Raw genomic sequence first — 57671 nt, 5'->3', positions numbered from 1 at the left:
GCTCAACCGTCAAAAAGAACTCTTCGATGTAGGACTATCGCAGCAAGAAGTTTACGATAACATTAAAAATGCAAAAGAGCTGGCTGAAATTGATGTTTCGGCGCGTAAAGAATCGCTAAATCAAGCTAAAGCGTCACTGTCAATTGCTGAAGATCGTTTAAGTAAAAGTGTGTTTAGAGCAACAATGAGTGGTTTATTAGCGTCGGTTGATATTAAAGAAGGCGAAACTGTGATTGCAGGTACCACCAATATTGTTGGTTCAGATCTGATGTTATTGGCCGACCCAAGCAAAATCCTCGCTGAGCTAAAAGTAGACGAAACAGATATTGCCAGCATTAAATTAAACCAAGAGGCAGAAATTTACGCTGCGGCCTACCCAAATAAACCATTTGTTGGCAAAGTCATTCATATTGGTACGTCAGCCAAGCAATTTGTTGGCTCACAAGGACGTTCATTTAAAGTGAAAGTACTGTTAAACGACGATGAACGCACTTTGTATGCAGGTATGAGTTGCCGTGCAGAAATTGCAACAGCGATTGGTAAAGATGCCATTAAAATTCCAATTGAAGCAGTACACAGCGAAGATGAAAATCACTATGTTTGGGTGTTAAACGACGATAAAACAGTCACTAAGAAAGCGGTTGAGCTCGGTGTTTCATCAGATATTGAACAAGCAATTGAAAGTGGTCTTGAAGAAAAGCAAACGGTTGTAGTAGGGCCAGCGCGCGCAGTTAGCAAACTAAAAGAGGGCGATAAGGTAAAGCTGAAAACAGCTGATAAGGATGCTAAAGATGTCAGTGATCGCGCTTAGTAATATTTGCAAAGAATACAAAATGGGTGAACAAAGCTTTCTGGCTTTGGATAATGTAAGCGTAAACATTGAAGAAAATGAGTATCTTGCGATTATCGGTCCATCGGGCTCAGGTAAATCGACCCTAATGAACATTATAGGCTGCTTGGATGTCGCAAGTAGCGGCGAGTATGTGTTGCAAGGTAAACCAGTAAAAAAAATGACTGAAACTGAGCTCGCAGGACAGAGAAATAAAAGCGTTGGCTTTATTTTTCAGAGTTTCAACCTTATTCCTCGTGCTAGTGCGTTAAGCAATGTAATGCAGCCGTTGATTTACCGTTTTATCTCAGCAAAAGAGCGTCAAAAGCTAGCAACGCAGGCGCTTGAGAAAGTTGGCCTAGGTGATAAATTGCACCATTTACCATCACAACTGTCAGGTGGTCAACGTCAACGTGTGGCAATAGCAAGAGCGCTGGTGACAAAGCCAGATATCCTGCTGGGAGATGAACCGACAGGTAATTTGGACAGCAAAACAACCAATGAAATTATGAGTTTGTTTGATGAGCTGCATAATGATGGGCATACCATTATTTTAGTGACCCATGAGCAAGAAATTGCTGAACATTGCCAGCGTGTATTGCGCTTGGTTGATGGAAAAGTGGTATCGGATACACGAAATAGCGAGGAGAGAGCGTATGTTTAAGTCATTTCTCGCGATTATTGAGGGAACCAAAGCCGCGCTTCAGGCGATTCGTGCTAATGCGATGCGCAGTGCGCTCACGTGTTTAGGTATAATCATTGGCGTTGCAGCAGTTATTACGGTTGTTGCTGTGATGCAGGGCTTTACCAAGCAAATTAACGACCAATTGGCTGATATGGCGCCGGATGTGACTAGCATTAAGCCGTACACCACACCGCAGCAAGAAATGCTTGGTAAACGTTCGTATTTAACAGTGCGTGATTTTGAAACGCTAAAAGGTAAAGTACAAGGGTTCGATACTATCACTGCGCAAATGATGGCATTTCGTTTTCAAGGCGCGGTAGAGTACAAAGGCGAAAGTCACAATACGCGGGTAGTTGGTACAGAATCAAACTACCAAAAGGCCTATCGCATTTATCCTGAAATGGGCCGCTATATTCGCCCACAAGATGACGATAAACGCCGTCGCGTCGCCTTTATTGGTGAAACACTGATTGAAAAGCTTAAGCTACCTGAAAACCCAGTGGGTGAATACATTAAACTCGGTGGTGAATGGTTTCGTATTATTGGGGTTGCAGAGAAGCAAGGCAGCTTTTTGGGATTCGATCAGGATGATTACATCAATATCCCAATCAGTACTATGCAAATTCTAGAAGGCAATGCGCGTAAACCATATTTTCAAATTATGTTCCGCTTAAAGCCGGATGTTGATGAAGCACAAACCTTGGCTCAAATGAAACGTATCTTGCGTCAGAATCATAAACTTGGTCCAGATGACCACGACGATTTTGAGTTCGAAACTGCTGAAAAAGCGCGTGAGAATATAGATAAATTTACAGGCAGTGCAACGGCAATTACAGCGGGGATTGTGGGCATTAGCTTGTTAGTTGGCGGTATTGGTGTAATGAATATTATGCTGGTGTCTGTAACTGAGCGCACCCGTATTATTGGCACGCTAAAGGCACTTGGCGCGACGCCGGGCTTTATTATGCTGCAATTTTTAGTAGAAGCCGTGGTACTCAGTTTATTTGGTGGCGTAATTGGCCTTATAACAGGTTATGGCGCTGCTGCTGCCATATCAGCGATTGTACCAGGCATGCCTGCGGCATATATTCCAATGTGGGCGATATTATTGTCATTTGGTTTTACCTCAGCAATTGGTGTTATTTTTGGTTTAGTGCCTGCGATAAAAGCAGCAAGACTCAACCCAATTGATGCGTTAAGATATGAATAAACGCGTTACGCAAGGAATAAACAAATGAAAAAGGCAATGGGTTTAGTACTGTTACTTGGGTCACTTGTTGGTTGTGATTCAAGTGAGGTAGGTGATGTGTCGCTCGGTGTTTTTACGCTTAAAGACATTAAACTAAACCATTTTCAAGACCCAATAGTAACAGGGGTGACATGTCATGTTGCCTCTGTTGAAGCTAATTTAAGCTTTTCAGATCCCAGTGATAGCTCAATAGCGTGTCGCCAAACAGGGCCAATCACTCAGGCGATGATAGCGCAAATAGATAGCTCAGATTCAGGTGAAGTGATTTTCAAAAAATCGAAAAGCGTTTTCTTTAAATCGATGAAGATAAGACGAATTTTAGATAAAGAAAATCAAACCTTAATGTACTTGTCGTATTCAACGAAAGAAACGTCAGGTAGTTTTAAGCACAGTTTGTCGACAGTGCCTTTGTATGGTACAAAAGCATATCAAACACGTGTATCAGTAGATAACTAACGCATTAAGTAGATTAATGTCGTAAATTACACAGTAAATAACGTAAACAGGAGATTTTGATGATTGTAGTTAACCCAACCGGGTGTAACGCATAATTAATACACCCGGTTTGTATAACCGGGGTTAAAAGCCCCTTATTTTTCTTTTATTTAAGGGCAAAAATGTTAAATATTAATCAATTAAACTTACTTGGATGGCAAAGCTTTTTTCAACAACAACTTGATATCGACGAATGGTACAACAGCGTTCCTGTTAGGGTTGTTGAACAACATCGAAATCGACTAGTGGTTGATTCTGGTAGCGACACATTTCAATTACCAGTAACTGAAAAGGAATCTGAATGTGTTGTTGGCGATTGGTTGTTACTTAATGAAAACCACGACGTAAATCGCGTTTTTGAACGTAAATCGTATTTTGCTAGACGCGCTGCAGGCAGCAAACTAGAAAAACAAGCAATTACGGCAAATGTCGACGTTGCGTTTGTGTTGTGTTCATTGAACGATGACTTTAACCTCAATCGCATCGAACGTTATTTGGCGCTCGTTAATGAAGCGGGCTGTGAACCTGTGGTAATGCTAACAAAAGCCGATCTTGCAAATGATGGCCTTGAAAAGCGTGAGCAAGTCCAAAACCTTAGCTCAATGTTACGGGTCGAAGTCATTGACTGCCATGATGTTACACTGGTTAATCAATTGTCAGATTGGTTAAAACCACAAACCAGTATCGTGCTGTTGGGGTCTTCTGGTGTAGGAAAGTCAACATTAAGTAATACGTTGGCGCAAACGCAGCAGAAAACAAGTGCCATTCGTGAGCAAGATAGCAAAGGCCGTCATACTACTACTGGGCGATACTTACTTAAGTTAGCTTCAGGCGCAGTATTGATCGATACGCCGGGAATGCGAGAACTTCAGCTTAGCGATGTAACCGCGGGGCTAGAGCAAACCTTTAGCGAAATTGAAGCCTTGGCATCAAGTTGTAAGTTTGTTAACTGCTCACATAGCAATGAGACAAAATGTGCGATACAGCAAGCAATTAGCGATGGTAGTTTAACTGAGCGGCGATTTTTAAATTACCAAAAGTTACGTAAAGAAAACCAATTTAATACAGCATCTTTACGTGAACGCCGAGCGCACGATAAATCGCTTACTAAAATGTATAAACGAGTACAAAGCCAGGCGGTTAAGTTTAAGAAATTAAACGAATAGCTAGCAGGCTTTAACGATGCGTCTATCACTTTTTGATAGGCGCATTTTTACTTATATGAACACATAAATTTCAAAATGTTGTTGATACGTCGTTTGTTGGCATCATTCTCTAAATATTACCCAATAAAAAGAAAACTAGTTGATACACTGACGTTTTTTGATAAAAATGGCGGTAGATTTAATTGCTAAGATTAGATTCCAGTTAACTAGTAAACCTTGAAAAGGAATTCTTATGCCGTTTTTTACAAAAATAACATTGGTTGTTGCACTTATGCTGGTGCAAGTTCAAGCGCTTGCCAAAACGCTTACGTTTGGTGAAGAGGTCGATAGCGACAAACTAATTAAAATATCAACTGTGATGGCAAACCCAGATAGTTATTTAAGTTCGCCAATTACCATTGAAGGGACCATTGTCGGCGTATGCGAAAAGCGAGGCTGCTGGATGACACTTGCATCAGATAAGCGCTTTCAAAATTTACGCATAAAAGTGGAAGATGGGCACATGGTGTTCCCGATGACGGCGAAAGGAAACAAAGCGCTTGCAACGGGTAAGCTTGAAAAAATAGAACTAAGCCTTGACCAAACAAAACGATTACTTGCTCATCGCGCTCAAAAAGCAGGTAAAGACTTTAATCCCGATTCAGTAACTGAGCCAAATGTAGTTTACCAACTGTCGCCGACAGGTGTTGAGATTATTGATAACAATGTTGAAAAGTAAGCCCATTCAAATTAACTGGTTTAGATTAAATCGCAGTTTACATCGCGATGTTGGTTATTTTTGTATTGGCTTTATTTTGATTTATGCGATTTCAGGTATTGCGGTTAATCATAAAAATGATTGGAATCCGAACTACGCAGTACATACTACTAAGATAAACGCACGTGACATTGATTGGAACATTAATAACGATCAGGCTTTAATTAAGCAGGTTTTGACACTCGCTAATACGCAACTAGACGTCAAAGCGTCTTATTGGCAATCGCAAAATCAATTTAAGGTTTTTTTACATGATGACGCGAATATTAGCTTAAATTTAAATACTAATACGCTCACTGTTGAACAAATAAGACCTAGACCGATTTTCCAAGCACTTAATCGGTTGCACCTGAACGAAACACATCAATCATGGATTATCGTATCTGATATTTTTGCCGCTTTGTTGTTGTTTTTGGCAATGAGTTCACTTTTTATGATCCGAGGTAAATACGGAGCATTTGGTAAACGTGGCCTTTTTATTTTGGCGGGCTTTGTCATTCCTGCAGGCTTTATCTTTTTATAACGGCTCAAAGCGAACTTATTTGTCAGAAAAGGTTGGTTAGCAACGACTAAAACGTGCAAAAAAATGCCTTTGAAATATAGTAAAAAGTACAACAGCACATGTGGTGTGCTGTTGTACTGCCTTAGCGTTTGTTTACACTTTAAAGCGGTTAACGAGCCCCTCTAAATTAGCGGCAATTTCGACTAATCCACGTGCTGTTTCAGCCGCTTTTTCTGCACCTGCAACGGTTTGCACTGCCATTTCATTTACTTGACCTACACTGTCGGTAATTTGCTGAGTCACCACATTTTGCTCTTCAGACGCCCCGGCGATTTGCATATTCATATCGCGGATTGTGCCAACGGAACTAGAGATTGAATCAAGGGCTTCATTGGTTTCGTTAGCTTTTTCTGTGGTAACGCGCGCACTTTCTAAGTTTGCGTTCATTTGATCAACTGACGACTTAGCTTCGCTTTGCAGTTTATGGATCATTGCTTGAATTTCTTCGGTGCTCTTTTGCGTACGACTCGCAAGGCTTCTTACTTCGTCAGCAACTACAGCAAAACCACGACCTTGCTCGCCTGCGCGGGCAGCTTCAATAGCAGCGTTAAGCGCCAATAAATTTGTTTGATCTGCAATTGCTCGGATCACATCTAAAATTGACCCAACTGATTCGGTTTCGTTTTCCAGGTTTTTAATTGAATTACTCACCAGCTCAGTGTTATCAACTAAGTCGTTTATCGCACTACGCGTATTATCAACCACTTGCTTACCAGTATGAGTTTGATCGTCGGCATTGGTTGCTGCATCGGCTGCAAGTTGGGCACTTTGTGTGATATCGGCAACTGTGGCCGCCATTTCATTCATCGACAGCACGGCTTGATTTAACTGCTCCATTTGATGCTCTGCACCTTGCATTGAACTTGCAGTATTTTCATCCAATATTTTCGTTGAGCGTATTAGCTCGGTAGTTGCGTGTTTTAGGCTATCAATAATATGTCGCAGCGTACCGACCATTTCTCCCATGGCATTATAAATACCAGTTTCGTTGCCTGACTTTGTAAATGAAATGGTTAAATCGCCATCTGCTATACGGTTAGCGATGTATTCAATGTCTTTTGGTTCGCCGCCAATGGGTTTACGAATGGTAATGGAGATAAACCAACTGAAAAATACGCCCACAGCGACAACAGCTATTGAGACGACAATAATTGTAGTTGTGGTGGTTTCACTGCGGCTTTGAACTTTAGGACCAAGAGAATCTTGGTCATTTTTAACAGATAGCTTCACTTCTTCATAAGCCTCGGCAATTTCAGGGCCGACTTTATTCAATACATTGGTAATGATGTTATTGCGCTTGTTGATTACGTCATTTACATTGTCAATGCCTCGCTGATAAGCAGCTAAACGAGTAGCAGTTTCATTTAGCAGTGCGATTCTTTTAGGTGATTGTATATTGTCCTCAAGTACTTTTACCGATTTCATTACTTCTTTAAATTCCGCGGTCGCGCGCAAATAGTCATCTTGCGTGTTTGAAACGAGAAATTTGTTTGTGTATAAACGACCTAATAAAAGCTGTTCTTGTACAATGGCGGCAAAGTAAGTGACATCTGTATCGCCATCTTCGTAGGCGGTTCGAATAATTTCACTCACATTTTGCCGGATGATTGCACCGTTTGCATCAAGTTGGTTTTTAACAATGTCATCACGTTTGGCATATAAATCTACGACGTCTGAAAACCCTTGCTCGTAGGCCATAACTTTATCAAATGACTGATCAATAAGCTTAGCTCGACCAGGTTCAATAATCTCTGTTCTCGCAATGTCGAGTTGTTCATTGAGTAGCTTTGCGCGTTTATTAAAGTCGTTGATGTTTTCGTTATTTTGTTCTTTTAAAAATTTAAGGGCATGTAAACGAATAGATAATAAATTAGATTGCACTAAACCTGCTAAATTACTGTCGCGGGCGAGTCCGCGATATTCGACGAAGTCGTCGTATCCACTGCGTAAACCAAAAAACGAAATAGTGGCAAGTAACACCATTAATCCAATCATGGCGCCAAATGAAATAGATAGTTGTTGAACCAGTTTTAACTTAGTGAACATAAACGCTACTCTCATTAGATCTGACGGATTTAATTTATATTAAATTTAATTAAGTATAGGTAGAAAATTTAATGCACACTGTAAATTCTTCATTATTTCTAAAAATTTACTCGATATTAATCTGTTAGTTGACGCGCGTTGATATTTTAATGGGTTTTGAGTGAGGTAAAGCGAGCGATTAAAGCACGCAGTAAGTTAAATACGTAAGTTATGAGATGGTATAAGTTGGCGAAGACAGTGTTATTTTTGAAACAAAAAACGCAGGCTAGGCCTGCGTTTTTATCATATATTTAAGCGACTTTTAGTGCTCAAATAATGCAGAAATTGATTCTTCGTTGCTTACGCGACGAATTGTTTCTGCAAGCATATCAGCAAGCGTTAACACTTTAATCTTGTCGATTGCTTTTAATTCGTCTGTAAGCGGTACAGAGTCAGTTACAATAACTTCGTCAATTACAGAGTTTTTAATGTTTTCTGCTGCTGCACCTGAAAGTACAGGGTGTGTTGCATAAGCAAACACGCGGCGAGCGCCATGTTCTTTTAATGCTTCTGCAGCTTTACAAAGCGTGCCACCTGTGTCGATCATATCATCAACAATGATACAGTCACGGCCTTCAACATCACCAATAATGTGCATTACTTGCGATACGTTAGCGCGTGGGCGACGCTTATCGATAATTGCAAGATCAGTGTCATCAAGTAGTTTTGCAATTGCACGTGCACGTACAACACCACCGATATCTGGCGATACAACCACAACATCTTCAAAGTTTTTCTCTTTCATATCTTCAAGTAGAATTGGGCTACCGAAAACATTATCAACTGGTACGTCGAAGAAACCTTGAATTTGTTCAGCGTGTAGGTCAACAGTTAACACACGGTCAACACCAACGCTTGAAAGGAAGTCAGCAACTACTTTCGCTGTGATTGGAACACGAGCACTGCGCACGCGACGATCTTGGCGAGAATAACCGAAATATGGGATAACCGCTGTGATACGGCCAGCTGATGCACGGCGAAGTGCGTCAACCATTACGATTAATTCCATTAAGTTGTCATTTGTAGGCGCACAAGTAGATTGTACGATGAAAACGTCAGAACCACGTACGTTTTCGTTGATTTGAACGCTAATTTCACCGTCACTAAAACGACCAACTTCAGCGTCACCAAGATCAATGTATAAGCGTTTTGCAACTTTTTGAGCTAACTCAGGCGTTGCGTTACCAGCGAAGAGCTTCATGTCTGGCACGGTAGGTTTCCTCAGGCACTTTTTTGGGTAACAGTAGTTACCAATAATTAATTTAGTTTAGTACGTAACTCCGAATGTGCTGGAGATATGTTCGTACTTCTTGCTACAAAGCCTTGCCAAGTTTCAGGGAGCGATTTTAATGCTTCAAGGGCTGCGTGCTGCGTTTCAAAACTGACAAAACAGCATGCTCCGGTACCTGTCATTCTTGACGGGCCGTATTTTAACAACCAGTTAAGGGTCTTTTCAACCTCGGGATAGTGCTTTTTCACCAACTCTTCGCAGTCATTTCGATGTTTGGAGCTTTGCCAGTCGCCTGATAATTTAGGTGTGTTACGTGGTAAGTCGGCATTATTAAAGATTACGCCCGTGCTAATGTGTACATTTGGGTGGACCACTAAATACCAAGTTTCAAGTAAATTTACTGGGGCTAATTTTTCGCCAACACCCTGTGCGATTGCGGCCTGGCCGTTGATAAATACGGGCACATCGGCACCTAGCGCAACGCCAATTTCCGCTAATTTTTCAAGTGGTAACGCTAATTGCCAAAGCGCATTTAAAGCAAGTAATGTAGTTGCCGCATCGGATGAACCACCACCCACACCGCCGCCACTTGGCAGGTGTTTATCAAATGAAATCTCTGCTCCAAACGCAGTATTTGTTGCAAGTTTTAATGCGTTTGCGGCTTTATAAATTAAATTTTCTTCGTCTGGCAGTCCGTCTATTTGGGTTTTTAGCGTAATCGCGCCGTCGTCTGTGCATTTAAAATGTAAACGATCGCCATAATCTAAAAACACAAACAAGGTTTCAAGTTCATGGTAACCGTTCGGTAAACGCCCATTAATATGTAGAAATAAATTAAGTTTTGCGGGCGCAATAAGCGAAAGCGTTGTTAAATCTGCCATGTATATACTTTTAATTTTAGTTTAACGGTGTCGTGAGTGAGTGAAATGGAATAGGGCAACCAATATCCCCCATGTTTTTGGTAGTTGCTGTAGGTTATTTCCCATTGCTTGCCTTGCGAATCAATAAGTGTGGCATTGCTAACGCGATTTAGTTCATCGGCAAGAAATGTTTGGGTATGAGGCAATCCTTTTAACCAATTAGGGTCATCTAAAAATGGAAGATTCATACCCGTTAACCAATACACTAGTTGCTGTGCATTTTTGCCAACATGGGTTTCGCCATCTAATTCTAAAGTGGCGTGGGTCTGCGTCTTTTCAACTGAAAGGACTGAGGTGCCAACAAATGATGTGAGATTAAGCACATCTTTTTTGGCGGTAGTGGCCCAAAATAAATTAGCACTTTGACGTTTTTCTGGCTGAATAATCGCCAATTTACCTTTTACCTGCCAAGACTGTTTTTGCAGTAATTCCCTTTGCCAATTTTCTTTAACTGTTGCATTGTCGTAATATTGACTTGCACAGCCTGTTAAAAAAACCAAAAATATGACAAATATCATGCGTAATTGCATCAAATCTTAAATCCTTACTTTTTTTATTGACTTGATTTACGTAAAATTAATCGCTTTAAAACGTGCTAAAAACAAATTGTAGACATAATGACCATAGTTGCTTTAGGCATTAATCATAAAACCGCATCTGTTGAATTAAGAGAACGCGTGGCGTTTTCTCCTGATCAAATCGACGTTGCCCTCGCTCAACTTTGCCAACAGAATGGCGTTAACGAAGCTGTGGTTGTGTCTACCTGTAATCGCACTGAACTCTATTGTATCGTTGAAAATCAACAACCCCAAGTGCTTATTGATTGGTTGGCTGATTTTCACCAACTCAATAAATGCGAATTAGCGGAACACGTGTATCAGCATCAAGACTTTAATGCTATTCAGCACTTAATGCGTGTTTCGGTTGGATTAGATTCGTTAGTGTTGGGTGAGCCACAAATTCTTGGCCAAATTAAACAAGCTTATGCTAAGGCAAAACAAGCGGGCGTGGTGAACGCCTTACTTGAGCGTCTTTTTCAGAAGTGTTTCTCGGTTGCAAAACAAGTACGTACTGAAACCGATATCGGAGCAAGTGCAGTTTCAGTTGCCTATGCGGCGGTTAATTTAGCCAAACACATTTACGGTAATTTAGAACCAACCAAAGTATTGCTAATTGGCGCGGGCGAAACCATAGAGCTTGTAGCACGTCATTTATACCAAAATGGTTGTCAGCATATGACAGTGGCAAACCGTACCTTATCACGTGCACAAAACTTAGCAGATGAGTTCAACGCACAGGTTGTGCCGCTATCGCGCGTACCCGAGAGTTTAATCGATGCCGATATTGTGATCAGTTCTACAGCAAGTACATTACCAATTATCGGTAAAGGTATGGTTGAACAGGCGTTAAAGGCGCGTCGTTATAAGCCGATGCTGCTTGTTGATATTGCGGTACCACGTGATATCGAAGCGCAAGTAGCTGATCTTGACGATGCGTATTTATATTCTGTTGATGATTTACAAGAAATTGTTAATCAGAATATGGAATCGCGAGAGCGTGCAGCCGCTGAAGCGGAAGAGATAATTGTTGTAAAAGCCAATGAATTTGTAACTTGGCGAAATGCGCTCGATTCAGTCGACATTATTCGTACTTACCGCAAAAATATTGAACAAATAAAATTAGAGTTAGTACAAAAGGCGCAAGGTCAGTTAAAATCAGGTAAAGACCCAGAAAAAGTGCTGAATGAATTAGCTAATAAACTAGCAAATCGAATTATTCATTCACCAACCAAAGCGATTAAGCAAGCTGCTGAGCAAGATGATATTGCCAAACTTGCACAAATCAAAAAAGTTTTAGATTTAGATAATTAACAGGCGTCAAGCTTAGATGAAAGAATCCGTTTACAGAAAATTAGAAACGCTGGTTGAGCGTTATGAAGAAGTACAAGCATTATTAAGCGATCCGGATGTGATCTCTGATCAAGACCGTTTCCGTTCGCTTTCAAAAGAATATTCTGAACTTGAAGATGTAACCAAGGCTTTTAATGCGTACCGTCAGGCAGAAGATGACGTTGCGACAGCCGAAGAAATGCTTAAAGATAACGATCCCGATATGCGTGAAATGGCGCAAGAAGAATTCAAAGAAGCCAAAGCAAATATCGAAGCGTTAGAAGACGAACTACAAGTGCTTATGTTACCGAAAGACCCTCGTGACAATAACAATGTGTTCCTTGAAGTGCGTGCCGGTACTGGTGGTGATGAAGCGGCAATCTTTGCTGGTGACTTATTCCGCATGTACAGCCGTTACGCTGAAACACAAAAATGGAAAGTTGACGTTGTTAGCACGAATGAAGGCGAACACGGCGGGTTTAAAGAAGTTATTGCGAATATTTCTGGTGAAGGCGTGTATGGCAAACTGAAATTTGAATCAGGCGCACACCGCGTACAGCGTGTTCCAGAAACAGAATCGCAAGGCCGAGTGCATACCTCTGCATGTACGGTTGCGGTTATGGCAGAAGTTCCGGAAGCAGAAGCAATTGAAATCAATTCGTCTGATCTTAAAATTGATACCTTCCGCGCATCAGGTGCCGGTGGTCAGCACGTTAACAAAACCGACTCAGCGATTCGTATTACCCATATTCCAACGGGTGTAGTTGTAGAATGTCAGGACGAGCGTTCACAGCATAAAAACAAAGCGAAAGCACTGAGTGTGCTTGCGTCGCGTTTACAACAAGCTGAAGATGAGAAGCGCATGGCAGAAGAAGCCTCTGAGCGTCGTAACCTTGTCGGTAGTGGTGACCGTTCTGAGCGTATTCGTACATATAATTATCCGCAAGGTCGTGTTACCGATCACCGTATCAACTTGACACTTTATAAGCTAAACGAAGTGGTTGAAGGCGATTTAGGTGCCATTGTTGACCCACTTGTTCTTGAGCATCAAGCAGACTTGCTTGCAGCGATGGGCGATGAGTAATTATTCGATACAACAAGCACTTGCCGTTGGCGCAAGTGCTTTAACTAACACATCAGAATCCCCCAAACTTGACGCAGAAGTATTACTGTTAGATTGCATTTCACAATCGCGTACATACCTTTTTACGTGGCCTGAAAAATTACTGACCGATGAACAACAAGCCGTTTTTTTGTCAGCAATTGAAAAACGCAAAACGGGTTTACCTGTTGCGCATATTACTGAATATCGCGAGTTCTGGAGCCTAAATTTTAAGGTGAGTCCTGCAACGCTTATTCCAAGACCAGATACCGAAACATTAGTTGAATGTGCGCTTGATAAAGCAATAAACAAGCAAGGTAGGTTACTTGACCTTGGTACCGGCACCGGTGCAATCGCCTTGTCACTGGCAAGTGAGCTTCCTTTATGGCAGGTGATTGGCTGCGATTTTCAACCAGATGCCGTTGCGTTGGCAACGCAAAATCAACGAAATCTAGCGATTACAAATGCGACCATTGTCCAAAGCGATTGGTTTAGCGCGCTCGATGTGCAATTGTTTGACGTCATCGTATCAAATCCGCCTTATATTGATGAACAAGACCCTCATTTGCTCGAAGGTGACGTACGATTCGAACCTTTATCGGCGTTAGTCGCACCGAAAAAGGGGATGGCTGATATTGAACATATCATTGAAACCGGACGTTACTATTTGCAGAAAAAAGGCTGGTTACTATTAGAACATGGTTATGATCAGGGCCAGTTAGTACGTGATTTTTTTGCAAAAATGGCATATAAAGATATTTCAACAGTAAAAGATTTAGGCGGCAACGACCGTGTAACTTTAGCGCAGTGGGATCCTGATTAGCTATTTAGTGAGTTGGTATTAACGCGAGTGTGAAGTGGTTATAAGGGGTAAGGATAGAATGGCGAGTGATTTTTTATTTTCTGATGAGTCAGAGCAAGCACCGAAGCAAGTAAATAACCACGGTACTTGGAAAGTTATTATTGTTGATGACGAACCGGAAGTGCATGCGGTAACGAAACTCGCGTTGAGCGATTTCTCATTTCAAGATAAACGACTTGAATTTATTAGCGCCTATTCAGGTAAAGAAGCAGAAGAAAAAATTATAGCGCATCCAGATGCAGCCATCGTTTTGCTCGATGTGGTTATGGAAACCGATGACGCGGGTTTAAGAGTTGCCCAGTTTATTCGCGAAACTGCTAAAAATAACCATGTGCGAATTATTTTACGAACTGGCCAACCGGGGCAAGCGCCGGAGCGCCAGGTCATTGTTAACTATGATATTAACGACTACAAATCAAAAACCGAATTAACAGCACAAAAACTATTTACGGTTGTTATGTCGAGTTTACGTTCTTATCGCGATATTTTATCAATAGAGCACTCTCGCCAAGGTCTTGAGAAAATCATCACCGCTTCACGCGATATCTTTTCATCTCATTCTATGGACACCTTCATTCATGGCGTAATGCAACAACTTACCTCGATTTTAGGGTCAGTTGATGAGGCGATGTATGCAACCTCACTTGTTGCAAGTAGCCCTGATGAAAAACAGCAAGAGCTGATTGTGTTTGCAGGACAAGGCGAGTTTGAAAAAAGCGAAGGTAAGCCAGTTAACCAGGTGCTATCTGAAAAGCAATTGTTAGCGTGCAAGAAAGCACTCAGTAACAAAACCATTGTTTATGAAGAAGATTACCTTTTTGCCTATTGTTCAAGCCGTTTTAACCATAACTCAATGCTTTACGTATCGGGTATTCCACGCAGTCTCACTGAAACACATAAAGATTTGATTGAAATTTTCTCGCAAAATGTACAAATTGCCTACGAAAATGTGCAATTGCAATCTGAAATTGAAGATACGCAAAGAGAGCTGGTTTATCGCCTAAGTGAAGCGGTTGAACAGCGTTCCTCTGAAACCGGAAATCATGTAAAGCGTGTATCACTCATTAGTTATGAACTTGCAAAAGGTTATGGCCTGAGCGACGAAGAGGCCGATGTACTGCGTTATGCAGCACCACTGCATGATGTTGGTAAAGTTGGTATTCCCGACACCATTTTACATAAACCAAGTAAATTGGATGAGCAAGAATGGAAAGTGATGCAAACTCATGCCATGAAAGGACACAATATTTTAGCGGGATCTCGACGTGATATTATTCAAGCAGGAGCGATTTTAGCCCGCGACCATCATGAAAAATGGGATGGCACAGGTTATCCTCGCGGCCTAAAAGGTGAAGAAATTCATGTTTATGGCCGTATTGTCGCGTTAGCAGATGTGTATGATGCACTTCGTCATAAGCGCTGTTATAAAGAAGCGTGGAGCGTAGAGCAGGTTACAACTGAATTACAAAATCAACGTGGGCTGCATTTTGAGCCTAAGTTAGTTGATGTATTACTTAACAACATCGATAGATTCGAACAAATTCTTAATAATTATCCAGGGTAGTAAAATGGAATATATTGCGTTAAAGCATACACATATGTTGTTAGCTGCACTGAGTGTTGTGCTTTTTTATACACGTGCATTTGCTCGCATCAAGCAGTTACAACTTGCTAAAAATAAAATACTGTTTATCGGTAGCCATAGTATTGATACCTTGTTGCTTATCTCAGCCGTAGCGCTCGCAGTGACACTTGGTATGAGTCCTCATAATCAACCTTGGTTACTTGAAAAAATCGTACTTGTGGTAGCGTATATTGTTGTAGGGATCTTTATGGCAAGGCAAAAACATATTAAAGGGCAAATATCGCTTTTATTGCTTGCTACAACCGTTATTTTCGCCATTTTTTATTTAGCGAGATTTAAAACACCATTTCTTTTTTAAAGGCTGATTATTCAGCCTTTTTCTTTTCTATCTGGGCTTTCACGTTCATACAAGTGTGCTATATCTATTCAACGATTATTGATACAGAACATTAAGTTAGTCTCTATTCTTTATCTATTCGCCGATCTTCATTGGTATTCATTTTAAAACACGATAAACTGGCATTAATTTTTAGTTATAGAGAGACCGAAGGATATTGATGTTTGATATCTCTGAGGAAGAATATACAGCGGCAATAGAAGCGCCCGTCTTTACATGTTTAAACCATGAGTCATCGTGGCTGGCTAAGTTCGATTACGCCCTTTGTCGGGACAAATTGTCTGAACTGGTTCTGATGGCGGTAAAAACGCAAAAGTCTGAAAACACCATAGAGCAAAACCTAAATTCGCTACTCGATAGTTTTTACAGCGACTTTGCCTTTAGCGGGACGAGCCAAAAAGTGCCGATGAGTCTGCTTAATAGTGTCGCCTATGCACTTAATTACCGCACTGGCAGCACTATATCGCTTGGCATGATCTTAACCTATGTGATGGAACAACTTGGTTTTGATGTTGAGATGTTGGTATTTGAAAACGACATTCAAGTATTACTAGAAGTAAGCCAAGGTGAAGGGTATTTAATCGACCCATGCTCGGGTGGGCAACGCTGGTATATCAAACCAGAAAATGACGATGAAAATAGCCTAGATAACGCATTTCAACAATTGTTTGAAGACGATGTTGTGAAGCTATTTTTGGCCCATCAAAAATGGGCATTTATCAGTGAAAAACGCTACGGCGAAGCGTTTAAATGTGTTGAAAAACTGATGGTTCTTACCGATGGTGATCCGTACGAATTACGCGATCGCGGTTATTTATTACATAATTTGAACTGTGATGAACTCGCCATTAAAGACTTTGAAAAGTTTATCGAAGAGTGCCCGGATGACCCATCAATTGATGTGCTGCAAAGCCAAATTGAAGAAATGGACTCGCACTTTAGAACAATCCACTAAAAATAACTTAATACAGGAAGCAGCTTCATGGACTCTCACAGCGTGATGTTCACCAACGATGCCGTCGTTATGGGTATGTTGGCCATAATCTTAGGTTTCGTGTTTTATACCTCAAATCTTAAAACCGGATTTTGGGCAAAATTTTATAAGTACGTTCCCGCATTATTGATGTGTTATTTTTTACCATCGCTATTAAATACATTTGGTATTGTCGACGGTGGAGGCAATAGCGTGTATACGGTTGCAAAATATTACCTATTACCTGCCTGTTTAGTACTACTAACACTGAGTATTGACTTAAAAGCCGTTGCAGCGCTTGGACCAAAAGCCATTATTATGTTTTTAACTGGTACTGTTGGTGTTGTTATTGGCGGGCCAATCGCGTTATTAGTGGCGGCCACCTTTATGCCAGAATTGCTAGGTGTTGATGGTGCAGGGGAACTTTGGCGCGGCATGGCGGCACTGGCTGGTAGTTGGATCGGCGGCGGTGCAAATATGGTAGCGATGAAAGAAATCTATCAAGCTAACGGCGATATCTTTACCATTATGGTAACCGTAGATATTGTAGTGGCGAATATTTGGATGGCAGGACTTTTATATTTAGCGGCTCGTCATAAAGAGATTGATAAGCATACTGGTGCAGATACTTCATCTATCGATAAACTAATTGATACGGTATCGCAGTTTGAAAAGAAAAATTCACGCAAGCCAGAACTGCGTGATCTAATGATTTTAGTGGCATTTGGCTTTGGTGCGACAGGCTTTGCACATTTAATTGCAGACACTGCAGTGCCTTTTTTCCAAGCAAACTACCCAGCACTTGAGAAGTTCTCGCTGCATTCAAAATTGTTTTGGATTATCTTTGTTGTAACCACAATCGGCTTAAGCTTATCGTTTACAAAAGCACGTCAATTTGAAGCGGTAGGCGCATCAAAAGTAGGCGGCTCATTTTTATATATTCTAGTGGCCACCATTGGCTTACATATGGATATCGGCAAAGTATTTGAAGCACCAAAATACGTTATTATTGGCCTAATTTGGATGGCAATTCACGTTATTCTATTATTTGTTGTTGCCAAGATTATTAAAGCGCCGGTGTTTTATGTTGCCGTGGGCAGTAAAGCGAATATTGGCGGTGCTGCATCAGCGCCTGTGGTTGCATCTGCATTTCACCCGGCATTAGCACCTGTTGGTGTGTTACTGGCTGTACTTGGTTACGCACTTGGGACATATGCTGCGTGGTTCTGTGGCCAAGTGCTGCAGCTGGTCGGTAGTTAATTATTCTGTTAGGAATTTAAATGAATACACAAATTATTAAAGTGGGTAACTGTGAAGTTGCTAATGACAAGCCGTTTGTACTATTTGGTGGTATGAATGTGCTTGAATCACGTGACTTAGCAATGCAAATCGCAGAGCATTATGTTGAAGTGACAACAAAATTAAACATTCCTTACGTGTTTAAAGCGTCATTTGATAAAGCAAACCGATCATCAATTAACTCTTATCGTGGTCCAGGTTTGGAAGAAGGGTTAAAGATTTTTGAAGAGATCAAAAATACCTTCAATGTACCAGTGATTACTGATGTACACGAACCGTATCAAGCGGCACCCGTCGCTGAAGTTGTAGATGTAATTCAGTTACCTGCATTTTTAGCACGTCAAACCGACTTAGTCGTAGCGATGGCGAAAACTGGCGCAGTTATTAATGTGAAAAAACCGCAGTTTTTAGCACCTCATGAAATGCGACACATTATTAAAAAGATTAACGAAGCGGGTAACGACCAAGTAATCTTATGTGAGCGTGGCTCAAGCTTTGGCTACAACAACCTAGTAGTTGATATGCTTGGTATGGATGATATGAAGCAGCAAGCGCCCGTTATATTTGACGCAACACATGCGCTGCAGCGCCCGGGTGGACGTGCCGATTCAGCTGATGGCCGTCGCGCTCAAGCGGCAGAACTTGCACGAAGCGGTATGGCACTCGGGCTAGCAGGCCTATTTATTGAAGCTCACCCAGATCCGAACATTGCCAAATGTGATGGTCCATGTGCATTACCACTTGCTAAACTTGAAGGTTACTTAAGCCAGATGAAAGCGGTTGATGACCTTGTAAAAAGCTTTGAGCCACTTGATACATCTGCAAGTTAACGTTTGAAAACTTGGTGCTGATTCTTGTCGGCACCTATCTCCTTAATCAAATAATTTGATTCAACCTTTGCTCCGTTAATCACATTGTAATAGATTGTTATAAAGCTTTTTCGATTTTGTACTATAACTAAATTAATCAAGATTTTGATAATGTGATTTAGGAAATGGATTTTTGTACACTCGAATTTCAGTTTGATGTAAAAAAACTTCAGTTAGAAGTAAATGAAATACTGAAATGTGATTGGGTTGCGCATGTCAATCAAAGGGCCTACCAAGGCCAGTGGGATGTTTTCCCTTTAAGATGCGCTGTAGTTCATGAAGACGCACATCCAATTCTGCAAGCATATTCGATAGAAAATAATAGTAAGTGGGTAAATTTGCCCGCTTTGAGCAACTCTCCGTATCTCTCTAAAGTTATCAACTCGCTTAAATGCCCGATACAATCAGTTCGCCTGATGCGATTAAAAGCAGGCGCGTCTATATTACCACACAATGACGCTGGGCTTGGTTTGGCGCATGGCCAGGCCCGCCTCCATGTACCTATCTTTTCTAATAATAGTGTTACCTTTTATGTGGCGAACCAGTTAGTCCCTATGCCTGCGGGTAAAATTACATATATTAACGCAGATCAAGTTCATGAGGTACGTAATCAAAGTGCAGAAGACCGCATTCACTTGGTAATTGATTGCGTGAGTAATGCTTGGCTTGAAGAAAACATCCGGGAATTAGCCCATGTGTAATATTGGTGTAAGGGTATTAACGGTATTAGTAAGTTATTTTAAGGCATTAAAATGCGTCAAATAAAATGTCTCACTCGTTTTATTTCAAGATTAACTGAGTAATGAAATCAAACAAAACAATCAGAATAAGGAGCTAAAATGGACATCCTGAAACGCGAAGAAATTGACAGTTTGGTTAATGAGAATTTAATACTAATAGACCCCGAAGGTACCCAAGTAGAGCTCAAAGTTGTTGAAGTTGAATCAACCATTCTTAATGGTGATGAGTGGGACTCGTTTCACGTGATTTTAGAAGGGACTGAGGCATTTCATGTGCCGCAAGGAACCTATAAATTTGCACATGAAAAACTCGGTGAGATTGACATGTTTATGTCACCGAACAGTCAAACAGAATATGAGATTGTGGTTAGTCGTAAACGCGACGCTTAACGGTTTACGACATAACATTAGCGCTACTATAAAGTGTTAGGTCGCCACTCCATTAGCAGATAAACGTCATCGCGTTCTGTTTTGAGTTTGAAACCTAACCTTTCGTATAAAATGCGCGCTGGATTGTTACGCTCAACATGTACAGAGACTGGCAAACCCAACCGTTTACCGTCATCCATTACTTGTTGAAATAAATGTGTACCTAACCCCTGGCCGCGATGCTCTGGCATTAGAGCAATATCGACGATACGGATTTCGTTATCCCAATGGTCGACAAAAACTCTGCCAACGGGTTGGCCTGCGATTTCAACAATAAAGAATTTGTCAGTGCAATAGTGTTTTGTGTAATGAATGTATTGAGCCATAAATTGTTGGCTTATAAATTCATGTCGCTCTTGGGTATTAAAGTTAGTCATGGCTAATTCAGGTTCCCGAATAGAGGCATATAACGTTTGCATAAACGCAATGTCATCAGTGGTGTATTTGCGCAAATGTAAATGATCGCGCCAAGACTGTGTGGTAGTCATAATCGTCCCTAATAAATGGAAGGTTTTGTAGGCATTCTGGGTAAAATATAAAATAAAGTAAAGTTAAAAAGGAATGAGCAATGGCGGATCCTTATGTAAGTGAAATCAGAATGTTTGGTTTCAACTTTGCGCCTCGCGGTTGGTCTTTATGTGACGGCCAAATTTTACCAATCAACCAAAACCAGACACTATTTTCGTTAATAGGTACTGCGTTTGGCGGCGATGGTCGCACCACGTTCGGTTTACCTGATTTGCGTGGCCGAACGCCGATTCACCCCGGTACTGACCCATACGGCTTTCATTATGAGCGTGGGCAAAAAGGGGGCGCAGAGAATGTTACTTTAACCCAAGCCAATATGCCTACACATACGCATGTTGTGTCAGCAGCTACGGATGTTGCGGATCCTTTACCGGCTTATCAAGATGCTTATTTTTCTGTAAGTTCGGATACTAAAGGGGTTGGGACTGGCGACTCCTATAGAGCGGCTACTAATTTGGTAGACATGAACCCTGGCTTTGTTTCTTCTGTGGGCGGGAATCAATCACACAATAATATGCAGCCTTATTTAGCGGTATCGTTTGCTATCGCAATGACGGGTGTATTCCCGTCGCGTAACTAGGGAGAGAGAAATTATGTCAGATCCTTTTGTTGGTGAAATTCGTATGTTTGCTGGTAATTTTGCTCCTCGCCAGTGGGCTTTTTGTAACGGTCAGTTGATGGCAATCTCGCAAAATGACGCGTTATTCTCATTGCTCGGTACTATTTATGGTGGTGACGGGCGCTCTAGTTTTGGCATACCAGATATGCGTGGTCGTATCCCAATGCATTGGGGCACCGGGCCTGGTTTAACGCCTCGTCCAATCGGGCAAAAAATGGGTGTTGAGTCAGTCGCGTTAACTGCAAATCAAATTCCTTCTCACTCACATACCATGCAAGCAAGTACTGATTCTGTCTCTTCAGTTAACCCTACTGGTACTGTACTGGGAACTTTGGATGCGGCAGATACTATGTACACAGAGGTTGTGGACCCTAGTAAGACGGGAGCAATGGCAGGCAGCAGTGTCATGTACTCTGGCGGGTCAATTGAGCACACAAATATGATGCCATATCAGTGCTTAAGTTACATTATTTGTATCGCGGGTATTTACCCTTCACGTAACTAAGGAGATTATCATGTCAGAACCGTTTATTGCCGAAGTACGTATATGGGCAAATACCTATGCTCCACGAGGTTGGAGTATGTGCGATGGCCAGTTACTGCAAATTGCACAAAATACCGCGTTGTTTTCTTTGGTTGGCACTGCCTATGGTGGCGATGGTCGTACGACTTTTGGCCTGCCAAACTTAAAAGGCCGCGCGCCAATGCACTGGGGTACTGGTCCAGGATTGACGCCTAGGCCTTATGGCGCCTCTGGCGGCATACCTGCTGTTGTTTTAGCAGAGAATCAGCTACCGCGACACACGCATACGATTTCTGGCCAATTAGCGGCCGGTGATACGAATGAGCCTAGTAATAAGCATTTAGCTGTTGATGGTTTCCCGAATGAGAGGATTCGTAATCTAAAAACGAACCCTACCGGCACTACGACTATGTCAGCGAGCATGCTTAAAAATGCTGGTGGTGGTTTATCGCACGAGAATAGGCAACCGTTTTTAGCATTGAACTTCTGTATCGCGACAATCGGTTTATATCCTAGCCGTAATTAATTGGTTTTATCTTAGTGTGAAGAACGTTATGCTTTCTTCACACATTTGAGTTGTAAAAGTTGAAGATTAATGTTAGTCAGTCGTCGATATTTGTATTTTTTCATTATATTTGCAGGGAATGCATACGCAAACAGTATTGCCGCAGGCAATTTGAATCTAAACTTTTATAACTTTTCCATGAAGATGTTAATTGAGGGGATGCATACAACACTTCAAAGCAATGGGAAACAATATCCAATAGCTTTGAGTAGCCGTATCATAGTTAAAAAGAATAAAACGTTAAAAACTCAGCAGATAGAACGCTTGTTTCCGAATATTCGTCGTATTTGGCTTGCTTATGAAGGGCACGGCTTTGACTATGTTGTCATTGAGGTCAGCGTATATAGCGCTATGCCAAGTTTAATTGAGGAGTTGCAGTCGCTTTATGGTGTTTTACTTGTTCAGCCGGATATCCAGCAGCAAAGACAACACCATAGTACCAGTGTAAACGCGCTCATCACCAAACCACCAAACATAAGGGAAGGGCTGAAAGAGTATGATGGCACTGGCGTCAGTATTGCAATAATCGATGACGGGTTTGACCTCAACCATCCTGAATTAAAAGATGTTAACGTTAAGTTCAGCTTTGATGTAACAGATAAAGGAGTTGATGTTAGTCCTCATTTCTATCAGGAATCCCATGGAACAAAGGTGGCTGGAGTCATCTTCGCGTCGACTGAAAAAGGGAAAGTGCAAGGGATAGCCCCTAGTGCTGAGTTAATTGCTATTCGTCAACCCGATACATGGACTTCAAATACTTTGGTTAGTTTCCATCTTGCAAAATTGTTGCAAGCTGACGTTGTAAACTGTAGCTGGACATCACAGTTTTTGTTGGAGCCAGTTGCAGATGTGATTGATGATTTGAGTAAAAATGGCCGAGATGGGAAGGGAGCTGCGGTAGTGGTTTCCGCAGGGAATCAAGGTAAGCATATTTTACCGCAATCGACAGAAGCAGCTATAAAAACTGCTATAGTAGTAGGTGGGTTGAATAAAGTTGGCGAGAGACATGCCCTCAGCAATTATGGCGAAACCGTTGATTTGTGGGTCAATGCTGAGCCACAAAATACCACCGGACTAAATGGTCGATATGGGCAGTTGGGAGCAACATCGTTGGCAGCAGCAAACGTAACGGGTGTCGCTGCTTTGTTTTTGCAAAGAGAACCTGAGTTGACGGTGGCGCGTTTAGAGTCTTTGCTGAAAAATTACTTTAAAAAAAATAAATCACAATAATAAAGCTTTTAATAAGGAACTCCATGGAGCAGCTATCTCAGCAAGAGCAATATCAAGATTTGAATCTTCCTACCGATTTTTCTTTAAGTAAGGACTTTGATTATTCTTGTGAATACACAGATAACCTCCCTGTTATTTTGAAAACACTGAACATAAGTTTGGTGTTCACTTCTTATCAATCTTCTCGATTGATATTGGTGCGCAGTGATGGTGAAAACATTGATGTGAATTTTAAGCATTTTCCCCGCCCCATGGGGTTGGTCTCTTCAAACGAAGGGCTTACCCTCGGAACGTTCAGTCAAATCATTAATTTTTATCGTGAAGATGGTCTACTCGAAAAAGTTAAGCAACCGCTAGTTCCTATAGAGCGAGATATTACTGCGCCCAAAGTGAATGCTGAGCAGATCAAATCGCCTGAAGCGCAAGCCGCGGACGCTTTGGTGTTAGGTATCCTAAATGAAAGCGCTAATAACGAGTTAAATGAAATTGAACGGGCTGCACAAGATTTATTGCGTGAGCGCGCAAAACAACAGAAGAGTCAATATAAAAACTATCGTGAAGAGCAAATGCAAGCAGTCAATGAGAAAACTGATGCTTGCTATATTGCACGTTCTTCCCACTACACAGGCATGATTAATTTGCATGACATAGATTGGGGCGATGATGGCCTTTGGGTGGTTAATTCTAGCTTTTCATGTTTATGCACATTAGATGCAGATTATAGCTTTGTACCGCGTTGGAAGCCGCCATTTATCAGCGACTTAGTACCCGAAGATAGATGTCACCTAAACGGCATGGCGCTAAAAGATGGAAAGCCAGCCTATGTGACTACCTTTTCTCAGTTAGACTCTGCTGGTGCGTGGCGTGAAAATGATAAAAACGATACTGGTACCTTAATGGATGTCGCTAGCAACGAAATTTTAATAGACGACTTGATGATGCCGCACTCACCTCGCTGGCATAATGGAAAAGTCTATTTTTGTAATTCTGGCTTAGGGCAGGTCTGCAGTTACGAGCCCGCTACCAGAGAGAAAAAGGTGGTGGCTGAATTAGCAGGGTTTACTCGAGGCATGGCGTTTCATGGCGATATTTTAATTGTTGCTACTTCTAAAGTTCGTAAAAGTGAGATTCGGCAAAGTATTCCTATTGCGGAATCGGGCATGGAAACTTCAGCCAGTATTACACTAATTAATTTACTTGATAACTCAACCATAGCTCAGCTCACTTTTACAGGTGATGTTGAGCAGATATATGATGTGGCGGTATTAACAGGCTGCCACTACCCCGAATTGATAGAGCCTTCGCACCCTCGCATGCGTAACCACTTTACTCACCCTAAACTGCAACCTTTGGATTAAAGGAATGGTAATGAAAAAAGATTGCAATAATCAAATAACTAAAGTTAGTAAGTCTGTGAAAGCTGCCTTGCCTTTGCTTGCAGTCCTCGGTGCGGCTAATGCAGCGCCGTCGAGTCGGGTTTCGTTATCCAGCGCACGTAAACTTAAAAGCGAAAACGTGGTTTTTGTATCAGAAAACCCAACCAATCGAATCAGTTCACACGCTGGTAAAAGAGCATTTAATACTTTCTCAAACCAGAGAGAGCAAAAGCTTAACAAAGGCGTTGCGACTGAGGTAGCTAACACTGTCGACTACCTCAAACAAAACGGGCTACTTGCAAGTGCTGAAACGCGTCAGGCGACAACTTCTGGCGATAAGCAGGCTGGCTATAAAATGTTTGCGAGCACAACGGCTACTCGCGCTCACTGTCATACCGTCCTTGGCGGAACTTATTATACACCCACTCATGTTGTCAATCCTGGAAATTGTAACGGCACTTCTATTTATCACGCGGCGGCGGCTGCTAATGCCATTCCAACTGACATTACTCTAAATACTACATCCATTAATGATAGCGCAACGGGAGCTAATGCCACGGTGGCGACTGCAACTACGGCGGATGCTGATGGAGGTGACACGCATACTTACAGTTTAGTAAGTGATGGCTCATCAGCTAATGGTGATTGTGGGGCTACAACATCAGATGATGACAATAGTAGTTTTAACTTCAGTGGTTCGACGTTGCGAACGAACTCATCACTGGCTGCGGGCACGTATTCAATTTGTGTACAGACGGATGATAACAACGATAGTGTTGATACATTTCAAAAAGGCTTTACGATAACTGTATCCGATGTCACCCCACCCGTTGTCCAGTCAATTACGGAAAGTAGTGGCGATGATGCGACTTCGGTCGACTTCACCGTAACCTTTAATGAGAATGCCAACAATGTTACAGCGGATGATTTTACCATCACCAATGTGACGGGAGATGCAGGTGGTACTATCGACAACGTTGCTGTTTCGGTTGCTAACTCGGTGTATACGGTGACTGTGGGCACCTCTGGGGAAGGAACTTTCCGCCTAGACCTTAATGCAAGCACCAATATCACCGATGACAGTGGTAATGGTAATGGCACCAACGGCAACGTTGCCACCTATACTTCTGGCACGGCCCATACCGTTTCTTTTACCAGTGCAACCACTTCGGCAACAGCGTTTGATACAACCAATGGTACAAATTTATCCCCTTCGTTCTCGTTTGACTCAAGCGATGAAACACTAACCATAGGCAATGCTAGCCATACTGCGGGAACTGCAAATGGTGGTGGTGGAACCGATGTTTTAATCGCCGTTGATACGTGGAATATGACGGGGGTAACCGTTTCAAACTTTGAAACGATCACTATTCCTGCAAGCTCTGGCGTTACCATGACCTCAGCGCAGCATGAGTTGTTTACGACATTTACTGACAACGCGAGTCAGTCGATTACCGTTGCTTCAGGTAGCGATAACTTCAGTGGTGATAGTGCCATTGAATCGTATTCATTAGGCGCGAGCTATACAGGGGTCTTTACCTTAGGTGCTGCGGGTCAAGATGTGACCGGTGCGGATAGTGCGGCAGACACAATCAGTGTCGCAGGCTTTACCGTGACGGGCGACATTGTTGGTGGCACTGGAACGGATGAGTTGCAAATCACAACAGGTGGTAATCTCGCTGGTGCGAATTCGTTGTCTGGATTTGAAACACTTACCATGACTGGTGCTGTCACCATGACAGAAGCTCAACATGATGGCTTTTCGACAATTACTGCAGCTGGTGGAAGCGATCAAATTACCGTAAGCACTGCTAATGGCGACGCGTCGATTACCGCCAACAGCGGTGTTGAAACATATGTACTCAGTAGTGGCATGACCGTTAGCTTTATGACTACCTCGCAAAACATAACCGGCAGTAGTAGTGATGATATTTTCGAGTTTACGGGTACCATTTCTGGAGGAACATTGAATGCCAGCGGTGGTACAGACACGTTAAGCCTGCCGCTATCCGCAGATATTTCAGGTGCGACTGTTTCAAGCTTTGAGAACCTTACTCTTGCAAGCGGCGCAAGCGCCACGCTAAGTGCAGCACAGCTGTCGCAATTCTCGGGTACCGTTACTGCATCGGGGACAGAAACGGTAACCATATCAGGCGATGGTAATTTCTCAACTCTTAACAACATCGAAAATTGGCACGTCGGTGATGATACGACAAATACACGTACTGTAACGATTGCTCATACAGGCGGCTATGTTACTGATTTTTCAAGCAACGATGCGATTACCTTTAACCTTGGCACGCTTAGCTATACAGGTTCGTTAAATGGTGCGAATACCAATGACATTCTGCAGATGGGCAACGGCAGTAGTATTGCTAACGCGGGTATAGATACGACAAATATCACAAGCTTAATTGTTGACTCTGGTGCGTCAGTTACCATGACAGAAGCACAGCATGATGGGTTTACAGGTACTGTAACTGCTTCTGGCACCAACCAAATAACGATTAGTGCCGCAACCGATGGATTTACCGCTAATGCGGACATTGAGACCTATGTGCTTGGCGCAGCGAATTCGGTGACACTGGGTACCTCTGGTGGTTCATTGACGCAAAATATTACGGGAAGTTCTGGCAACGATACCATTACATTAGGCGCTGCAACGTACTCAAGCGGTGTGCTTAATGGTGCTGGCGGAACGGGTGATACCTTAAGTGTTGTGGACAGTACTAATTTCTCAGGTGTTTTATTAGGCGGCATTGAAAACCTAACGTTAGCATCGGGTGCGACGGTTTCGATTGATGCATCTCAATTGGCTGGGTTTACAGGCACTATTACAGCAGCTGGTTCAGAACAACTCAATGTCTCTGGTGACGGTAACTTTACGACCTTAGCGAATATCGAAACTTATTCAATCGGTGACGATTCGACGAATACGCGTACTATCACGATTTCAAATGCGGATCACAGTGTAAGTGCAACTACGGCTAATGATGCGATTACCTTTGACCTTGGTACTTTAACATTTACAGGTACACTCGTTGGTAATGGCACTACGGACGATACCATATTGCTTGGTAATGGTGCGGATATTACCGGAGGAACACTCACTAATATTGAGGTGTTAAGCCTAGAATCTAACGCTACCGTGGATATGACGGCAGCGCAGTATGCTGCCATACAAGCAAAAACCATCACAGCAGCTGGCGCTGAGACCATTAATATTTCTGGTGATGGCAACGTTACTATTAATAGTACGACCGTAGAAACATATGATTTTGGTGACGATTCGACCGATTCCCGTACCATCAACTTGGGCGCAAGCAATAGCAACTCCTTTACGGCGAATTCTGCATCTGATGCCATTACGTTTGACATTGCCACATTTGACTTTAGCGGATCTTTAACGGGCAATACTGACGTTGCAAATACGTTTGTTTCAGATGGCGCAAACGACATTGCAAGTGCCACAATTAGTGGATTTGCAAATCTAACGTTAGAGAACAGTGCTGACCTTGTTTTAACGCCAGCTCAGCTTAATGGCTTTAGTGGCATTATTACTGCTGCAGGCACTGATACGCTGACCTTTTCAACGACAGGCAGTGTCACAGGCGGTAATTTAAATGCCATTGAGGAGTTTGCTACAGGCTCTGGCGGTGGCATTACCGTTACTATGGCTGCGGCAGATGTAAGTAGTAAAACGCTAACAGCAACGACACCTGCTAGTGACGGGTTTACAATCACAGGCTCTACAGGTGATCAAACAATTAATGGAAGTGCTGGTAGTGATAACCTATCCGGTGGTGCGGGTGCTGATACAATAGCACCGGGTGCTGGTACAGATAGTATGACTGGTGGAAGCGAAAGTGATATTTTCTCTGGTTCAAGTTCTGACTTAAATGGTGACACGATAGTTGATTTGGCTAGTGATGATTCAATTCGTCTCACTGGGATAGTTGGTTTAACGACATCTAATGTGCGCTTTAATGGCGCTGGCACATTAGAAATTGATACTGATGCTACAGACTTTAGTAGCGTAGAAGTTTCTCTAAACTTAACAAATAGTGCTGGAAATGACTTATCTGTCCTAGCGGTCAGTGACGTTGGTGGTGACTCGCTAATAACCTTTGAACAAAGCAATAACTTACCATTGTTTAATAATCTAGATGGCAGTTCCGCGTATACCGAAGGCGGAACAAAGCAGGTACTCGATGCTAATGTTACGATTAGTGACGTCGAATTAGATGCACTGAATTCATCTCAAGGTAATTATACAGGCGCTTCATTAACTATTGCTCGTAATGGCGGTGCAAATACAGATGATGTATTTAGTGTACAAGACGGCTCTCAGGTGGCAGTCAGAGGTAGTGACATTACAAATTCTATTGGTGATAAGTTTGCTTCATTTAGCTCTACGTCTGGCACATTAACGGTGACATTTAGCGGTGACTTATCAACGCCTACAACCGTATTGGTTAATGAAGTGCTGCAAAATATCACTTACAGCAACGGATCTGATGACCCTGATGCAATCGCTACATTCGATTGGGTATTTAATGATGGTATCGCAAATAGTTCAGGAGCAAACCAAAGCTCAGTAATTATTACCGCTGTCAATGATGCGCCCGATGATATTACGGTATCTAGCACTACAGTTAATCAAAGCGCGACGGGGACCACAACAAACATCGCAACCTTGTCAGCCAATGATCCCGATGACACGCCAACAGCGTTCTCGCTTGTCACTGCCGGCAGTTCCGGTAATGGGTTATGCGCTGGTAACGCGGGTAACAGCTCATTTACCATTAGTGGCAATAACTTACAAAGCACTGCAGCGCTGGATGCAGGCACCTATCAAGTTTGTCTTCAGGTGTCGGATGAAGATCCAAGCTCGCCAGAGACCTATCAAGAAAGCTTTATGATCACCATAGCGGACGACGTGGCACCCACCATTACGGAAGTCACGCCAGTTGCGAACCCAACTAACGATGCGACACCAAGCGTGACCTTCAGTTCAACTGAAGCAGGTACGATTATTATGGGTGGCTCGTGTAGCACCGCGACGACCACGGCAGTGGTTGGCAACAACATCATTACGCTCGACTCAGATGGTGCTGGTGGTGCACTCGGTCATGCGACCTTTAGCGACTGTACTATCACAGTAGAAGACGCCGATACCAACCAAAGTACGCCGTTATCGCTTACTAGCTTCACTGTCGATACGATTGCACCGACCTTAGATACGGGCAATTCGCTGCCTGTGGATAATGCAACAAACATCGCGGTGACAGACTCGTTATTGCTGTCTTATGATGAAAATGTGTTACTTGGTGTTGGTGAAACCATCACCGTGTTTAACGTATCAAACAACGCGGTTCTTGAAACGTTTACAGCAAGCTCTACAGCAGCGGCAACAGGCTCTAATGGTGGTACCATCGCGGTCAGTGCTGCTCAAATAACTATTACCCCAGGAGAAAACCTACCCGCAGGTACTGACATTGCGGTGAGGTATGGCTCAAGTACTGTCATAGATTCTGCGGGCAATTTAGCGCCAGCAATCAGCGATTCAACGACCTATAACTTTGTTACCTTACCTGAGCTCAGTATAGCGGCTTCTCCTTCTACCATTACAGAGACTGCGGTTACTGCAACCTTTACCGTGTCGTTGCAAGACGGAGATGGCGACCCATTTCCAGCAGATGGTAACGTAACCATGACAACCACAATTGATGGCGCATCGACGGCGACAGGTGGTGGTGTTGATTTCAACCTCTCAGGAACCACAAGTGGTGGAAGCTTTCAGATAGACAGTGGTCAGAGCACTAACACATTTACAGTGACGTCGGTTGATGATGGCTTGACGGGTGAAGCGCCAGAAACCGTGATAATAAATATATCGGGGCCTAGTGGTAATGCATTCATCTCTAACACATCAAGTGCGTCACTCACGATAAGTGAAAATGAACTGCCAGTGATTTCAGGTTTACCCACAAGCTTATCGGCAACCGAAGACACAGAGAGTAACCTCGATTTATCTGCAGTGAGCTTTAGTGATGGTAATAACAGCAGCCTTACTATTACATTAACGGTCGCAAGTGGCACGTTGTCATCGCCATTAGGTACATCTGGAGGTGTATCAATATTAGGTAATGGTACGGCTAGCTTGACACTCTCGGGCACAATTAGTTCGCTAAATAACTTTATCACTAATACGAATGCGATTGCAGTGACACCGGTCCAAGACGACATCAATGACATAGCACTGAGTATGGTAGCAAACGATGGCACTACAAACGGGAATACTGCGAATAGCACCATTAATGTTACCCCCGTGAACGACAATCCTATTTTGATTTCCACCTTCACCGGTGAGTTTGATATGACAGGTTCAGGTGGTGGCACTAGCACCTTCACTGAAACCGACAACGGCATCACAATGACGGTGAGCCTCGATAGCGGCACTTGGACCAATGACGCCAGTGGTGGCGGCAGTTCAATTGGGAATTCAATTTACACTGGCGCAACCGGGCCAACACTCACTACGTTCAACTTTGACCGTGCGATTGACGTCAATTCTTTCTTACACTTTGTGAATGGCGCTGCCGATGGCGGCACATTCACTTTTGATGTGACCTCAGGCACAGGCTCTAATGTCACAGAAACGGGCGCAAACGTCGCCAGTGGTGTGACTATTACACCGACTGATTGGACGAATGTAACTGCCTTTACCGTCATCAATGGTGGTGGTGCATTTAACCCAGCCTTTGATACCTTGGCATACACAGGCAATTTAACATTACCAACAACGCTTAGCTTTACCGAAGAAATTCAAGGTAATGTAGATCTCTCTGATTTTTCTTTTGCTGATGTAGACGATGTATCAATTACACTTACCCTAAACGTTACAGGTGGCACCTTTGGTACGCCAGCGGATGGTACAGGCGTGGGCAGTGGTGTGACAGGAACCTTAGTCTCACCGACCAGTATCACCCTTGTTGGTTCACCTGCCGACGTTACCACCTACCTTGATACCACAAGCAACATTACCTTTGCCGGTGACCTTGATGTACAAGGCACAGGTTCGGGCAGCTTAACGATTTTGGGTAACGATGGCGAAAGTGGAGACATTCCGCTCACTACTTTAAGTATTGATATTACCAATGTGAATGATGCACCGACCATCACAGGCACACCAATTACATCTGTGAATGAGAATCAAACATATAGCTTCTCACCTGTCGGTGATGATGTAGACGGAGATGCGTTATCATATAGCGCAACTGGTTTACCAAATTGGGCGAATATCAGCTTGTTGACAGGTGCGATCACTGGTACTCCGAGTTTTGATGATGCAGGTACGACATCTAATATTGTCGTGTCGGTTAGCGACGGTCTATTGAGCAGTTCGTTAGCGCCATTTAGTATTACAGTGAATAATGTAAACAATGCTCCTGTTGCAAATGACGATAATGTTTCTACGCTTGAAGATACGAGTGTTGCGTTTAACATAATTGCAAACGATATTGACGACGAAGGGCTGTTGTTAGCTTCATCCGTAAATATTGTTAATCAGCCAAGTAAAGGTATGGTTACCGTTTTAAACGGAGTGATAAATTATGCGCCAAATGAAAATGTTAATGGTTCGGATAGCTTTACTTATACCGTTAAAGATCAGTCTCAAAATACGTCAAACATTGCGAACGTATTCATCCAAATCACATCAGTAAACGATGCACCGTCAATTTCCGGTTCGCCTTTAACGACTATAAAAGCAGGTCAAATGTATCAGTTTGTGCCTACCAGCGACGATATTGATAGTGAAAATTTGACATTCACAATTCAAAATAAACCAAGTTGGGGGTTATTTGATCAAAATGTAGGAAGCTTATCAGGGGGCCCTAGCGATAATGACATTGGTTCTTACGAAAATATTGTTATCTCAGTAACTGACGGCGAACTTGCTGCGTCACTTCCTGCATTTAATATTTTGGTCAAAGATGGAAATGAAGCGCCAAACGCTAATAATATGCAGGTTGTTATAAATGAAGATGAAGCTATATCGATAATTCCAGATATTAGCGACAACGAAGATGATACATTAACCACTTCAATTGAATCGCCAGCTAAATTCGGTACCGTTGAACTCCAAGATAATGTATTTATCTATACACCTAATCAGGATTACTTTGGTGAAGACACGTTTACCTATAGTGCATCTGATGGCAAGAAGACATCTAACATAGCGAGTGTTGCTATTAATGTTAAGCCCGTTAATGACTTACCAATAGCTGTTAATGACGTTATTTCATTACCCGTGACTGAGTCTGGTGTGTATACCATTAATGTGACCAATAATGATACTGATGTTGAAGATGACGTAGTAACTTTATCCGGTGCTGATGCGAATATTGGTCAGGTAGAATTAGTTGAAAACAACATTCAATTGACATTATTACCTTCGATAAATTCACCAATTACCATTAATTATCGAGTACGTGATTCAGAAAAAGCTGAAGCAAACGCATCAGCAATAGTCACGTTAACTGACGGAAATAACAATGCTCCAATAATTACCGTGCCGGAAGACGTCATTATTGATTCGACTGGGTTGTATACAAAGGTAGATTTAGGCGCCGCAACGGCAGTGGATAGCTCAGGTAATCCTGTGTCGGTATCGCTTGTTGAAGGTCGTACTTTCTTCAGACCTGGACGCCATGAAGTGTTTTGGCAGGCTACTGACAGCCAAGGCAATACCTCGGTTGCATTACAGAATGTTGTTGTTAACCCACAGGTCTCATTAAGTAAACCATCGGTGATGAGTGAAGAGCAAACAGGCAATGTATTTGTTCATTTAAATGGTATAGCGCCTAGTTATCCCCTTACTGTTAATTTCAGTATTAGTGGCTCCGCTGATAGTAATGATCATAACTTAGAAAGTGGCCGTGTAATCTTTGATAAAGGTGTTGTAAAAGCTATTCCTTACACCATTTTTGCAGATGGAGTAAATGAGGGCGATGAACAAATCGTTATTACACTATCTGAGCAATTAAACTTGGGAATTCAGTCCTCTACAACGATAGACATTGTTGAACGAAACGTTGCGCCGCGGATAACGCTTCATGCCTTACAAAATGATGAGTTACGCACGTTAATAAGTAAGCAACAAAGTGAAGTGGTTATTAAAGCGACTGTTTTTGATGCAAATTACCAAGACACTGTAAACTATACATGGTCGTCTAACGACGGGATTGAAAACGTCAGTGATACTGAGAGTGAATTTAGATTCATACCTCAGGCATTAGATATCGGCGTTTACACGATTGGGCTTATTGCAAGCGATAATGGTGAGCCAAGTTTATCGACATCTGCATCGATTTCGTTAGTGGTCGTTGAAAGTCTTCCCGAACTAACTACTAAAGATACCGATCGGGACGGCGTTGCCGATTTTGCCGAAGGGTACCAAGATAGCGATGGTGATGGCATTGCTGATTACCTTGATGCAATTGATGCATGCAATGTGTTACAAACTAGCGCTGATGAGTCATCTCAATTCTTGCTAGAAGGCGATGCGAGCTTATGTTTGAAACGTAATTTAGTGATTACGAATGCACAATCAGGAGGCGCTGCGGTAGCGACTAGTGAGCTTATAGAAGACTCTAACGCCAAAAACATCGGAGGAATATATACATTCGAAGCAACAAACCTTGATCAAATGGGTGATGTAGTCAGAATTGTCATTCCTCAGAGTATACCTGTACCAAAAAATGCCGTTTATCGTAAGTTAATAGCGGGGGAATGGGTCAACTTTATATTAAACGCAAATAATGAAGTACTTTCTGCACCTGGTACGCTAGGATACTGTCCTTCGACTCGTGACGCGCTATGGCAGCCTGGTTTGATTGAAGGAAGCTTCTGTATTCAATTACGAATTGAAGATGGTGGACCAAATGATGCTGATGGCCTCAAAAATGGACGTGTAACTGACCCAGGTGGGGTTGCAATACCTTTGAGTGATAACAATTTTCCAGTTGCGAACGATGATTTTGTTAGTGTTAAAATGGGCGACTCAATCATCATTGATGTACTTGCAAACGATGAAGACATTGATGGTGATGCTCTTACTATCACATCAGCTGATAGTGACTTCGGAACCGTTACAATTAATGACAATAAGCTTCAATATCAGACATTACCGGAATTTTTCGGTATTGCGAATGTTGGCTATGGTATAAGCGATGGTCGTGACGGTACAGATTATGGAAAACTTCAGCTCATTATCAGAGCTAACAGTGCACCCGTTGTAACTAACTTATCATTAGAGACTAACGATACTACCGATATTGTTATCCACCTGGCTGAAAATATGAGTGACCCTGATGGCGATAGCGTTAGCTTACTTGAGGCTAACGCTGAGTCTGGCTCGATTGTCATTGATAAAGCGGCTAAAACGATAACGTATAAACCTCAAAAAGGATTTGTAGGCGAAGACATCATTATGTATAAAGTGAGTGATGAGCTTGGCGCTTTAGCTGAAGGAACAATTACTATTAGTGTAAGCAAAACACCGGACGTTGTTAAGCCCGAAATGCCTAAGAAAAAATCATCAGGTAATTTAAGTTGGTTACTCCTTTTTGTTTCGTTGTTATTTGTAGCACGAAATAAAAAATAGGTACCTTAAAGCCAGCCGTTATGGCTGGCTTTATTATTTACGCAAAGTAAATTAATTCTGCACCAACTACTTTCAATTAAATACGACACAAATTTGATCATAAGATGCAAACGTAGTGCACCTATCTCGCTTGTAAATCTTTAATTATCTGATAGTGCGACAGCTGTAGACAGAGTTTACCAGTAGTTATTTGTATTTATGTTTTGAACGATTTCAAATCTTAACATTCATTTTCTTGAATCTAGATATTCTTTAACGTAGAGTAATTTTTGTCTTATTTTTATACGGAAATTCTATTATGTTAAGAACACTAACCCTTTCACTTGTTGCACTTTCTTCACTTACACTTGCTGGTTGTGGTTCTACACCGCCAATTCAAGCACAAGAAAAAACCATTGCGTACCAAGGTAAGACTTACGTTTTTGGTGGCCAGTACGACACTAAACGAAATGAAGTACAACTAACGGTAAATGGCGATCCGGTAATGAAAGGTCGTTTTCCTCCATACACGCCAACACTTAACTTAAACACGAGCTATCAAGAAGTTAATGTTTCTAGCTATTGTTACTTTAGCTCTGTGCTGAATGAAAAAGGTGGTGTATTTGGTGCGGTAGCGGGCGCTATTCAGTCATCTAATTCAAAGTCAGGCGACAAGTGTGACGTTAAAATTGCCGGTGAAACGGTTGAAAGCCTATATTTCTAATAGATTTATTATAAGTGTGTAGCCTAGTCGCTACACACTTACTTTAAAAACTGATCTAATAACTGAGTCTAATTTAATAGTAGCGAAGTTCGTCCACCTTTCCCCAAAACACTCTGTAAGAGAATGCGGTGTAGGCCAAAATAGTAGGCACCACAATTAACGCCCCCCATAACATAAAGTTAAGTGCTTCAGGTGCTGCTACAGCTTGCCAAATTGTTAATTTACCCGGCACAATCTCAGGGAAAAAGCTAAATGCTAAGCCGAAAAATGATAGGGTAAAAATCAATAGCGCAAAAAAGAATGGTAGGGCTGCACCAATATTTGGCTGTTTAGCTAAGCGCTTTAGTACAAACCAACATAGAACAAAGAAGCTTGCACAAATAATCGGAATGGGAATTAAGATCAGTGCATACGGAAAGTCGAACCATTTTTGATAGATCTCTGGTGAAATAAGTAAGTTAACCAGTGATACCAGCAATATACCAATAAACGTAATAACAACCGTTGATTTACAATGCGCTATGGCTTTTTGTTGCAAATCGCCTTCGGTTTTCATAACTAGCCATGCACTGCCAATAAAGGTATAAGCCGCTGAAACTCCAATTGCACTTAAAAGGGCAAAACCGTGCGCTTCTAAGGTGTTTGAAAACCCCATAACATACAAACCGAGCATATAACCTTGCGCCAGCGAGGCGAGCAAAGAGCCTGATTTAAACACCGTATCCCATTTACGTTTATGGGCAACAATGGCTTTGGCTCTAAAATCAAATGCCACACCGCGCATAATTAAGCCAATCAACATAAATGTACACGGGATATAAAGTGCTTGAAAGACAATACTGTGTGCAGTTGGAAACGCAATGAGTAAAAGGCCAATCGCTAATACTAACCAGGTTTCATTAGCATCCCAAAACGGTCCTATTGATGCAATCATGGTATCTGCCGATGTTTCATCGTCTAGCGGCAGTAAAATCCCTACACCTAGATCGTAACCGTCTAAAACAGCGTACATTAATGTTGCAAGGCCCATTAGGGATACAAAAATAATTGCCAGAGTTGCTTGATCAAACATATGCATTATCCCCTTTACTCGGTAATTGTTTTATAGGCTTTTCGCTCATATCAAATTCTTCAATTTCAACGGCACGGCGCGCCATTAGAAACACTGTATGTAGATAAGCGACTAACAAAATGGCATAGGTAGTTAAATAGAGCGCTAAGCTAAAACCAACATTTGCAGGCGCAATTTGTGTTGCAGCGTCAGACACTTTTAGCACACCGCTAACTAGGTAAGGTTGTCTGCCTATTTCAGTTACATACCAGCCAGCTAACGTCGCTAACCAACCTGAGAATGTTAAGCCAACAAGAATACGCATTAGCCATGTGGGTAATTGGCCGCGTTTTTTAAGGGTATAGGTTGCAAACCAAGAGATGGCGATCATCAGTAAACCTAGGCCAACCATTATTCTAAAGCCAAAAAATACAGGTTTAACTGGCGGATGCTCACCTTTAAATTGATCAAGCCCCTTAATTTCACCATCAAGCTCATGGGTAAGAATAAAGCTTGCCATGTTAGGTATGCCAATTTCAAAATGATTCGTTCTGTTTTCTTCATCAGGAATTGCAAATAGCAGTAAAGGTGCCCCTTTTTCGGTTTGCCAAACACCTTCCATTGCCGCTATTTTTTGTGGTTGATGTTCAAGCGTATTAAGACCATGTAAATCACCAACAAATGCTTGTAACGGTGATAAAATTGCCGCCACAATAACCGCTACTTTTAATGTTAACTTTGGTGCTTGTTTATCGTCTCCTTTAAGTAAACGATAGCAACTCACGCCAATTATCATAAAGCTTGCCGTTAAGCCCGAAGCCAAAAGCATATGCGCTAAGCGGTACGGAAAACTTGGATTAAAAATTACTGCAAACCAGTCGGTTGGGTAGGCTATTCCATCGCGCATCTCGAAACCGGTTGGTGTTTGCATCCACGAATTTAAACTTAAGATCCAAAATGCTGAAAGCGTGGTGCCGATTGCTACCACTATACAGGCTAAAGTATGTACTTTTGGTGGCACACGTTTAATACCAAACAGCATGATGCCTAAAAATGTCGCCTCTAAGAAAAATGCAGTTAATACTTCGTAGCCTAATAGTGGCCCCGCGATGTTTCCGACTTTTTCCATAAAACCAGGCCAGTTGGTACCAAACTGAAATGACATGGTAATACCGCTTACGACGCCAAGGGCAAATGAAAGGGCAAAGATTTTTACCCAGAATCGATATGCGCGCATCCAAACCGGATTGCCTGTCATATCAAACCTGACTTTAAAGAAAACTAAAAACCAACACATCGCGATGGTTATAGTGGGAAATAAAATGTGAAAACTAATGTTGGCAGCGAACTGTATGCGTGAAAGCATTAACGTATCCAACATAAACGACCCCCAAAGAATAGACGTGCTATTTATCTACTGTTTTTTGAAACATGGATTTGGTTGGCAAATTTTAACGTGTACTGATTGGGCTGAATTTGCCATTGTATACGAACAACAAAGGGGAAATTGAGCCTTATAGCACCTTGCTTATTAATTGCTATACTTCTTCCGGTATTCAATAAAACAAAAATTAAATAGCAACACGACGACATATGCACTTTTACAGTGCGCACCAAAAAAGCGGTTAATTACTATTACCGCTTTTCAAAACTTTATCTTTAAAATCGAGTACTTTAACAACGCCAGAGCCGAGCTTCATAAGTGTTGTTAGCTTCTCAGGACTCATGCTTTGTAACTCACTTGCCCAAACGGTGATGGTTTCAAGCAAGTCATGCAACTCAGACATTTTGTCCTGTGCATACGCTTCTTCTGCGTTAGCCGGTTCATCAATGATTGAAGCGCGCAAAAGAGATAGGGTTGGGTCCATCTCTCTTTTTCTGCGCTCTTCAAATACCCGGTTTGCTAATTCCCAAATATCGCCAGCGGGTGCATAGTAATCTTTTCGGTCACCAGGTTTATGAATTACCGATACTAGGCGCCACGACTGTAATTCTTTGATTGCCATACTAACGTTACCGCGCGAGATATTTAAGGTTTCTGATAACGAAATTGCGCTTAGAGGTTCTTCACTCATTAGCAATAAACCCATGATTTGACCGATTGTGCGGTTAAATCCCCAACGGCTGCCCATTTCGCCGCAATGCATTACAAAACTTTCGATTTTTGGTGTTAGTAACATTCTAAACTTTCAATAATTTCTGAAACTTTAAAATATACTAATCCCATCATTGATATAGATCAATCTTTTTATGCGTTTAAATTGTTCGTATTTGGATTGAAAAGTGAATAATCGAATTGATTTAAGTGGATTTATTTTAATTGTAATAAATGGGTAATGTCTGTCAGGCATTCTTTTGCAACATTATACTGGCACCTATTATCATTGCAGTTTTATTTTTGTGCGTTTTTAACGCTACTTTTGATTGGTTATTATTCAAAAATGAATGAAAGTTAAAAAAATCGTAAATAACTGTTTAATTTAACACAATGATGCTTCTATACTGAGATTGTATTTTAAATTTATTGTAGTCATCTCCATGCGGAATAAAGCACAAAATAGTAGTTTTTGGTTGTTGTTTTTATTCAACTTATTTTTAGTTTTATTTAGTTTTACCAGTAATGCCAGCTACACAATTGGTGTTATCGGTAAAACCAAAAATGATAGTTTTTATATCCAATCATTTAAAGGGTGTGAGTCTGTCGCTAAAAATCACTCAGATTTACGATGTATTTACGAAGGCGCTGATGACTTTCAAGATATTCGTGGTCAAACGCTCAAAATTAACCGACTGATCGAAAGCGGAGTAAATGCGTTACTCATTTCGGTTACTGATTCTGATTACTTAGTAAATGGTGCCCTTAAGCGAGCATTTGAGCTTGATATTCCAGTAATTACCTTTGACTCAGACTTGTTACCGCAACATCATGATTACCGTTTAGCGTATGTTGGTACTAATAATTTCGATTTTGGTGTTGCCCTAGGCGAATACGTTAAAAATAACGTTAAACACACAAACACTGTGTGCCTGCAGTCTGGGCATCCATCTACGCCAAACTTAAACCAGCGAATCAAAGGTGTGCGCCATGCGTTAAGTGGCCAAAGCTTACAGCGTTTGAATGATGGCTACCAATGGCAAGAGCATGAATTATGCCCAGTTTACAGCTTGGGTAAACGAGGCCTAGCACTTAGTCAGTTAGTAGGTAAGATCAAACTCGATGCGCCGCCGGTTTTTATCGCCGTAGCGGGATTTGCTCAGTTTAATCCACGTTACATTGACCAGCTTAATCAGTTTAAATCTAAGATTAAATCAGGTGATATTGTGATTGTCTCGGCCGATACCGAAGAGTTGCAATTAAGTGCATTATCTAAGGGGCTTTCCACAGTCAATATTGGCCAAAAACCTTTTGATATGGGAAAACAGGGCGCCGAATATTTGTATCAGTATTTAAAACACAATGTGAAACCTAAGCAAGAATTTACTTATTTAGGTTTTCACTATTGCGATAAACAGAATGTTGATACATGTACCGTAAACTATTAAGGGGTTTTGAACGTTAATCACTATCTTCAAACTTGTTTATTTGCTTTAGAAATAAACTAGAACGGTTATCGCTTTAGTTAACAAAGCTAAACGCCAAGAAAACGCTGTCAGAAAGTCCAAGTCACCCGTTTGTTCTGTTGTTATTTCTTCATGCTTTTAATGTATTATGCTCAAAAGCGCCAATACACCTTTAGTCACTAGGGATTAAAGCATAGGTATAACCGATACAACCAATAGTGCTGCCATAAGCCAATTAAACAAACGTATTTTAATGGGTGAGGCAATAAGTTGCTTTAAACTTTTCCCAATACTAACCAACAGCCAATAGACGGTAAGTTAATAAGTAAAAACACCCCACTTACTAACATCACAGATTGTAGACTTTGATCACTGGCATACACCGCATTAACACTTAACGCCATTGTCCACGCTTTAGGGTTGACCCATTGAAAAAGCGCAGCTTGCATAAAGGTTAATGGTTTCGCATCCGATGCGACTTCATCAATAGTATGGTTATTCGCGATTTTGTATGCAAGGTAACATAAATAGACGATGCTTACCCATTTTAATACGGTGTAACTTGCAGGGAAGGCTTGAAATAACTGACTTACGCCAATTCCCACCAATAGCACCATCACGCTAAAACCAATGGCAACACCTAACAAATGCGAAATCGAACGGCGCAGACCAAAATTTAACCCTGAGCTTAATAACATTAAGTTATTCGGGCCTGGGGTGATAGATGAAACAAAACAAAATGTTATTAATGCAATAAGTAATTCAGTATTCATAGTGGACTCCTTTTTTAATAGAGTAATTTACTTATTGCGCAATTTGCTGTTTTATATTGTCTAATAAAATTAATTGGCACAATAAAATTTAGATATGGATAAATTTAACGAACAAATATTGTTTGAGTTATCGCGCGACAGTAGTTTGACCAATATTCAATTGGCTGAGCGAATTGGATTATCGCCATCGGCATGTTTACGCCGGGTACAAGAGCTTGAGCGGGCAAAGATTATCACAGGTTATAAAGCGACCATTGATACTGAGCAATTAGGGATCGGCTTTAAAGCATTTATTACGGTGGGCTTGTCGGTGCATACCAAAACAGCGCAAACGCAATTTGAAGAGGCAATAACGCTTTCAAAAGAAGTGCTTGAATGCCACAACGTAACCGGTGCGTTTGAGTATATTTTAAGAGTCGAAACCAAAGATTTGAAAAGTTATAAGCAATTTCACACCAATGTGTTAGGTGATATCGAGCAGGTCGCGACCATAACGACCCATGTTGTAATGGATTCCGTTAAAGATAGTTAGTGGATTTAGCGTCTTTTCTTAGTAAAACAGTGTGTTATCCACGTCAAATTTAATACAAACGATTCGTTTAGCTATATCAAATGGTTATGAATATATAACCCAGCTTTCATATTTATGTAATAACAATCGGCTTAACAATACCGATTGTTAATAAAGTGTAAAAAAATGTTGTAATTGTACCTAAATTGGCTATTTTGTGATCGGAGGTCACTCCTCCGATCATAAACAATAATTAGGAACACACAGTATGAAAATAACGAAAATAATAGCTTATGCGGTGTTGTTGTACGCAAGCACGCCTCTTTGGGCAAGTCATGGACTGGCCTTTATTCATGGGACTGGAAGTCAAACAGATGCATATAATGACTACTGGACAGCTGAATTTGTAAACTCAGTGAGGCAAGGGTTAAGTAACACAAACAATTACACGGTGATCAATTGCGATTTCGATCGCTATATGTGGGATACGCGAGCATCTGGCTGTTTGGCAGAGCAGCTCACTAACTTTATAAATAGTAAAAACATTACGTCCTTAACACTCATTACACACTCAAATGGCGGTAATGTTGTGCGTTGGATTTTATCTAATCCAACCTGGGATAGCCGTTTTGTCACTATTATAAATACGGTCAAAAAGACAATCGCGCTTGCACCGTCGTCTGGTGGTACACCATTAGCCGATGCGGTAACCGCAGGTAATTCATTTGAAACAACCCTTGGCTGGATCTTAGGTTACGACAGTGACGCGGTGAAACAGCAGCAAGTTGGTTGGATGGCACATTACAATCAAAATTGGTTATATGGTACGCCTAATCGACCGGCACTTAGTTCTGCATTTGAGGCAGTTGTAGGTAGTGATGTTGATTCGGCAATTTGGGATGGTGATAGTTACTGTGGAGGCTATCAATATCAAGTGGCGCTAGAGGTTACACAAAACTGGTTAGATGATTGCTCAGACGGATTCTTAGAGTGTAGTTCGCAATCGCTTGCGGGCAGTGTGTGGTTTAAAGATAAAAATAAAACACGTGGCAGTGAGCCTTTAAGTCATCATCAAAGTCGTCGTAAATGTTTCAATTTAGATGGCCTACTACGCAATCGAATTACGGAGATCTAATTATGAAACATTTTACTGTATTAACGCTTTTTGCAAGCTTACTATCGGCGTTTTCGCTCCATGCTGAACCGGTTGTATATCAGTTTAAAAAAGTACAACCAGCTGTTGAGCAGCCGTTACTGCAAGCATTAAAAAGCGATGAATATTGGATGACAATATCTGGCAAAGCGCTTAAGCAAGGTGTTGAGTTGCCGTTGTCTGCTCAGAATAGTTTTGTTCGAGTTGCGCCGAAATTTGATGTTGCAAACACACAATTTGTTGAACCGCTTGATGTTAGTGCATTGTCGTTAACACCAAATTCTAAAGTGTTAACAAAGGGCAATCGTGCACAGGTAGAACAAGTGTTTGCGCAAAAAGAAATGAACGATGCAGGTTTTAGTGATGGCAGTGTAGCGCTAAAGGTAAAGTCGCAACACGCTTTGCAACAACTAACGCTAAAAACAAATCAATATCTGATTGATGATGCGAAATATCTAGTACACGTAAAGGAAAAGCACAGTGATGTTGTTCTTGCCGTTGCAGCGAATAACCGTTCTATTCAAAGTGCAAATAAACTGGCATATCAATCGCTTTCGTTTACTGATAACGTGACTCAAATCAAAACGATGTCAGCTAAACTGATTAGCCCAACAAATGAAAAAGTAACGGTAGATATAACCAATAACCACTTTAATTTTGATAAAGCACTGGCGTATTTTGGAGCAATCAATGGCCTGTATGAGCTTGAACTTCAAATTGATGCAGAGCGCGCTAATATGCCAGTAAAGCGTTCGCTTAAAATTCCATTTGTTAATTTTAAACAAACTGCAAAGGCGTTACCTAATGTGACATTTAGTGCGTCGAAATCGCATATTGAAGCTAAGGTACCATTGATGGTAAATGATGCGGGGCGTTTTAGTTTGCAAGCAACGTTACAAGGTAGTAATGATGGGGTACGTTTTTATGATATAGCCACGGTTGAAATGGCAAAAGAGTTAAACGGTGACGATTCACTGTCGCTACCATTTACCACTCAGGCACGTTATTCGTCTTATCGTTTAAACAATATGGTACTGAAAGATCAAAGTCGCTTATTAGTATTACAAACACCTCAGAAGTTGTTTCGTCCATCAATTTAATGATGTCAAAATACGCCAACATTAGTTGGCGTATTTTCGTTTCATTTCAAAACAAAATCACTTTATAAATATTACGTTATACTTAAACCGAGTTATTAAAGTAGTAGGGCGTTTTAATGGTTTTTACGGTAAAACAAAAAATCACCTTTGGCTTTGCATCAGTGGGCATTTTGCTTGCGGGTGTTTGCCTGTTTTTTTATATGTCATTGTCGAATATTGAGCGTGCTTACTTAAATATTAAAGAGCAGGCTTTACCAGTACAACGCAGTGCCGATGACATTCAAACGCTTATTCTCAACTACTCAAAAAACGCTAACGCAATTTACGGTGCCAACAAATTAAATGTTATAGAAAAATTCAGAGCACAAAATCAATCACTTAAAAATCAACTACAACAAACACTTTCAAGTGGCATTGCAGATTACAGCATTGACCTTGAAAAACTAAATAACCAATCACTGGCATTAATTGAAGCGTCGGAAAGTTTAACTGATAACAAAATTGCCTATTTAAATGCTAAAAAAACAAACAAAACTTTGATTGAAAAGCAGCTCGCACTTATTTCACAAAGCTCCGATTTATTATATGACCTAGAAACATTAACAGGATTAAGTTCGCGCCTGTTAGATGAAGTGATGGGCACCGCGATCCGCATCGATGATATGTTGTTTAATTTAACTGAAGTAACCAATGCACTTAGTCAAACTTTAGACAGTGAAACGCAAGTTAAACATCAAAACGATACGCGGTTTTTACTGGCAAATATTAAAGACAACTACAATTTTCTCAATCAACAGCTCACAGATATTGAAAGCGGTGATTTTCAAACGCGTTTTGAACAAAACTTGGCTGTATTTAACAGTAACGTCGATAATCCGGCACATTTGTATCAACAACAGACGCTACAGCTTGCTAAGTACAATCAATTTGAACAAGACTACAATCGCGTAGAAGCGCTTTCTGAAGAAATTAACAGTTCAATTCACACCATAAAACAAAGCGCCAGTGAACTAGTGAACCGTTATCAACAATTAGCAGATGAAAAAATAGATGAAAATCAGTTGTTACTTATGGTCATTGCTGGTGTTTTTCTATTGGTTGCTGCAATTATCGCTACCTTAACGATACGCGCGATTATAATACCGTTAGGCTATGTAAATCATACGCTTACAAAAGTAGCTGATGGCGATTTCTCGCGTCATGCGCGCAAGGTTAACGATGATGAATTTGGTGAAGTAAGCGATAAATTGAATCGGGTTATTGATAATTTAAAAGAGCTGATCACCGATATTTTCGAACAGGTGGCATCACTTGAGTCGCGCCTTGAAAATTCCTTAGCAAGAAGTGCAACGGTTTCGCACAATGCTGAAAAACAAATTGAGCGGGCAAAACACACCACGGCACTTGCACAAGATGTGCATACCAGCGCTAATACGGTAAACACACAAACCAAAGAAAGCTCCGAAGATATTAATCAAGCAAGTGAACAAAGCGATGCTGTGCTAAATTTGGCAACGCAAAACCGAGAACAAATACAATTGCTTGCTTCAAACTTGAATACATCGGTTGCGTTGATGGCTGAGCTTTCAAACCAGTCGAGTAATATTGGCAGTATTCTAGATACTATCGTCGCAATCTCTGAACAAACTAATTTGTTAGCTCTGAATGCAGCCATTGAAGCTGCGCGTGCGGGAGAGCAGGGACGTGGTTTTGCCGTAGTAGCTGATGAAGTCAGGTTGTTAGCATCGCGTACGCAAGAATCAACAAAAGAAATAGCGCAAATGATTAGCGAACTACAAAGCGGTACCAGCGATGCGCAACGCGCGATTAATCAAGGGCAAGAGGCTGCGCTGACGTGTACTGAGCGAAGCGCAGCACTTACAGGTGCAGTCGATTTGATTGAGCAAGGTTTATCGCGTTTGGCAGACAAAAGTAATCAAATAGATCAATCAAGTGCGCAGCAAAGTACCATGGCGCAAGACATCGTTACGCGTATGCAGGAAGTAGAGCATAGTGCAGAACAAAATAGTGATGAACTAACGGCGTTAAGTGAAAATATTCGTCAGATAAATGAGCTCGGCCATAAAGTAAGTGATGCACTAAACCGTTTTAAGCTATAGCGCTTATTAATTCTTTAAATTTGTTATTTTGCTTCTTCCGCGTATTTAGCAAACAACTGTTTAACATTTACTTTTGCGTTTAAACGCTTCGCTATCAAATACAATCCTGCGATTTTTCGATGGATAAACAGGGCATCAACGGGTGGCGTGTGCCATTGGTCTTTGCGCTTATTAATTGTAACGCTTTGCGCCCGTAACTTTGTTGCGATAGTGCAGTTTGCAAAGTTGTATTCGCCATCAAATCGTAATGGCATTGACGCGATATCAAAAAGTGCCAGTATTTGCTCAAGGTATGTAGTATCGATATCTTGCTTAAAAAAGCCAATGGTACGGGCTGCATCTTCTACTTGAGCGCTGTCTTGGCTACTTAGCGCTGTAAAAAGCGATAAATATCCATTAGATATAGCCGGTGAAATCTCTCGGGTAGCACCGAAATCCAATAAGCCTATGGTATGTGTTTCATTATTGAACACATAATTGGCAAAGTTGGGGTCGGTTTGCATCAACTTCAACTCAAATAATTCAACAAAAAACAGTGAAAATAAGCTCTTTACGAAGTGATTTCGAGTTTCTTCTGGCAGTGTGGCCGCTTGTTCAATAGGCATACCTTCAATAAAACTCATTACTAAAATGGTTTGTGTACTTAAAGGGGAAACGTTAGGTAAAGCAAATTGTGTCTTGTCGAGTTTATTGCTAAACGTTTCTATGTAGCTTGCCTCAAGTTGATAGTTTGCTTCATTGATTAACTGCTCGGCGGTTTTTTCAAGTAACGTGTTGAGATCAACCTGCTTTGGGATAAGACCCGAGAGCTTTAAAATACGCCCTAGATTATCAACATCACTTTTTATGGCGTTACTGACTCCCGGATATTGTAACTTTATCGCGAGCTTTTTTCCGCTATCGTCGTTGGCAATATGCACTTGCCCGATAGATGCACAGGCAAAGGGTTTAAGATTAAAATAAGCAAAATTATCAACCCAATTATCACTCCAAGCGTCACGAAGCAAAGTGACTAACTGCTTGTGTGGCATAGCATGCGCATTGTCTCGTAGTTTTGCTAAAATATGGCTCAACTCAGGTGGAATAAGCTCACCTGCATCCATCGAAAGAAGTTGACCTAATTTCATTGCAGCACCACGCATTGCGGCAAGCTCATTGGTTAGCTTTTGCAAGTTACTGGGCGTTAAAACGAGATCCGAAACGGACGGCTTATTGCCACTAAATAGTTGCTTGGTGCCATTGTAGGCAACATTGGTTGCTACTTTTGCTAATAACCCGCCAAACTTACTCGCTCGACTCAAGCGTGAACTAGGAACTTTAACCTCTTTACGTGTCATTGTGCTCTCCGAATAATACCTAACGTTTATACGCCACAATTAGTTACTAAGTTCAATGCGCTTAACGGTTTTAATTGGGGTTACCTAAAAGCACCGGTTTTAAATTAAAACTGATAACGCAAAGTTGCACTGGCATTACGTGGCTCGCCAATAAAATAACGGTGATTCCCAAACGCGTAATCGGCCCTTTCAGCGAAACGTGTATCAAATACATTAAGCACGGCAAATGCGATAGAGAAATTGCTGTTTATTTGCCATTTTGCACGTAAATTCGAAACCGTATGCCCACTATATGTTTGCGTGTTTTTATCGTCTAAGTAATAGCCGTCAAGATGCCTTAGTTCAAACTGACTGGTTATGTTTTGCGCTATTTGCCAATCAAGAACGAGGTTTGCTATTAAGCGTGGAGAGGTATCTATCTCATTGCCTTTGAGCTGCTGCCCATTCGTTGGATTATTTTCATAGGTGTGTTTTGCATAACTTGAATTCAAACGCGTTTTAAATATGTCGTTAAGGCGCCAGGTGAGATCAAACTCGAGCCCTTGATGCTGAGTCGATAAACCATTGAGATAATGTCTGTCTGAATCTTGATAAATCGCGTTTTTCTTAGTTAGATGATAAAACGCAAGCTCACCGAATACCGTTTCTGTTTGAAAACGCAGGCCAAGCTCTTGCTGGTTTGCGTCGACACTGGTTATGTCATTTTGTTGCTGATTGTTCTGCAGGCGATAAAGTTCGGCGGTGTGTGGTGCTCTAAAACTGTTATCTAGTTTAGCAAATACAATCGTATTGTCGTTTAGCGTTAAAGAATAGCCAAGGCTGTAGCTTGTATCGTTAAAGCGATTGGTTTGATTAGCGGGGCGAGTGTATCGACAACCGCCGAAGCCACACGCAGTGCCGTCATCTTTTAAATTACCTGTGCTTAATGCGTTATCGTAATCGTATTCGGTAATATCATGTCTAAGCGCTAAAAAAGCATTCTGATCGGCTGCTATTTGATAATCAAGCTGACCATAAAGCGCGTAACTTTTTGCATTAACCGTGTAATCGTAATGTTGTCCTTTGGGAAGTACCGCTCTTAAAAACGCCGAATCTGATATGGTGTCATTTGTTTGATATTGTTGTAACGAACCTTGGGTAAAATCGAGGTCGCTACCTAATTTAAGCGACAAGGCATCCGTCACTTCTGCATATCGAGATAGCTGCAGTCCAATGCTATGGTGATCGTTCTCTTCAATAGGCGTTCCAGGTAAAAAGTGCATTAAAAACGTCATATCTGTGTAACGTAGATAAGGCGTTAGTTGCCATAGGGCATTGTTTATTTCAGCGCTATTTTGCATGCTGTAATGCATAGCGACACTGTCGCGATAGGCATCTGGAAATTCATTAATTTTCAACAGCGATTTATCTTTATATGCATTTTCGCCTTGTTGTAAATAACCTGCGGTATCTTGCTCGAGATTAGTTACACTAAAATGGTGTGTTGTTTGCCAATTGCCGAGCTGGTGTTGTGCCGAGACTGATAGTTTTTGCTGTTGATAACCGGAACTCAACTGATAACCGCCATCGCTCGTAACGGTTACGCCAATACCTAACTGCATATTGTCAAAATCGTTACTTGCCTTTGCGTTTAGCCGGTAAAAATCATCATTGCCCATGTCTAGAGTGAGCTGATTTTCGCTGGCGTAGAGCGTATTATTAATGTTGATTACGCCATGGATTGCGTTTGAACCATAACGTGCTGAATTATTGCCTTTTACTACTTCAATGCGGTCGCTTATTTCAAAATGGCTATCGAACAATTGATTTACGTTACAAAATCCGGGTGCCCGTAGGCTAATGTTATTTTCTAACATCAAAAATTCAGCGCAAGAACCTGCCCCTGTTAACACAGGCGAACGCAACGAAAGCAATGATTCTTGGCCATTACCACGACTTAACCATACCCCCGACGCTAAACTTAACACTTGATTTAAGTGCTCTGCGTTAACGGTAGCAACCGCATCTTTTGAGATAATGCTGGTATTGCCTATCAGATCAAAATGGCGTTTCTTGGTGCGCGACGCGGTTGTTACTATGGTTTCAATATCGGCAAAACTCGGACTATTTTGCTCGGCCAATGATGTGAAATGAACACTTAATAATGAAACAACTAACGACTTTTTAAACACTTCTCGCACGAAACAAACCTTTAAACGCAACTTGACTGAAAACAGAAACTCGGCACATTATACTGTAATTACCGTGCATTCGATCTACCGTGAAATAATAATATGTATCAAAAAATGAATAAGTTACCGATATTAGGGGCGATGTTAGCAAGCATTGCAAGTTTGCCATCACAGGCAAAGGTTGAAGAATTGTTTAAATCTACCTGTGCGTCTTGCCATGGCGAAACATTAATGGGCGCAATGGCTCCCTCGTTAGTTGATAACACATGGCTAACAGATGGCACTGATAAAGCACTAACCAATGCAATCAAAAATGGTATTGCTAACGTTGGCATGCCAGCATTTGGTGAAACACTAAGCGATGAACAAGTACGAACGCTTGTTGTATATATTCGCGAAGCGGGCGCTAAAGTAGAAAGAGAAAAAGCGCCAGAATCATCTCTTGGTAAAATATTCACCACAAAGCATCAAACCGTAACGACACAAGAAGTTCTGACCAGCGAAGGAATTATCTGGGCTATGGACTTTTTACCGGACGGCAGTTTACTGTATACGCTTCGCCAGGGTGAGCTGTGGATGATGTCGAAAAACGGCAAAAAAACGCAAGTAATTGGCATTCCTGAGGTATGGCATAACCGTCAAGGTGGCTTACTTGATGTATATCCCGACCCACAATATAGCGAAAACGGGTGGATTTATTTGTCGTTTAGCCAAGCTGCAGGGAAAAACGATAACGGTGACGAGATTGCCTTTACTAAAATTGTGCGCGGCAAAATAAACGATGGTAAATGGAGTTCAGAGCAAACCTTGTTTGAGGCGAAGCCAGAAAACCGTAAAAATCGCGGTTGGCACTTTGGCTCACGTTTCGCTATTCAAGGCGACTACTTGTTCTTTACTAACGGTGATGAAGGCCATCAAAATGATGCGCAAAGCGTTACAACGCAAAACGGTAAAATACACCGTATTTTTAAAGATGGACGTATTCCAAAAGATAACCCGTTTTATAATGAAAAGGGCGCACAACAAACAATCTGGACGTATGGTAATCGTAACCCTCAAGGCTTAACCATAAATCAAACAACAGGAGATTTATGGTCAACCGAGCATGGCCCACGCGGTGGCGATGAGCTTAACTTAATCACCAAAGGTGTGAATTATGGTTGGCCAAAAGTGACATTTGGTATGAATTATAACGGTACGCCAATCACCGAGCACACTGAATTACCAGGTATGCAGTCGCCAATTCACCATTGGACGCCATCAATTGCGGTTGCTGGTATTAACTTTTATACCGGAAATGTGTTTAAAAATTGGCAGGGCGACTTGTTTGTTGGCAGCCTAGCGAAAAAGCAATTGCATCGCTTACGTATTGAAAATAATCAGATAGTTGAAGATGAGATTATTCTGAAAGGTTTAGGGCGTATTCGTGATGTGGTTACCGCGCCAAATGGCACAATCTACTTAACCATAAATGACCGAAATAAAAACGAAAGTAAAATTATTTCAATCATGCCAGCGAGTTAAATTTAAGTAACAAAGAGTACGTTCATTTTAAGAACGTACTCTTTTAGTGTGTGATATCTAAGAATGACTAGTCATCAAAGGCAATTCGCCATGCGATATACTGGCCTTTTTTATCTATTGTGCCAGCCACTTCAACACTTAAGCCATTTTCAAGTTGATTACCTTCTAATTCAAACTGGGTATAGCTTGAGTAGTGGATAACAACGTCACTTAATGTAAATTGAGTGTCGGTTAGGTTTTGAATTTCACCTTCAATTTCAAACTCTTCGTTTGCTTTAAACTCGATTTCAGCGGCATACAAACCAATTGCGGTTTCAATCGCATCAACTTCTATGAGTACATCGAGCGCGAGTTTACTTTGATTTCCATTTTCAAATTGCGTATTGGCATCAAAGTAAACAAGGGTGTCGTTAACCTTAAATTGAAAATCGCTTACTATTTCTGTGATTGAACCGTTTAATTCAATGTCGTCTTGTTGTTCAAATTCTATTTCAGTCGCAACAAGCTGACCTTGGCTGTTAATGATAGCGTCAATTTCAACCATCACGCCTTCTCTTAACTGCTCACGTGTGCCATTCTCAAACTGGGTATCGGCAGTTAGCAAAATGGCAGTGTCGTTAACAGTAATTGTATCATTTTGAATCGCGGTAACTTCACCTTCGATTTCGCGTGTATCATTCTCATCTTCAAGTTCAACAGCAAGTGCTAGCAGGGTGTTGCCATCTTGTTGTACTGCATCGATTTCAACTTCGACACCGTTTTGAAACATATCTAGTGGGTGTGAAAATTGCGTGTTTTCATCGGTAATGATTTGAAAACCGTTTACGTTAAAATCTTGAATACTATTAAACTCTGTAATTGAACCTTCAATGTCAAAGCTATCGTCGTAACTATCTTGGTATTTTGCTTCTAGCACTAGGTAGCCATCTTCCGATGTTTTGAATACCTCTAGTTCCAATTTATCGTTATCGCTAAGTGATGCCATAAAATCTTGAACGGACACATCATTGCCAAAACGGTTTTCAAGATCTGACGATGCATTTACAAATAATGTAATACCCGAAACGTTAAAGGTATTGGTATCAAGGTTAATATTGCTAACCTTGCCTGAAATCGAAATGTCATCGTCGTTTTCAGGTTGCTCTTCGCGCTCTAACTTAGTCACAAAGGCGTTGCCGTTATCATCGCTGTAAAAATCTATTTCAACAAAATCGCCTATCCCTAAGCTTGAAAGCGCTAGTTGTTTATCGTCGGCGCTTGATTCATCATCAAACAGGGTAAACGGTGTGATTGTGTATTCGCGCTCATTTACAGTAATAGTATTTAATGCCAGATTAATATCGGTGATTTTACCTTCAATATCACTGTCTGCACTAACATACAGCGCGATTTCTTCAGCAATATGTTGATTATTAATAATGATTGCTTCAACAACGACTCGTGTACCGTTTGCAAGTTGCGCTAATGATATATCTTCAAAATCCGTGTCGTCATTGATCAATACTTGTGTATTGGCAATTGTAATACTGCTATCTGTAACATTGACTATTGGACCGTCTAAAATAACAGACACACCATCTTGCTCATCATAGTGCTCAATTTCGATGTCAGTAATAACGTTAATATCATTTAGCTGGTTAAATTCAATTTCGACAATATCACCAACAGCAAGCTCTTGAGCTACAGTAACGTTTGATGCATCAAAAGTTGTGTCGTTGATTGTTAAGGTGTTATTAGCACTATCCAGCGCTGTGACTTTTGCGGTAAGTGAAAGCGTGTCTTCATCGTCTTTGCGCTCTAGCTTGGAGATTAAAAAGCCACGTTGTTCTGAATATACGGCACTGATCTCGACAAAGTTACCTTGTTTTAACGCATCAAAGGTAACCTCTTCTAAGTTAGATTCACCGGTTAAGACAAATGTTTGGCCGTGTACTGTTATTGTCTCATTAGCATAGTCAATGTGCTGAATTTGACCCGTTGCTGTTGCTTCGTAGTTAACACTATTTGCAATAAAACGGCCTTGGTTATTGGTTAAGCCTGAAAGCACAACGCGATCACCTAAACGGATTGCGTCTTCTGAGCCTGGTTGGCCATTAATTGTAAAGTCGGCATTATCGGTGTTGTAACGAACACCATTGACATACAAGCTACCAAAACCACTTACCGTACCTATGGTTTGCGTTGCATAGCCAAATTCATAAATCGCATTTGAAACCAGACCATTTGAAACGTTCAGCGATATCGATTCGTTTATGCCGAGATAACGTTTATTGTTTATGGATTGGGCAACGCTTGAAAGTGTGTAGGTACCAGGGGCGAGTTGCGTAAGTAAGGTACTGGTACTAACGGTATTGGAATAACCGTTGGGGCCTTCAACCAACACATCTGCAGACGCACCGTCAGGAAGTCCTAAAAATCCAATATTAAGTTCGCCAGAATTAGGTACGATTGGCGCTGGTTCGTGTGAAGTTGATGAGCCACCGCAGCCGACAAGGCTGAGGCTTGATGCTGCAAGCAACGAGAGTGTTAACTTACGGGTCATGAAATTTTCCTTAAAATATATAAACATGTGTTCACCTTGAACAGGAATAAGATACGAAAGGAATACGATAACTGCAATAAAACTGTCATAAAGCAAAAATAAAGGCAGCTTAAATATACGTAACATTTAAATAAAACTGTTTAAAATCAATGAGGTTTATTCTGGGTGTTGATTTTATTCTGTACAAAATTAGTGTATGAATTTTTTATGACAGCGTTGTTTTTTGAAAGTGTTTGCGTAGCTAATAAAAAAGGCGCTAATAAATAGCGCCTTTTTAAAAATGTAATTGGTTAAGCTAAACTGGGTTATTTTGCTTCGTCAGCTGCTTTTTTTGCAAGGTACTCGTCATAAGTACCTTGGAAATCAATTACATTACCGTCTTTTATTTCCCAAATACGGGTTGCAAGCGACGATACAAATTGGCGGTCATGGGATACGAAAAACAAAGTACCTTGGTATTGTTCTAACGCAAGGTTGAGTGATTCGATCGATTCCATATCCATGTGGTTTGTTGGTTCATCCATTAACAAGATATTTGGCTTATGCATCATTAATTTACCAAATAGCATGCGACCTTGCTCACCACCTGAAATTACTTTAACTGATTTTTTGATGTCGTTTTGAGAAAACAGTAAACGGCCTAAATAACCGCGTACTACTTGTTCGTCATCACCTTCTTGTTGCCATTGTTCCATCCATTGAAACAGATCCATATCGGTCGCAAAGTCATCTGCATGATCTTGCGCGTAGTAGCCAATGTTTACATTTTCAGACCACTTAAGACTGCCACTTTTAGCAGGCAAGCGATTCGCTAGGGTGTGTAATAGCGTGGTTTTACCGACGCCGTTTTCACCAATAATCGCTACTTTTTCACCTACCTCAACAAGCGCAGATAAATTACTAAACAAAGTATCGTCGTAACCTTGTGCAAGGCTTTCAAGCTCAAGTGCATTTCTAAATAATTGTTTTGATTGTTCAAAACGAATAAATGGATTTTGACGGCTCGACGCTTTTACTTCTTCTAATTGGATTTTATCAATTTGCTTAGCACGAGATGTCGCTTGCTTTGCTTTTGATGCGTTAGCAGAGAAGCGAGATACGAACTGTTGTAGTTCGGCAATTTGCGCTTTTTTCTTGGCGTTATCTGATAATAAACGCTCGCGCGCTTGTGTTGCGGCAAACATGTACTCATCGTAATTACCCGGGTAAATACGTAATTCACCATAGTCGATATCAGCCATATGCGTACATACTGAGTTTAAGAAATGGCGGTCGTGGGAAATAATAATCATAGTGCAATCACGTTGATTCAAAATATCCTCTAACCACTTGATGGTGTAGATATCCAAGTTGTTGGTCGGTTCATCAAGTAACATGATGTCTGGCTCGGCAAACAGTACTTGTGCAAGTAGCACACGCAATTTCCAACCTGGTGCAACTTCCGACATCAAACCATAATGTTGCTCGGTTGGAATACCAACACCTAGCAGTAATTCACCGGCTTTTGCTTCGGCTGAATAACCGTCCATTTCGGCAAATTGGGTTTCAAGGTCAGCAACTAACATGCCTTCTTCTTCACTCATTTCTGGCAAAGAATAAATGCGGTCACGCTCTTTCTTGATATCCCACAGCTCTTTGTGACCCATAATAACGGTATCAACAACACTGTATTGTTCGTAAGCAAACTGGTCCTGATTTAGCTTTGCAATGCGCTCATTTGGGTCGTATGAAATATTACCTGCGCTTGGTTCAAGCTCACCGCTTAAGATTTTCATAAAGGTTGATTTACCACAGCCGTTAGCGCCGATTAAACCATAGCGATTACCGTCACCAAATTTAACAGAAATATTTTCGAAAAGTGGCTTTGCACCAAATTGCATGGTGATGTTGTTTGAACTAAGCATTATATATTTTTCATCGAATCAAAATTGGCGGCATTTTAACACTATCTTATGGCACAACATAGCGATAGCGCGCTTTATTTTAAAGTGACGGTTGGTTATAAAAACGAGAACTAAATAAGTTGCTCAGCACAGCTTGGCGATACATAATGCGAGAACAACGTTTCAAGCTCGCCATTGGCTAACACTTTGGTTAGCGCAGTGTCAAAGCGCGCCATAAAATTAGGTGAAACGCTCTGTTTATTAAAGATAAAATGAATACTTGCTTGTGACAGTAGTAAAGGGTGAATAACCACCTGAGAGTGGTTTTGTCTTGATATTTCGCTGCAAAGTACAATGTCGTCATCAATCACAATATCGACACGGTTTTTAACTAACATCTCCAAGCGTTTAATTGTTGTTTCTGAAAAAACAAAGCCGTTGTACGCTTGTTTGGCACGCTCTAGTTCGTCACCGTACCAACCCGCCAAGTTAACGCCAATCAGCTTACGCTGTCTAATAATTGATTTGAAACTTTTACTTTGCTTAACGCCGTGGTCGTTTTTTCGATAGGCGAATCGATTTCGTTCTAGGCGATATGCCTTTGAGAAGTAAAAGTCTCGTTCCCGCTCAGGTGTTTTACTGGCGCCAAGGCCAATATCAAAATTACCGATAGTGAGTTCAAAAAGGGTTCTACGTTCAGGAAAGTGAATTATGGTGAGTTCACAGTCCATCTTTTCGAGCACTTTTTTGAGTAATTCTACGTCGACACCTGTGGTGCTATCAAATTTAGAAAATTTAACATAGGGATACCAATCATTGGTGATTGATAGTGAAAGCGGGGTCTGACATTCTTCCGGTGGTAACGTTTGCGCACTGAAACACTGACAACACACTACCAATAACAATGACCACAACGCTTTTTGCATAACAACTTATTATTACTTTTGCTAATCGCTAAAGTATAAACCAATCTCACAAAAACGCCTGAAAATGGACTTGGTCTATTAAAGTGCCCGTTTTACACTTTGCAACGACAGTGACAAATTTGGGTACTGCACTAATTGGCGATCTCGCACGTGCTTATTTACCGCAAATTCATGAAGCTCATTGGCAATCATTGCTTGCGCATTAGAAGACAGTAAAAAGTTAACAAATTGCTGCGCATTTTCTTTATTTGGCGCGAATTGACTAATTGCCGCGGCAGTCGCTGAAACGGGCGTTTTTCCTTTATATGTTGTTAAAAAATGCATGCTTAAGCTTGCCGCAACTTCACGGTCCGATGGCTTTTTGCTGTTACGTAGCATGTGATAGTAATAGTGATTTGCGAGCGCATAATCACATTGATTTTTAAATACAGCGCGCAACTGGTCCCGATCGCCGCCAGAAGGGCGTTTATTTAAGAGCGAAACGTAATTTTTTAGCCACTTTACATCTTGGGTATTACCAATGGCTTGCAGTGATTTTTCCATTTGTTGATTGTAGCTATGATTAAAATCACGGTTGCAAAGCTTACCGTAAAATTTCTCGCTGTTTAATTCGCTATATGACGTGATTGGCTGTTCGTTTGTTAGTGAAAACAATGCCCTTATTCTTAAAGACAGTGCCACC

The 57671-nt window shown here is 41.3% G+C and carries 45 protein-coding genes (2 of these 45 running past the window's edge); 30 read left to right on the top strand and 15 right to left on the bottom strand.

The features are described 5' to 3' along the window. The 7 genes from PSPO_RS18625 to PSPO_RS18595 all read left to right on the top strand — a co-directional run. A protein-coding gene (locus PSPO_RS18625) for an efflux RND transporter periplasmic adaptor subunit (RefSeq protein ID WP_010559025.1) crosses the window boundary here: on the top strand, nucleotides 1–811 show its 3' portion. 371 nt of this gene lie to the left of the window's left edge; the window shows 811 of its 1182 coding nt (coding positions 372–1182); the start codon falls outside the window, past its left edge; the stop codon is at nucleotides 809–811. Next, entirely contained in the window at nucleotides 792–1493 is a 702-nt protein-coding gene (locus tag PSPO_RS18620; protein WP_010559026.1) for an ABC transporter ATP-binding protein, read from the top strand. Before PSPO_RS18625 ends, PSPO_RS18620 begins: the two co-directional genes overlap by 20 nt. Continuing rightward, complete coding sequence (locus PSPO_RS18615; protein WP_010559027.1) at nucleotides 1486–2724, top strand: ABC transporter permease; 1239 nt, start codon at nucleotides 1486–1488, stop codon at nucleotides 2722–2724. Before PSPO_RS18620 ends, PSPO_RS18615 begins: the two co-directional genes overlap by 8 nt. 24 nt (nucleotides 2725–2748) lie before the next feature. Next, nucleotides 2749–3219 carry a CreA family protein gene (locus tag PSPO_RS18610; RefSeq protein ID WP_010559028.1) on the top strand — a complete coding sequence of 157 codons (471 nt, stop codon included), beginning with the start codon at nucleotides 2749–2751 and terminating at the stop codon, nucleotides 3217–3219. Nucleotides 3220–3380: 161 nt separating this feature from the next. Next, nucleotides 3381–4424: a ribosome small subunit-dependent GTPase A gene (rsgA, locus tag PSPO_RS18605; RefSeq protein ID WP_010559029.1), complete on the top strand. Its 1044-nt coding sequence runs from the start codon at nucleotides 3381–3383 to the stop codon at nucleotides 4422–4424. A gap of 232 nt (nucleotides 4425–4656) precedes the next feature. After that, on the top strand, nucleotides 4657–5142 hold the full coding sequence (locus PSPO_RS18600) for a DUF4920 domain-containing protein (RefSeq protein ID WP_010559030.1): 486 nt from the start codon (nucleotides 4657–4659) through the stop codon (nucleotides 5140–5142). Continuing rightward, entirely contained in the window at nucleotides 5129–5704 is a 576-nt protein-coding gene (locus PSPO_RS18595) for a PepSY-associated TM helix domain-containing protein (RefSeq protein WP_010559031.1), read from the top strand. The genes PSPO_RS18600 and PSPO_RS18595 overlap by 14 nt, the downstream gene beginning before the upstream one ends. A 132-nt stretch (nucleotides 5705–5836) precedes the next feature. Here the strand turns inward: PSPO_RS18595 and PSPO_RS18590 are convergent, their stop codons facing one another. From PSPO_RS18590 to lolB, 4 genes are all read right to left on the bottom strand, one after another. Beyond that, nucleotides 5837–7789, bottom strand: a complete 1953-nt coding sequence (locus PSPO_RS18590; RefSeq protein ID WP_010559032.1) for a methyl-accepting chemotaxis protein — start codon at nucleotides 7787–7789, stop codon at nucleotides 5837–5839. A gap of 301 nt (nucleotides 7790–8090) precedes the next feature. Further along, the gene (locus PSPO_RS18585) at nucleotides 8091–9038 is read right to left on the bottom strand and encodes a ribose-phosphate pyrophosphokinase (protein ID WP_010559033.1); all 948 of its coding nucleotides are present in this window, start codon (nucleotides 9036–9038) and stop codon (nucleotides 8091–8093) included. A 47-nt stretch (nucleotides 9039–9085) separates the two neighbouring features. Next, nucleotides 9086–9940: a 4-(cytidine 5'-diphospho)-2-C-methyl-D-erythritol kinase gene (gene ispE / locus PSPO_RS18580; RefSeq protein WP_010559034.1), complete on the bottom strand. Its 855-nt coding sequence runs from the start codon at nucleotides 9938–9940 to the stop codon at nucleotides 9086–9088. Then, a complete protein-coding gene (gene lolB / locus PSPO_RS18575; RefSeq protein WP_010559035.1) occupies nucleotides 9928–10509 on the bottom strand; it encodes a lipoprotein insertase outer membrane protein LolB in 582 nt (193 codons plus the stop codon). The genes ispE and lolB overlap by 13 nt, the downstream gene beginning before the upstream one ends. Before the next feature lie 87 nt (nucleotides 10510–10596). Here lolB and hemA point away from each other — a divergent pair, with 87 nt between their 5' ends. The 10 genes from hemA to PSPO_RS18525 all read left to right on the top strand — a co-directional run bounded on the left by hemA (nucleotide 10597) and on the right by PSPO_RS18525 (nucleotide 20085). Continuing rightward, the gene (gene hemA, locus PSPO_RS18570) at nucleotides 10597–11850 is read left to right on the top strand and encodes a glutamyl-tRNA reductase (RefSeq protein ID WP_010559036.1); all 1254 of its coding nucleotides are present in this window, start codon (nucleotides 10597–10599) and stop codon (nucleotides 11848–11850) included. A gap of 16 nt (nucleotides 11851–11866) precedes the next feature. Beyond that, entirely contained in the window at nucleotides 11867–12952 is a 1086-nt protein-coding gene (gene prfA / locus PSPO_RS18565) for a peptide chain release factor 1 (protein ID WP_010559037.1), read from the top strand. Further along, on the top strand, nucleotides 12945–13793 hold the full coding sequence (gene prmC, locus PSPO_RS18560) for a peptide chain release factor N(5)-glutamine methyltransferase (RefSeq protein ID WP_010559038.1): 849 nt from the start codon (nucleotides 12945–12947) through the stop codon (nucleotides 13791–13793). The genes prfA and prmC overlap by 8 nt, the downstream gene beginning before the upstream one ends. 58 nt (nucleotides 13794–13851) lie before the next feature. Then, on the top strand, nucleotides 13852–15396 hold the full coding sequence (locus PSPO_RS18555) for a DUF3369 domain-containing protein (RefSeq protein WP_010559039.1): 1545 nt from the start codon (nucleotides 13852–13854) through the stop codon (nucleotides 15394–15396). Between the two features lie 4 nt (nucleotides 15397–15400). Continuing rightward, the gene (locus PSPO_RS18550) at nucleotides 15401–15775 is read left to right on the top strand and encodes a SirB2 family protein (protein WP_010559040.1); all 375 of its coding nucleotides are present in this window, start codon (nucleotides 15401–15403) and stop codon (nucleotides 15773–15775) included. 199 nt (nucleotides 15776–15974) lie between these two features. Further along, nucleotides 15975–16769, top strand: coding sequence for a tetratricopeptide repeat protein (locus PSPO_RS18545; RefSeq protein ID WP_010559041.1), 795 nt, complete (start codon nucleotides 15975–15977; stop codon nucleotides 16767–16769). 27 nt (nucleotides 16770–16796) lie between these two features. Beyond that, the gene (locus tag PSPO_RS18540) at nucleotides 16797–18047 is read left to right on the top strand and encodes a DUF819 family protein (RefSeq protein ID WP_010559042.1); all 1251 of its coding nucleotides are present in this window, start codon (nucleotides 16797–16799) and stop codon (nucleotides 18045–18047) included. A 20-nt stretch (nucleotides 18048–18067) separates the two neighbouring features. After that, entirely contained in the window at nucleotides 18068–18916 is an 849-nt protein-coding gene (kdsA, locus tag PSPO_RS18535; protein ID WP_010559043.1) for a 3-deoxy-8-phosphooctulonate synthase, read from the top strand. 164 nt (nucleotides 18917–19080) lie between these two features. Beyond that, the gene (locus tag PSPO_RS18530; protein ID WP_010559044.1) at nucleotides 19081–19656 is read left to right on the top strand and encodes an aspartyl/asparaginyl beta-hydroxylase domain-containing protein; all 576 of its coding nucleotides are present in this window, start codon (nucleotides 19081–19083) and stop codon (nucleotides 19654–19656) included. 138 nt (nucleotides 19657–19794) lie between these two features. After that, on the top strand, nucleotides 19795–20085 hold the full coding sequence (locus PSPO_RS18525) for a DUF6916 family protein (protein WP_010559045.1): 291 nt from the start codon (nucleotides 19795–19797) through the stop codon (nucleotides 20083–20085). 26 nt (nucleotides 20086–20111) lie between these two features. On the opposite strand, the gene PSPO_RS18520 is transcribed toward PSPO_RS18525, so the two are convergent. Beyond that, nucleotides 20112–20612, bottom strand: a complete 501-nt coding sequence (locus tag PSPO_RS18520; protein ID WP_010559046.1) for a GNAT family N-acetyltransferase — start codon at nucleotides 20610–20612, stop codon at nucleotides 20112–20114. An 80-nt stretch (nucleotides 20613–20692) separates the two neighbouring features. Here PSPO_RS18520 and PSPO_RS18515 point away from each other — a divergent pair, with 80 nt between their 5' ends. The 7 genes from PSPO_RS18515 to PSPO_RS18485 all read left to right on the top strand — a co-directional run bounded on the left by PSPO_RS18515 (nucleotide 20693) and on the right by PSPO_RS18485 (nucleotide 36337). Beyond that, a complete protein-coding gene (locus tag PSPO_RS18515; protein ID WP_010559047.1) occupies nucleotides 20693–21232 on the top strand; it encodes a phage tail protein in 540 nt (179 codons plus the stop codon). Between the two features lie 13 nt (nucleotides 21233–21245). Then, nucleotides 21246–21776 (top strand): phage tail protein, encoded by a 531-nt coding sequence (locus PSPO_RS18510; protein ID WP_010559048.1) that lies wholly within the window; start codon nucleotides 21246–21248, stop codon nucleotides 21774–21776. A gap of 10 nt (nucleotides 21777–21786) precedes the next feature. Then, the gene (locus tag PSPO_RS18505; protein ID WP_010559049.1) at nucleotides 21787–22320 is read left to right on the top strand and encodes a phage tail protein; all 534 of its coding nucleotides are present in this window, start codon (nucleotides 21787–21789) and stop codon (nucleotides 22318–22320) included. 69 nt (nucleotides 22321–22389) lie between these two features. After that, nucleotides 22390–23589: a S8 family peptidase gene (locus tag PSPO_RS18500; RefSeq protein WP_010559050.1), complete on the top strand. Its 1200-nt coding sequence runs from the start codon at nucleotides 22390–22392 to the stop codon at nucleotides 23587–23589. Nucleotides 23590–23612: 23 nt separating this feature from the next. Then, nucleotides 23613–24947 (top strand): TIGR03032 family protein, encoded by a 1335-nt coding sequence (locus PSPO_RS18495; protein WP_010559051.1) that lies wholly within the window; start codon nucleotides 23613–23615, stop codon nucleotides 24945–24947. 10 nt (nucleotides 24948–24957) lie between these two features. Further along, a complete protein-coding gene (locus PSPO_RS18490) occupies nucleotides 24958–35634 on the top strand; it encodes an Ig-like domain-containing protein (protein WP_010559052.1) in 10677 nt (3558 codons plus the stop codon). A gap of 298 nt (nucleotides 35635–35932) precedes the next feature. Then, a complete protein-coding gene (locus tag PSPO_RS18485) occupies nucleotides 35933–36337 on the top strand; it encodes a hypothetical protein (protein WP_010559053.1) in 405 nt (134 codons plus the stop codon). A gap of 73 nt (nucleotides 36338–36410) precedes the next feature. On the opposite strand, the gene cydB is transcribed toward PSPO_RS18485, so the two are convergent. From cydB to PSPO_RS18470, 3 genes are all read right to left on the bottom strand, one after another. Beyond that, nucleotides 36411–37409 (bottom strand): cytochrome d ubiquinol oxidase subunit II, encoded by a 999-nt coding sequence (gene cydB, locus PSPO_RS18480; RefSeq protein ID WP_010559054.1) that lies wholly within the window; start codon nucleotides 37407–37409, stop codon nucleotides 36411–36413. Then, nucleotides 37402–38769, bottom strand: coding sequence for a cytochrome ubiquinol oxidase subunit I (locus PSPO_RS18475; protein WP_010559055.1), 1368 nt, complete (start codon nucleotides 38767–38769; stop codon nucleotides 37402–37404). Before PSPO_RS18475 ends, cydB begins: the two co-directional genes overlap by 8 nt. 244 nt (nucleotides 38770–39013) lie before the next feature. Beyond that, nucleotides 39014–39568, bottom strand: a complete 555-nt coding sequence (locus PSPO_RS18470) for a GbsR/MarR family transcriptional regulator (protein ID WP_010559056.1) — start codon at nucleotides 39566–39568, stop codon at nucleotides 39014–39016. A 358-nt stretch (nucleotides 39569–39926) separates the two neighbouring features. Here PSPO_RS18470 and PSPO_RS18465 point away from each other — a divergent pair, with 358 nt between their 5' ends. Then, a complete protein-coding gene (locus tag PSPO_RS18465) occupies nucleotides 39927–40931 on the top strand; it encodes a substrate-binding domain-containing protein (RefSeq protein ID WP_010559057.1) in 1005 nt (334 codons plus the stop codon). A gap of 293 nt (nucleotides 40932–41224) precedes the next feature. On the opposite strand, the gene PSPO_RS18460 is transcribed toward PSPO_RS18465, so the two are convergent. Then, entirely contained in the window at nucleotides 41225–41722 is a 498-nt protein-coding gene (locus PSPO_RS18460) for a LysE family translocator (RefSeq protein ID WP_010559058.1), read from the bottom strand. 94 nt (nucleotides 41723–41816) lie between these two features. Here PSPO_RS18460 and PSPO_RS18455 point away from each other — a divergent pair, with 94 nt between their 5' ends. The 4 genes from PSPO_RS18455 (at nucleotide 41817) to PSPO_RS18440 (ending at nucleotide 46606) form a co-directional block, all read left to right on the top strand. Beyond that, a complete protein-coding gene (locus PSPO_RS18455; RefSeq protein ID WP_010559059.1) occupies nucleotides 41817–42254 on the top strand; it encodes an Lrp/AsnC family transcriptional regulator in 438 nt (145 codons plus the stop codon). Between the two features lie 247 nt (nucleotides 42255–42501). After that, nucleotides 42502–43368, top strand: a complete 867-nt coding sequence (locus PSPO_RS18450; protein WP_010559060.1) for a lipase family protein — start codon at nucleotides 42502–42504, stop codon at nucleotides 43366–43368. Nucleotides 43369–43370: 2 nt separating this feature from the next. Further along, on the top strand, nucleotides 43371–44486 hold the full coding sequence (locus tag PSPO_RS18445) for a DUF4785 domain-containing protein (RefSeq protein WP_010559061.1): 1116 nt from the start codon (nucleotides 43371–43373) through the stop codon (nucleotides 44484–44486). Nucleotides 44487–44602: 116 nt separating this feature from the next. After that, entirely contained in the window at nucleotides 44603–46606 is a 2004-nt protein-coding gene (locus tag PSPO_RS18440) for a methyl-accepting chemotaxis protein (RefSeq protein WP_010559062.1), read from the top strand. A 23-nt stretch (nucleotides 46607–46629) separates the two neighbouring features. Here PSPO_RS18440 and PSPO_RS18435 read toward each other — a convergent pair whose 3' ends face one another. Further along, complete coding sequence (locus tag PSPO_RS18435; RefSeq protein WP_010559063.1) at nucleotides 46630–47943, bottom strand: ABC1 kinase family protein; 1314 nt, start codon at nucleotides 47941–47943, stop codon at nucleotides 46630–46632. Nucleotides 47944–48047: 104 nt separating this feature from the next. Then, nucleotides 48048–50123, bottom strand: a complete 2076-nt coding sequence (locus PSPO_RS18430; RefSeq protein WP_010559064.1) for a TonB-dependent receptor — start codon at nucleotides 50121–50123, stop codon at nucleotides 48048–48050. Between the two features lie 105 nt (nucleotides 50124–50228). Here PSPO_RS18430 and PSPO_RS18425 point away from each other — a divergent pair, with 105 nt between their 5' ends. Beyond that, a complete protein-coding gene (locus tag PSPO_RS18425; protein ID WP_233430552.1) occupies nucleotides 50229–51638 on the top strand; it encodes a PQQ-dependent sugar dehydrogenase in 1410 nt (469 codons plus the stop codon). A 67-nt stretch (nucleotides 51639–51705) separates the two neighbouring features. Here the strand turns inward: PSPO_RS18425 and PSPO_RS18420 are convergent, their stop codons facing one another. From PSPO_RS18420 to PSPO_RS18405, 4 genes are all read right to left on the bottom strand, one after another. Further along, entirely contained in the window at nucleotides 51706–54180 is a 2475-nt protein-coding gene (locus tag PSPO_RS18420) for a DUF5666 domain-containing protein (RefSeq protein ID WP_010559066.1), read from the bottom strand. 305 nt (nucleotides 54181–54485) lie between these two features. Beyond that, nucleotides 54486–56084: an ABC-F family ATPase gene (locus PSPO_RS18415; protein WP_010559067.1), complete on the bottom strand. Its 1599-nt coding sequence runs from the start codon at nucleotides 56082–56084 to the stop codon at nucleotides 54486–54488. Between the two features lie 110 nt (nucleotides 56085–56194). Continuing rightward, on the bottom strand, nucleotides 56195–56989 hold the full coding sequence (locus PSPO_RS18410) for a substrate-binding periplasmic protein (protein ID WP_010559068.1): 795 nt from the start codon (nucleotides 56987–56989) through the stop codon (nucleotides 56195–56197). A 78-nt stretch (nucleotides 56990–57067) separates the two neighbouring features. Beyond that, a protein-coding gene (locus PSPO_RS18405; RefSeq protein ID WP_010559069.1) for a substrate-binding domain-containing protein crosses the window boundary here: on the bottom strand, nucleotides 57068–57671 show its 3' portion. It continues 335 nt past the right edge of the window; the window shows 604 of its 939 coding nt (coding positions 336–939); the start codon falls outside the window, past its right edge; it ends in the stop codon at nucleotides 57068–57070.

Origin of the sequence: Pseudoalteromonas spongiae UST010723-006, from assembly GCF_000238255.3 — a bacterium.
Classification (GTDB): domain Bacteria; phylum Pseudomonadota; class Gammaproteobacteria; order Enterobacterales; family Alteromonadaceae; genus Pseudoalteromonas; species Pseudoalteromonas spongiae.
Note: the sequence above shows the minus strand (reverse complement) of the source record. Positions and strands in the feature narration are given on the sequence as shown.

What these genes read in the sequence shown, in the direction of transcription:
- PSPO_RS18470 (WP_010559056.1), bottom strand. Translation starts at nt 39,568, where the DNA reads ATGTTACTAACACCAAAAATCGAAAGTTTTGTAATGCATTGCGGCGAA.
- PSPO_RS18590 (WP_010559032.1), bottom strand. Translation starts at nt 7,789, where the DNA reads ATGTTCACTAAGTTAAAACTGGTTCAACAACTATCTATTTCATTTGGC.
- PSPO_RS18435 (WP_010559063.1), bottom strand. Translation starts at nt 47,943, where the DNA reads ATGACACGTAAAGAGGTTAAAGTTCCTAGTTCACGCTTGAGTCGAGCG.
- PSPO_RS18550 (WP_010559040.1), top strand. Translation starts at nt 15,401, where the DNA reads ATGGAATATATTGCGTTAAAGCATACACATATGTTGTTAGCTGCACTG.
- PSPO_RS18455 (WP_010559059.1), top strand. Translation starts at nt 41,817, where the DNA reads ATGGATAAATTTAACGAACAAATATTGTTTGAGTTATCGCGCGACAGT.
- PSPO_RS18475 (WP_010559055.1), bottom strand. Translation starts at nt 38,769, where the DNA reads ATGTTGGATACGTTAATGCTTTCACGCATACAGTTCGCTGCCAACATT.
- rsgA (WP_010559029.1), top strand. Translation starts at nt 3,381, where the DNA reads ATGTTAAATATTAATCAATTAAACTTACTTGGATGGCAAAGCTTTTTT.
- cydB (WP_010559054.1), bottom strand. Translation starts at nt 37,409, where the DNA reads ATGTTTGATCAAGCAACTCTGGCAATTATTTTTGTATCCCTAATGGGC.
- PSPO_RS18445 (WP_010559061.1), top strand. Translation starts at nt 43,371, where the DNA reads ATGAAACATTTTACTGTATTAACGCTTTTTGCAAGCTTACTATCGGCG.
- PSPO_RS18615 (WP_010559027.1), top strand. Translation starts at nt 1,486, where the DNA reads ATGTTTAAGTCATTTCTCGCGATTATTGAGGGAACCAAAGCCGCGCTT.
- ispE (WP_010559034.1), bottom strand. Translation starts at nt 9,940, where the DNA reads ATGGCAGATTTAACAACGCTTTCGCTTATTGCGCCCGCAAAACTTAAT.
- PSPO_RS18485 (WP_010559053.1), top strand. Translation starts at nt 35,933, where the DNA reads ATGTTAAGAACACTAACCCTTTCACTTGTTGCACTTTCTTCACTTACA.
- PSPO_RS18545 (WP_010559041.1), top strand. Translation starts at nt 15,975, where the DNA reads ATGTTTGATATCTCTGAGGAAGAATATACAGCGGCAATAGAAGCGCCC.
- PSPO_RS18425 (WP_233430552.1), top strand. Translation starts at nt 50,229, where the DNA reads ATGAATAAGTTACCGATATTAGGGGCGATGTTAGCAAGCATTGCAAGT.
- PSPO_RS18495 (WP_010559051.1), top strand. Translation starts at nt 23,613, where the DNA reads ATGGAGCAGCTATCTCAGCAAGAGCAATATCAAGATTTGAATCTTCCT.
- PSPO_RS18540 (WP_010559042.1), top strand. Translation starts at nt 16,797, where the DNA reads ATGGACTCTCACAGCGTGATGTTCACCAACGATGCCGTCGTTATGGGT.
- PSPO_RS18525 (WP_010559045.1), top strand. Translation starts at nt 19,795, where the DNA reads ATGGACATCCTGAAACGCGAAGAAATTGACAGTTTGGTTAATGAGAAT.
- PSPO_RS18415 (WP_010559067.1), bottom strand. Translation starts at nt 56,084, where the DNA reads ATGCTTAGTTCAAACAACATCACCATGCAATTTGGTGCAAAGCCACTT.
- kdsA (WP_010559043.1), top strand. Translation starts at nt 18,068, where the DNA reads ATGAATACACAAATTATTAAAGTGGGTAACTGTGAAGTTGCTAATGAC.
- PSPO_RS18555 (WP_010559039.1), top strand. Translation starts at nt 13,852, where the DNA reads ATGGCGAGTGATTTTTTATTTTCTGATGAGTCAGAGCAAGCACCGAAG.
- PSPO_RS18600 (WP_010559030.1), top strand. Translation starts at nt 4,657, where the DNA reads ATGCCGTTTTTTACAAAAATAACATTGGTTGTTGCACTTATGCTGGTG.
- prmC (WP_010559038.1), top strand. Translation starts at nt 12,945, where the DNA reads ATGAGTAATTATTCGATACAACAAGCACTTGCCGTTGGCGCAAGTGCT.
- PSPO_RS18500 (WP_010559050.1), top strand. Translation starts at nt 22,390, where the DNA reads ATGTTAGTCAGTCGTCGATATTTGTATTTTTTCATTATATTTGCAGGG.
- PSPO_RS18595 (WP_010559031.1), top strand. Translation starts at nt 5,129, where the DNA reads ATGTTGAAAAGTAAGCCCATTCAAATTAACTGGTTTAGATTAAATCGC.
- PSPO_RS18620 (WP_010559026.1), top strand. Translation starts at nt 792, where the DNA reads ATGTCAGTGATCGCGCTTAGTAATATTTGCAAAGAATACAAAATGGGT.
- lolB (WP_010559035.1), bottom strand. Translation starts at nt 10,509, where the DNA reads ATGCAATTACGCATGATATTTGTCATATTTTTGGTTTTTTTAACAGGC.
- PSPO_RS18520 (WP_010559046.1), bottom strand. Translation starts at nt 20,612, where the DNA reads ATGACTACCACACAGTCTTGGCGCGATCATTTACATTTGCGCAAATAC.
- PSPO_RS18440 (WP_010559062.1), top strand. Translation starts at nt 44,603, where the DNA reads ATGGTTTTTACGGTAAAACAAAAAATCACCTTTGGCTTTGCATCAGTG.
- PSPO_RS18490 (WP_010559052.1), top strand. Translation starts at nt 24,958, where the DNA reads ATGAAAAAAGATTGCAATAATCAAATAACTAAAGTTAGTAAGTCTGTG.
- PSPO_RS18410 (WP_010559068.1), bottom strand. Translation starts at nt 56,989, where the DNA reads ATGCAAAAAGCGTTGTGGTCATTGTTATTGGTAGTGTGTTGTCAGTGT.
- PSPO_RS18610 (WP_010559028.1), top strand. Translation starts at nt 2,749, where the DNA reads ATGAAAAAGGCAATGGGTTTAGTACTGTTACTTGGGTCACTTGTTGGT.
- PSPO_RS18465 (WP_010559057.1), top strand. Translation starts at nt 39,927, where the DNA reads ATGCGGAATAAAGCACAAAATAGTAGTTTTTGGTTGTTGTTTTTATTC.
- hemA (WP_010559036.1), top strand. Translation starts at nt 10,597, where the DNA reads ATGACCATAGTTGCTTTAGGCATTAATCATAAAACCGCATCTGTTGAA.
- PSPO_RS18510 (WP_010559048.1), top strand. Translation starts at nt 21,246, where the DNA reads ATGTCAGATCCTTTTGTTGGTGAAATTCGTATGTTTGCTGGTAATTTT.
- PSPO_RS18450 (WP_010559060.1), top strand. Translation starts at nt 42,502, where the DNA reads ATGAAAATAACGAAAATAATAGCTTATGCGGTGTTGTTGTACGCAAGC.
- PSPO_RS18420 (WP_010559066.1), bottom strand. Translation starts at nt 54,180, where the DNA reads ATGACCCGTAAGTTAACACTCTCGTTGCTTGCAGCATCAAGCCTCAGC.
- PSPO_RS18505 (WP_010559049.1), top strand. Translation starts at nt 21,787, where the DNA reads ATGTCAGAACCGTTTATTGCCGAAGTACGTATATGGGCAAATACCTAT.
- PSPO_RS18460 (WP_010559058.1), bottom strand. Translation starts at nt 41,722, where the DNA reads ATGAATACTGAATTACTTATTGCATTAATAACATTTTGTTTTGTTTCA.
- prfA (WP_010559037.1), top strand. Translation starts at nt 11,867, where the DNA reads ATGAAAGAATCCGTTTACAGAAAATTAGAAACGCTGGTTGAGCGTTAT.
- PSPO_RS18515 (WP_010559047.1), top strand. Translation starts at nt 20,693, where the DNA reads ATGGCGGATCCTTATGTAAGTGAAATCAGAATGTTTGGTTTCAACTTT.
- PSPO_RS18530 (WP_010559044.1), top strand. Translation starts at nt 19,081, where the DNA reads ATGGATTTTTGTACACTCGAATTTCAGTTTGATGTAAAAAAACTTCAG.